Annotated in this window: 53 protein-coding genes, 5 tRNA genes, 1 rRNA gene, 1 pseudogene and 1 other annotated feature; of the genes and pseudogenes, 42 read left to right on the forward strand and 18 right to left on the reverse strand. The window is 46.9% G+C overall.

Features of this window, described 5'->3' with window-relative positions; translation table 11 throughout:
- Window positions 1-189, forward strand: a 189-nt coding sequence (locus ADIAL_RS11570) for a hypothetical protein (protein WP_231492145.1), incomplete at its 5' end; no start/stop codon positions are given.
- A 48-nt stretch (window positions 190-237) separates the two neighbouring features.
- On the opposite strand, the gene ADIAL_RS08785 is transcribed toward ADIAL_RS11570, so the two are convergent.
- A complete protein-coding gene (locus ADIAL_RS08785) occupies window positions 238-1,131 on the reverse strand; it encodes a CPBP family intramembrane glutamic endopeptidase (RefSeq protein ID WP_034302721.1) in 894 nt (297 codons plus the stop codon).
- Window positions 1,132-1,252: 121 nt separating this feature from the next.
- On the opposite strand from ADIAL_RS08785, the gene ADIAL_RS08790 reads away from it, so the two are divergent.
- From ADIAL_RS08790 to ADIAL_RS08805, 4 genes are all read left to right on the forward strand, one after another.
- Window positions 1,253-2,041 carry an ABC transporter ATP-binding protein gene (locus ADIAL_RS08790; RefSeq protein ID WP_034302724.1) on the forward strand — a complete coding sequence of 263 codons (789 nt, stop codon included), beginning with the start codon at window positions 1,253-1,255 and terminating at the stop codon, window positions 2,039-2,041.
- Window positions 2,031-3,695, forward strand: a complete 1,665-nt coding sequence (locus ADIAL_RS08795) for a hypothetical protein (protein ID WP_034302726.1) — start codon at window positions 2,031-2,033, stop codon at window positions 3,693-3,695. Before ADIAL_RS08790 ends, ADIAL_RS08795 begins: the two co-directional genes overlap by 11 nt.
- 105 nt (window positions 3,696-3,800) lie before the next feature.
- Window positions 3,801-4,814: a tryptophan--tRNA ligase gene (gene trpS, locus ADIAL_RS08800; protein ID WP_034302729.1), complete on the forward strand. Its 1,014-nt coding sequence runs from the start codon at window positions 3,801-3,803 to the stop codon at window positions 4,812-4,814.
- A gap of 39 nt (window positions 4,815-4,853) precedes the next feature.
- A complete protein-coding gene (locus tag ADIAL_RS08805; protein WP_034302731.1) occupies window positions 4,854-5,300 on the forward strand; it encodes a GNAT family N-acetyltransferase in 447 nt (148 codons plus the stop codon).
- Window positions 5,301-5,608: 308 nt separating this feature from the next.
- On the opposite strand, the gene ADIAL_RS08810 is transcribed toward ADIAL_RS08805, so the two are convergent.
- The 5 genes from ADIAL_RS08810 to aroE form a co-directional block, all read right to left on the reverse strand.
- Window positions 5,609-5,905 (reverse strand): bacteriocin immunity protein, encoded by a 297-nt coding sequence (locus ADIAL_RS08810; protein ID WP_034302733.1) that lies wholly within the window; start codon window positions 5,903-5,905, stop codon window positions 5,609-5,611.
- Between the two features lie 399 nt (window positions 5,906-6,304).
- On the reverse strand, window positions 6,305-7,159 hold the full coding sequence (locus ADIAL_RS08815; RefSeq protein WP_034302735.1) for a prephenate dehydrogenase: 855 nt from the start codon (window positions 7,157-7,159) through the stop codon (window positions 6,305-6,307).
- Window positions 7,156-7,605, reverse strand: a complete 450-nt coding sequence (aroQ, locus tag ADIAL_RS08820; protein WP_034302737.1) for a type II 3-dehydroquinate dehydratase — start codon at window positions 7,603-7,605, stop codon at window positions 7,156-7,158. The genes ADIAL_RS08815 and aroQ overlap by 4 nt, the downstream gene beginning before the upstream one ends.
- The gene (locus ADIAL_RS08825) at window positions 7,602-8,117 is read right to left on the reverse strand and encodes a shikimate kinase (protein WP_034302739.1); all 516 of its coding nucleotides are present in this window, start codon (window positions 8,115-8,117) and stop codon (window positions 7,602-7,604) included. Before ADIAL_RS08825 ends, aroQ begins: the two co-directional genes overlap by 4 nt.
- A 5-nt stretch (window positions 8,118-8,122) precedes the next feature.
- A complete protein-coding gene (gene aroE / locus ADIAL_RS08830; RefSeq protein WP_034302741.1) occupies window positions 8,123-8,932 on the reverse strand; it encodes a shikimate dehydrogenase in 810 nt (269 codons plus the stop codon).
- Between the two features lie 823 nt (window positions 8,933-9,755).
- On the opposite strand from aroE, the gene ADIAL_RS08835 reads away from it, so the two are divergent.
- From ADIAL_RS08835 to ADIAL_RS08860, 6 genes are read left to right on the forward strand one after another with little or no spacing between them, the layout of a single operon-like run.
- Window positions 9,756-10,307 carry a hypothetical protein gene (locus ADIAL_RS08835; protein WP_034302743.1) on the forward strand — a complete coding sequence of 184 codons (552 nt, stop codon included), beginning with the start codon at window positions 9,756-9,758 and terminating at the stop codon, window positions 10,305-10,307.
- A gap of 2 nt (window positions 10,308-10,309) precedes the next feature.
- Window positions 10,310-11,350 (forward strand): 3-deoxy-7-phosphoheptulonate synthase, encoded by a 1,041-nt coding sequence (gene aroF / locus ADIAL_RS08840; protein WP_034302746.1) that lies wholly within the window; start codon window positions 10,310-10,312, stop codon window positions 11,348-11,350.
- 14 nt (window positions 11,351-11,364) lie between these two features.
- Window positions 11,365-12,453, forward strand: a complete 1,089-nt coding sequence (gene aroB, locus ADIAL_RS08845) for a 3-dehydroquinate synthase (RefSeq protein ID WP_034302749.1) — start codon at window positions 11,365-11,367, stop codon at window positions 12,451-12,453.
- The gene (aroA, locus tag ADIAL_RS08850; RefSeq protein WP_034302752.1) at window positions 12,450-13,721 is read left to right on the forward strand and encodes a 3-phosphoshikimate 1-carboxyvinyltransferase; all 1,272 of its coding nucleotides are present in this window, start codon (window positions 12,450-12,452) and stop codon (window positions 13,719-13,721) included. The genes aroB and aroA overlap by 4 nt, the downstream gene beginning before the upstream one ends.
- Complete coding sequence (aroC, locus tag ADIAL_RS08855; RefSeq protein WP_034302755.1) at window positions 13,702-14,793, forward strand: chorismate synthase; 1,092 nt, start codon at window positions 13,702-13,704, stop codon at window positions 14,791-14,793. The genes aroA and aroC overlap by 20 nt, the downstream gene beginning before the upstream one ends.
- Window positions 14,790-15,071, forward strand: a complete 282-nt coding sequence (locus ADIAL_RS08860) for a chorismate mutase (RefSeq protein ID WP_034302757.1) — start codon at window positions 14,790-14,792, stop codon at window positions 15,069-15,071. The genes aroC and ADIAL_RS08860 overlap by 4 nt, the downstream gene beginning before the upstream one ends.
- Before the next feature lie 97 nt (window positions 15,072-15,168).
- Here ADIAL_RS08860 and ADIAL_RS08865 read toward each other — a convergent pair whose 3' ends face one another.
- The 8 genes from ADIAL_RS08865 to ADIAL_RS08900 all read right to left on the reverse strand — a co-directional run bounded on the left by ADIAL_RS08865 (window position 15,169) and on the right by ADIAL_RS08900 (window position 24,677).
- Complete coding sequence (locus ADIAL_RS08865) at window positions 15,169-16,767, reverse strand: SulP family inorganic anion transporter (protein ID WP_051503837.1); 1,599 nt, start codon at window positions 16,765-16,767, stop codon at window positions 15,169-15,171.
- 765 nt (window positions 16,768-17,532) lie between these two features.
- Window positions 17,533-18,777, reverse strand: coding sequence for a glutamate-5-semialdehyde dehydrogenase (locus ADIAL_RS08870; protein ID WP_034302761.1), 1,245 nt, complete (start codon window positions 18,775-18,777; stop codon window positions 17,533-17,535).
- A gap of 21 nt (window positions 18,778-18,798) precedes the next feature.
- Complete coding sequence (gene proB, locus ADIAL_RS08875; protein ID WP_034302823.1) at window positions 18,799-19,605, reverse strand: glutamate 5-kinase; 807 nt, start codon at window positions 19,603-19,605, stop codon at window positions 18,799-18,801.
- Window positions 19,606-19,977: 372 nt separating this feature from the next.
- Window positions 19,978-21,198 (reverse strand): hypothetical protein, encoded by a 1,221-nt coding sequence (locus ADIAL_RS08880; protein WP_034302763.1) that lies wholly within the window; start codon window positions 21,196-21,198, stop codon window positions 19,978-19,980.
- A gap of 14 nt (window positions 21,199-21,212) precedes the next feature.
- On the reverse strand, window positions 21,213-22,061 hold the full coding sequence (locus ADIAL_RS08885) for a hypothetical protein (RefSeq protein WP_034302765.1): 849 nt from the start codon (window positions 22,059-22,061) through the stop codon (window positions 21,213-21,215).
- Complete coding sequence (locus ADIAL_RS08890; RefSeq protein WP_034302767.1) at window positions 22,058-22,747, reverse strand: ATP-binding cassette domain-containing protein; 690 nt, start codon at window positions 22,745-22,747, stop codon at window positions 22,058-22,060. Before ADIAL_RS08890 ends, ADIAL_RS08885 begins: the two co-directional genes overlap by 4 nt.
- Window positions 22,744-23,118 (reverse strand): GntR family transcriptional regulator, encoded by a 375-nt coding sequence (locus ADIAL_RS08895; RefSeq protein WP_231492153.1) that lies wholly within the window; start codon window positions 23,116-23,118, stop codon window positions 22,744-22,746. Before ADIAL_RS08895 ends, ADIAL_RS08890 begins: the two co-directional genes overlap by 4 nt.
- A gap of 218 nt (window positions 23,119-23,336) precedes the next feature.
- Window positions 23,337-24,677: an MATE family efflux transporter gene (locus ADIAL_RS08900; RefSeq protein WP_231492148.1), complete on the reverse strand. Its 1,341-nt coding sequence runs from the start codon at window positions 24,675-24,677 to the stop codon at window positions 23,337-23,339.
- A 618-nt stretch (window positions 24,678-25,295) separates the two neighbouring features.
- On the opposite strand from ADIAL_RS08900, the gene ADIAL_RS08905 reads away from it, so the two are divergent.
- Window positions 25,296-26,483, forward strand: a complete 1,188-nt coding sequence (locus ADIAL_RS08905) for a carboxylate--amine ligase (protein ID WP_034302773.1) — start codon at window positions 25,296-25,298, stop codon at window positions 26,481-26,483.
- Between the two features lie 49 nt (window positions 26,484-26,532).
- A complete protein-coding gene (locus ADIAL_RS08910; RefSeq protein WP_034302776.1) occupies window positions 26,533-28,095 on the forward strand; it encodes a Mur ligase family protein in 1,563 nt (520 codons plus the stop codon).
- A gap of 181 nt (window positions 28,096-28,276) precedes the next feature.
- On the opposite strand, the gene ADIAL_RS08915 is transcribed toward ADIAL_RS08910, so the two are convergent.
- Window positions 28,277-29,686 carry an MATE family efflux transporter gene (locus tag ADIAL_RS08915; protein WP_034302779.1) on the reverse strand — a complete coding sequence of 470 codons (1,410 nt, stop codon included), beginning with the start codon at window positions 29,684-29,686 and terminating at the stop codon, window positions 28,277-28,279.
- Between the two features lie 338 nt (window positions 29,687-30,024).
- Here ADIAL_RS08915 and ADIAL_RS08920 point away from each other — a divergent pair, with 338 nt between their 5' ends.
- The 11 genes from ADIAL_RS08920 (at window position 30,025) to ADIAL_RS08970 (ending at window position 42,323) form a co-directional block, all read left to right on the forward strand.
- A complete protein-coding gene (locus ADIAL_RS08920) occupies window positions 30,025-31,395 on the forward strand; it encodes a Sapep family Mn(2+)-dependent dipeptidase (RefSeq protein WP_034302782.1) in 1,371 nt (456 codons plus the stop codon).
- A gap of 91 nt (window positions 31,396-31,486) precedes the next feature.
- Entirely contained in the window at window positions 31,487-32,206 is a 720-nt protein-coding gene (locus ADIAL_RS08925; protein WP_051503839.1) for a TraX family protein, read from the forward strand.
- Window positions 32,207-32,269: 63 nt separating this feature from the next.
- Window positions 32,270-33,517 carry a M15 family metallopeptidase gene (locus ADIAL_RS08930; protein WP_051503840.1) on the forward strand — a complete coding sequence of 416 codons (1,248 nt, stop codon included), beginning with the start codon at window positions 32,270-32,272 and terminating at the stop codon, window positions 33,515-33,517.
- 79 nt (window positions 33,518-33,596) lie between these two features.
- A complete protein-coding gene (locus ADIAL_RS08935) occupies window positions 33,597-34,322 on the forward strand; it encodes an aspartate/glutamate racemase family protein (RefSeq protein ID WP_034302784.1) in 726 nt (241 codons plus the stop codon).
- 236 nt (window positions 34,323-34,558) lie between these two features.
- A complete protein-coding gene (locus ADIAL_RS08940; RefSeq protein ID WP_034302786.1) occupies window positions 34,559-35,659 on the forward strand; it encodes a hypothetical protein in 1,101 nt (366 codons plus the stop codon).
- Between the two features lie 194 nt (window positions 35,660-35,853).
- On the forward strand, window positions 35,854-36,501 hold the full coding sequence (gene pcp / locus ADIAL_RS08945; RefSeq protein WP_034302788.1) for a pyroglutamyl-peptidase I: 648 nt from the start codon (window positions 35,854-35,856) through the stop codon (window positions 36,499-36,501).
- A gap of 39 nt (window positions 36,502-36,540) precedes the next feature.
- The gene (locus ADIAL_RS08950) at window positions 36,541-37,719 is read left to right on the forward strand and encodes a cation:proton antiporter (protein ID WP_231492151.1); all 1,179 of its coding nucleotides are present in this window, start codon (window positions 36,541-36,543) and stop codon (window positions 37,717-37,719) included.
- 72 nt (window positions 37,720-37,791) lie between these two features.
- Window positions 37,792-38,055: a binding site (T-box leader), on the forward strand.
- 392 nt (window positions 38,056-38,447) lie between these two features.
- Window positions 38,448-39,518: a methionine ABC transporter ATP-binding protein gene (locus ADIAL_RS08955; protein WP_034302789.1), complete on the forward strand. Its 1,071-nt coding sequence runs from the start codon at window positions 38,448-38,450 to the stop codon at window positions 39,516-39,518.
- 12 nt (window positions 39,519-39,530) lie between these two features.
- Complete coding sequence (locus ADIAL_RS08960; protein ID WP_034302791.1) at window positions 39,531-40,211, forward strand: methionine ABC transporter permease; 681 nt, start codon at window positions 39,531-39,533, stop codon at window positions 40,209-40,211.
- Window positions 40,212-40,237: 26 nt separating this feature from the next.
- Window positions 40,238-41,053 carry a MetQ/NlpA family ABC transporter substrate-binding protein gene (locus ADIAL_RS08965; RefSeq protein WP_034302793.1) on the forward strand — a complete coding sequence of 272 codons (816 nt, stop codon included), beginning with the start codon at window positions 40,238-40,240 and terminating at the stop codon, window positions 41,051-41,053.
- Between the two features lie 76 nt (window positions 41,054-41,129).
- A complete protein-coding gene (locus ADIAL_RS08970) occupies window positions 41,130-42,323 on the forward strand; it encodes an amidohydrolase (protein ID WP_034302795.1) in 1,194 nt (397 codons plus the stop codon).
- A gap of 156 nt (window positions 42,324-42,479) precedes the next feature.
- On the opposite strand, the pseudogene ADIAL_RS11575 reads toward ADIAL_RS08970, so the two are convergent.
- From ADIAL_RS11575 to ADIAL_RS08990, 3 genes and pseudogenes are all read right to left on the reverse strand, one after another.
- Window positions 42,480-44,289: pseudogene (locus ADIAL_RS11575) on the reverse strand (ABC transporter permease/substrate binding protein).
- Window positions 44,290-44,305: 16 nt separating this feature from the next.
- Complete coding sequence (locus ADIAL_RS08985) at window positions 44,306-45,514, reverse strand: quaternary amine ABC transporter ATP-binding protein (RefSeq protein ID WP_034302799.1); 1,209 nt, start codon at window positions 45,512-45,514, stop codon at window positions 44,306-44,308.
- Between the two features lie 227 nt (window positions 45,515-45,741).
- Complete coding sequence (locus ADIAL_RS08990) at window positions 45,742-46,587, reverse strand: MerR family transcriptional regulator (RefSeq protein WP_034302801.1); 846 nt, start codon at window positions 46,585-46,587, stop codon at window positions 45,742-45,744.
- A gap of 82 nt (window positions 46,588-46,669) precedes the next feature.
- Between ADIAL_RS08990 and ADIAL_RS08995 the strand changes: the two genes are divergently transcribed.
- From ADIAL_RS08995 to ADIAL_RS09080, 18 genes are all read left to right on the forward strand, one after another.
- Entirely contained in the window at window positions 46,670-47,080 is a 411-nt protein-coding gene (locus ADIAL_RS08995) for a hypothetical protein (RefSeq protein ID WP_034302803.1), read from the forward strand.
- Window positions 47,081-47,276: 196 nt separating this feature from the next.
- Window positions 47,277-47,480, forward strand: a complete 204-nt coding sequence (locus ADIAL_RS09000) for a DUF1659 domain-containing protein (protein WP_034302804.1) — start codon at window positions 47,277-47,279, stop codon at window positions 47,478-47,480.
- A gap of 22 nt (window positions 47,481-47,502) precedes the next feature.
- Window positions 47,503-47,727 (forward strand): DUF2922 domain-containing protein, encoded by a 225-nt coding sequence (locus ADIAL_RS09005; protein ID WP_034302806.1) that lies wholly within the window; start codon window positions 47,503-47,505, stop codon window positions 47,725-47,727.
- 161 nt (window positions 47,728-47,888) lie between these two features.
- Window positions 47,889-48,194, forward strand: coding sequence for a membrane protein insertion efficiency factor YidD (gene yidD / locus ADIAL_RS09010; protein WP_034302808.1), 306 nt, complete (start codon window positions 47,889-47,891; stop codon window positions 48,192-48,194).
- Window positions 48,195-48,212: 18 nt separating this feature from the next.
- Window positions 48,213-48,530, forward strand: a complete 318-nt coding sequence (locus tag ADIAL_RS09015; RefSeq protein ID WP_034302809.1) for a thioredoxin family protein — start codon at window positions 48,213-48,215, stop codon at window positions 48,528-48,530.
- Between the two features lie 213 nt (window positions 48,531-48,743).
- Window positions 48,744-49,334 carry a class D sortase gene (locus ADIAL_RS09020; RefSeq protein ID WP_034302811.1) on the forward strand — a complete coding sequence of 197 codons (591 nt, stop codon included), beginning with the start codon at window positions 48,744-48,746 and terminating at the stop codon, window positions 49,332-49,334.
- A 170-nt stretch (window positions 49,335-49,504) separates the two neighbouring features.
- Entirely contained in the window at window positions 49,505-51,160 is a 1,656-nt protein-coding gene (locus ADIAL_RS09025) for a M20/M25/M40 family metallo-hydrolase (RefSeq protein ID WP_034302813.1), read from the forward strand.
- Between the two features lie 130 nt (window positions 51,161-51,290).
- Window positions 51,291-51,974, forward strand: a complete 684-nt coding sequence (locus ADIAL_RS09030; protein ID WP_034302835.1) for a response regulator transcription factor — start codon at window positions 51,291-51,293, stop codon at window positions 51,972-51,974.
- 46 nt (window positions 51,975-52,020) lie between these two features.
- Window positions 52,021-53,136, forward strand: a complete 1,116-nt coding sequence (locus ADIAL_RS09035) for a sensor histidine kinase (RefSeq protein ID WP_051503841.1) — start codon at window positions 52,021-52,023, stop codon at window positions 53,134-53,136.
- A gap of 217 nt (window positions 53,137-53,353) precedes the next feature.
- Window positions 53,354-54,673 (forward strand): serine hydrolase, encoded by a 1,320-nt coding sequence (locus ADIAL_RS09040; protein WP_034302814.1) that lies wholly within the window; start codon window positions 53,354-53,356, stop codon window positions 54,671-54,673.
- A gap of 337 nt (window positions 54,674-55,010) precedes the next feature.
- On the forward strand, window positions 55,011-56,285 hold the full coding sequence (serS, locus tag ADIAL_RS09045; protein WP_034302816.1) for a serine--tRNA ligase: 1,275 nt from the start codon (window positions 55,011-55,013) through the stop codon (window positions 56,283-56,285).
- Window positions 56,286-56,420: 135 nt separating this feature from the next.
- A complete protein-coding gene (gene msrA, locus ADIAL_RS09050; protein WP_034302819.1) occupies window positions 56,421-56,954 on the forward strand; it encodes a peptide-methionine (S)-S-oxide reductase MsrA in 534 nt (177 codons plus the stop codon).
- A 118-nt stretch (window positions 56,955-57,072) separates the two neighbouring features.
- Window positions 57,073-57,188 (forward strand): 5S ribosomal RNA (gene rrf, locus ADIAL_RS09055).
- 10 nt (window positions 57,189-57,198) lie between these two features.
- Window positions 57,199-57,271: transfer RNA gene (locus ADIAL_RS09060), tRNA-Val, on the forward strand.
- A gap of 9 nt (window positions 57,272-57,280) precedes the next feature.
- Window positions 57,281-57,353 (forward strand) — tRNA-Lys (locus ADIAL_RS09065).
- A gap of 31 nt (window positions 57,354-57,384) precedes the next feature.
- A tRNA-Leu gene (locus ADIAL_RS09070) sits at window positions 57,385-57,466 on the forward strand.
- A gap of 22 nt (window positions 57,467-57,488) precedes the next feature.
- Window positions 57,489-57,561 (forward strand) — tRNA-Thr (locus tag ADIAL_RS09075).
- A 28-nt stretch (window positions 57,562-57,589) separates the two neighbouring features.
- A tRNA-Gly gene (locus tag ADIAL_RS09080) sits at window positions 57,590-57,661 on the forward strand.
- Window positions 57,662-57,671 lie beyond the last annotated feature (10 nt).

Raw genomic sequence — 57,671 nt, forward strand, 5'->3', positions numbered from 1 at the left:
TCAGGGGAGACAGGCACTCAGTTGCGCCGCAAACGCCATTTGCGCGGCAACTCGGGGAAGACAGGCACTCAGTTGCGCCGCAAACACCATTTGCGCGGCAACTCAGGGGAGACAGGCACTCAGTTGCGCCGCAAACGCCATTTGCGCGGCAACTTAAAAGAGAAAACACCTAAGTTGCCCTTCAACTAGATGAGTATAAAAAATAGGGGCCGGACCGTCTAAAAAGGCGATTCTTATTCAAGCATCTTGATCCAGCAGCTGGACATTTTGACTGTAGGGACTGCCTTTAAATGTAAGCGACTGAAAATAGACGGTAAAAAGGATAGTTAGGGCTGAAAAAGCCAGGACAAATATAATGCTTGGGATCAAATACTCTAGAGACCAGCTCCCTCTAAGCGCGAGAACAGTTTCCTCCAGGTCAGCTGGATTACCGTAACTGAACCAGACGGAGGCCAGCAAAACAAGCAGATTATAGAGCATATGGAGCAGAATCGGGTAAATTAGATGGCTGAATTTGACGTAGACCAGGCTGCACAGCAAGCCGACCAGCAGCTGAGGCAGAAAAAGTGAACGGACATGGATGGCCATAAATGCGACAGAGCTGAAGACAATGCCTTTGCGTACACCATACATGTCAGCCCATTTATTGAGCAGGTAGCCCCTGAAAAAGATTTCCTCGACCACTGGAGCAATGAGGACGGCAATAACGAAGAGGTAGCCTAAAGAAATGTCCTCAGCAAAGGTGATATCGAGGATGTAGGGGACCAGGCGGTCAAAGAGTCCGGGAAGGAAGGCCAGGACTGTCAGGAGAAAGTAGAAAAAGGAGTAGGCGGTAACGGCTGTCAGCAGGGTGACCAGAAGTACACGCGTCAGATCAGCCCCCATTTTAAAATAAGGGGCCGACAGCCCTTTAACGGCCAGGTTATGCTTTTCCATCTGACTGATTGTTATTTTATACAGGGCAAAGTAAATGAGGCTGTCAGTTATCAGGCTGATCAGGGTGAAATGCTCTCCTCTGAAAGCAAGAGACAGAAACACGCCAATAATTACGATTCCCAGACTGGACAGCAGCATGCGCCAGATTAAGGCCCATAAGGGAGCTTTGGCAAATCGCGGTTCATACTCAGACATAATCCACACACCTTTTCGTTTATTGTCTAAAGCCTAGCACAGTAGCGGGAAAAAGGATAGAAAAACAGAGCCAGCAGGCTATTTATGATAAACTGTGACTAAATGAAGTTTGGAGGCAGTTATGGAACCTATTTTAGAAATTATCGATCTAAGAAAACAGTTTGACGGTACTCCGGTACTGAAAGGCGTCAGCTTCTCAGTGAAACCGGGAGAAATTGTCGGTTATATCGGTCCGAATGGGGCGGGGAAGAGTACGACCGTCAAGATCATTTTGGGCATGCTGAGCAAGGACGCCGGCGAGGTCCGTTTGTTTGGCCAGCCGCTTGACCAGTCGGATGTCGCCTATAAAGCCCGGATCGGCTATGTGCCGGAAAATGCGGAGCTGTACGATACACTGACCGCAAAGGAATATTTGCTCTTTATTGGGGAGCTTTATGGCCTGGAAGAAACAGTCATCATGAGCAAAACAGAGAAAATGATGGAGGCTCTCGGCATCAGGGAAGCGATGAACCGCCGTCTCGCCTCTTTTTCAAAAGGGATGAGGCAGAAAGTGCTTATCATATCGAGTCTACTGCATGATCCGGATATTCTGTTCTGGGACGAGCCCCTAAGTGGTCTGGATGCCAACAGTGTCCAGATTATTAAGGAACTGCTGTGGAAATTAAAGCAGGACGGCAAGACGATTTTTTATTCCTCTCATGTCATGGATACGGTGGAGAAGCTGAGTGACCGGATTCTGATTTTAAATGACGGAGCAGTAGCGGCGGATGGAACCTTTGAAGAACTGAAGCAAGAAGCCGACGGTACACTGGAGCAGCTGTTCAATACGCTCACTGGCTTTGACCAGCATGCGGCCCTTGCGGAGGACTTCCTGCTGGCAATGAAGGGGGAAGCTCCTCATGATGCGTGACATTTTGAACCTGAAGAAAAACGAACAGACACCCTTTTATCTGAGGCTGATTGATTTATTGTCCTTCATTTACACAAAAGCAGGGGTGAACTATTCCCAGATGCGCCTGATTCTGGACGTGAAAATGAAGATGGATGGCCGTAAGGAGGCCGGGCTTGGAGGAATGGAAACCGGCAGCCGGTCAGACAAGGAAAAAAACCAGTTTTTCTCAAGTTTATGGGTTTACAGCCTGGTCAGTCTGTTCCTACTGGTGATTTTTGCCTATGACAACTGGGTCTTCCAATACACGGTCTACTTCAGTTTTCTGTTTGTGATGACCTTTTCGACCATGCTAGCCAATTTTTCCGGCATACTGCTGGATACAAAAGATGCCACGCTGATTGGCACCAAGCCGGTCGACCGCCGAACGCTGGGAGCGGCCAAAGCGACCCATGTGGGCATTTATCTGCTGGCCTTCACCCTGGCTGTCGGAGCACCGGTCATGGTCTTCACCTTTGTCAGAAACGGACTGGTTGCCGGGGTCTTGGTCTTTTTCCTGTCGCTGCTGGCGGCCCTCTGGTGTCTGGGGCTGGCTCTCCTGGTCTATGCAACCGTTCTTAAACGGTTCAGTGGAGAACGGTTGAAAAATATCATCGCCTACAGTCAGATTTCCCTGTCAATCTTTATGATCATCGGCTACTACGCGGTTGCTCAGATCTTTCAGGTGATTGATCCGGAAAACTTGCTGGTGGAGATGAATCTCACACTGGCCCACTCGGTTCTGTTTCCGATGTGGTTTGTGGCGCCTTTTGGCCTGCTTCAGGAAGGCTGGTCACTCACTTATGCCATCTACACGGGCCTGCTCCTGGTGGGCAGCGGGCTGCTGTTTGTTCTGTACAACTGGAGCACGGATAAAATCGAAAGCAATCTCCAGAAAATGGACAGTTCCGATGAAAACATCAGCAGCCGATCGATGCTGGAGAGGCTGTCGGGGCAACTGGTCTGCTTTGACCCGCTGGAACGGGCCTATTATCATTTCGGCTGGCAGCTGACCAAGACGGAACGGGAATTCAAGACCCGGCTGTATCCGTCAATTGCCAGCTCCCTGGTTTTTCCTTTAGTCATGACCTACAACAATCTGACAGCCATCGAACCGGGTATGGATCCGGGGCCGGCGAACTTTCTCTACCTGCCTTACTTCACACTGCTGCTGATCCCGGTACTGGCGGTGTCGATTCAGTTTTCTAAACACTATAAAGGCAGCTGGGTCTTTGAGCTGACGCCCGAACCAGCCCGGGCTCCATTTCTGCGGGCGGTCACGAAAGCTATGCTGATCAAGATTCTCCTGCCGCTTTATGCGGCTCTGGCCCTTGTTGTCTTGTTCTTTACCGGCATAGGCTATCTGGTTCAGATGCTCAACGGTCTGCTGGTGTTCAGTCTGATTTTGTATATAGAGACGAAGCGTTCAGTCAAAAGCCTACCGTTTTCAAAAAAGTATTCAGCCTCTCAAGCTAACCTTGGCTGTATGGCGACGGTCATCTTTCTGATTCCTGTCTTTATCGTCTCAGTGATCATGATCGTCAGTCAGCTCTTTATTCCCTATGCGCAGTGGGGAATTCTGCTGCTGTTAACGGGCTTGAACATCCGGTGGATGAAAAAAGGATTCAGTAAATAAAAAGCGAAGAGTGAAGGAAAAGGAGAATGATTTCTCCTTTTTTTTCATAGGCAAGTAAGATACAATAAGAGCAATTAGACTACGTTACTCGAGGAGATAAATACAATGGAACGCATTATTTTAACAGGCGACCGCCCGACAGGAAAACTGCACCTAGGGCATTATGTTGGCTCGCTGCAAAACCGTGTCAAACTGCAGAACGAAGGCGGCAACAAGATGTTCATCATGATCGCCGACCAGCAGGCGCTGACAGACAATGCCAAAACACCTGAAAAAGTACAGCAGAGTGTGGTGGAAGTGGCACTCGATTACCTAGCAGTCGGCTTGGATCCTGAACAAACGACGATTTTTATCCAGTCTCAGATCCCTCAGCTTCCTGAACTGACGCTGTATTACCTGAACCTGGTCACCGTAGCCCGGCTGCAGCGAAATCCGACAGTGAAATCCGAGATCCAAGAAAAAGGCTTTAATGAAAGTATCCCAGCAGGATTCTTCATGTATCCGGTCAGTCAAGTCGCCGACATTACAGCGTTCAAAGCGACACACGTTCCGGTTGGAGATGACCAGCAGCCGATGATCGAGCAGACCCGTGAAGTGGCGCGCGACTTTAACCGGACTTACCAGCAGGATGTGCTGGTAGAGCCGGATATTATCCTGCCCCCTAAAGGCCAAGGCCGACTGGTCGGTATCGACGGTAAAGGCAAGATGAGCAAGTCGCTGAACAACGGTATTTACTTGTCGGACAGTGCTGATGAAATTCAAAAAAAGGTTATGAGCATGTATACCGACCCGAATCATATCCGTGTGGAAGATCCGGGACAGGTCGAGGGCAACGTCGTCTTCACGTATCTGGATGTTTTTGACGACGACAAAGAAAAAGTACAGGAACTGAAGGATCACTACCGTGCAGGCGGGCTGGGAGATGTCAAAATCAAGCGCTACTTGAATGAGGTCCTCCAGGCTAAACTCAAGCCCATCCGTGAACGCCGGGAAGCTTTTGCGGAAGACAAGGATGCTGTCATGGCCATGCTTCAAGCCGGCAGCCTGAAAGCCGAAAAAGTGGCTGCGCAAACCCTTGACGAAGTCAAAGATGCCATGGGGATCAACTATTTCAAGTAAAACAGACAGGACGACACTACGAGCAGAGAAGTGATGACAATGATTGAATTGAAAGCTGTAGACAAAAGCAATTACCTGACAGTGGTGGACCTTAAAGTCCATTCCGAACAGGCTGATTTTGTGGCTCCCAATACTCTGTCACTCCTGGAAGCCAGCTTTGAAGAAGAAAAGTATCCCTTTGCCATCTATGCAGAGGGGACGCTAGTGGGCTTTCTGATGTGCAGCTATTATCCTGCCGATGATGCCTATCCGATCGATTCCTGGTGGATTGAACGCTTCATGATTGATAAAGACCATCAGGGCAAAGGATGGGGAAAGAAAGCCCTGGCTCTATTTCTAAAAGAATTCAAGCCTCACCGTCAGGTCAAGGAACTGAGAATCGGGGCCGAACCAGAAAACGACCACGCCATCAAGCTATACGAATCTTTTGGCTTCAAAAAAGAAGGGATGGTAGAAGGCGAGAATGTTTACGTACGGACCTGGTAAAAGAGTTAGTTGAGAAAAAACGTACAATCTGAAACAAGAGTATGTACAGTAGAATAACCGACTAAGTTAAGCCTATAAAATAAAACAAAAAAAGCCTTTTCGATTTGATTCCTTTTTAAGGAACAAAACAGGAAGAGGCTTTTTTCTTTCGAAGAAGCGAGCAGACACAAAGAGGGACTCTTCTAAACGTGTCTTCGCTTTTGTAGCAGAAATGTTAGACAATCAAGAAGGGTTATTGCTTTTGTCTGACCTCGTGTGCAAGTAAAAATCGTGTTAAATATAAATGTAATCGGGACATTGTTTAAATTTTATCCTCCGCCTGGCCACCATGTAGCAGACATTCTTTCTCCATAAGATAATTGAACGGGGCTTACGAAGTTATGCAGCTCAATCAGAGATTGAGGGGTATTCATGTTGTTTCTGAGTGAAAAATATCCAATCTCCTTACTGAGACCTACACAAATCGGGCGACCATTGTGGCCCTCACTCAGTTGCTTTGCATAGTCGAAGAGCAGCTGATGCATCTGGCCATCTGTTTTTACTTCCGGATCAGAGTAAGCAGTGCTCATTAAGTCAATCAGTTGGTTTTGTTCACTTTTATTCACTTCAGTCTTCCCCCTTTCAAAAGAAGTGATACCATCCCAGGCAATAAAAAGACCAAAATCTTAGCACTTTGAATCCATAATTATAGAAGTTTGGTCATTGTCAATTTAGCATAAACAAAAACCAGATTCAAAAAAGCGGTTACCAAAGTCCATTCAAATAAGAAGAACGAATTATTTCAGATACTCTAAGTGGCAGGTAGCTATGTATTAAAAAGCAGCTCACATCAGAGGATCTTTCTGCTCGGGAAAGTAATGAATGACAAAATTCTCCAATACTTTAGGCTGTAGCTTTTTTGACACTTAAAGCCCGTCTTTTGTATAAAGGCCGAAAAGGAAGCGGCCGTTCATAAAAGACGAGCAAAAAATAGGAAGTGTTTAAAATTCAGAGGGTACACATGCTCAGTACCATTCTCGCCGCTGATTACGCGAGCGGGAAAGGAAGGCTTTCAAATCCGCGCTGCTGTCCGGCTCTACTTCATCCCAGGACCGCAGTGCTTTTTTCAGGCTGTTCAACTCCTGCTCGAAAGCGTCGATCGACTCAAGTAAGGCAGTCCGGTTGTAAAGAAACAGCTCACTCCACAAATCCACGTTGATATCGGCAATGCGGGTCAGCTCTTTGAAGCTGTTGCCAGCAAACAGCAACGTATCCTCACTGGCCTGCTCGCTGTTGACTACAGACACTGACAAGGCATGCATCAGCTGACTGACATAGGCAATCTGCTCATCGTGCTTTTCAGGCGTCACACGGGTCAGAGTCTCAAAACCAGCAGAACGGTAGAGGGATTCGATAAGCTGCAGGTTTTCTTCCTTGTTTCTGTCAGTTGGGGTAATCAGAGCATTGGCGCCTTCAAACTTATCAACAGAAGCGCCGCTGATTCCTTTCTTCTCACTGCCTCGCATCGGATGCGCAAAGACAAAATCAGCATCAGGAGGCAAAACGGCATGAACCGATCGGATAATCGACGTTTTGATGCCGGTGACATCTGTCAGAACCACATTTTTCTTAAACAAGTGCCTGTGTTGTTCAATAAATGCAGGCACCTGACTGGGGTACAAAGTCAGCATGATGACATCCGCTTCCGAAAGCAGGTCCTTAGCTGAGGTGCTACCAGTATGGATAATTCCTGCTTCCAGGGCGTAGCTAACCGTGTCTTGATCGGTATCGATACCGATGATCGAGTCATAGCCGGCTTTCATCAAGCGCATGGCAAAGGAGCCGCCGATAGCTCCCAGTCCGACAATAGCAAGTGTCATTTCTTTTTCTCCTTTGATAAGAGGTGTTCCAGGGCCTGGATTCCCAGCAGATAGCCGGTTGAACCGAAGCCCGAGATCTGACCGATGCAGGCCGGAGCAATGACCGATTCTTTCCGGAAGGCTTCTCTGGCATGGACAGCACTCAGGTGTACTTCCACTGTAGGAATTGAGACAGCTTTCAGTGCATCGTGTAGGGCATAGCTGTAGTGGGTATAGGCGGCGGGGTTGATGACGATCCCGTCCACGTGTTCATCCAGTGCTTCCTGAATCTTATCGATCAAAGCTCCTTCAGAATTACTCTGGAAAAAATCATACAGGTGACCATGCTTGATCAGATAGCGCTGGATATCCCGGTTGATAGACTCCAGTGTTTCGGTACCGTATATATCCGGCTCTCTTGTGCCCAGCAGGTTCAGATTAGGGCCATTGATGATCCATATTTTCATCGCTTGTCTCCTTTTCTCAATGTCTCAGGCAGCTGACTAAGGATGAGCTCCAGTGTTTCTTCCAAGGAGCCACTGTTGTCGACTACCAGATCAGCCAGTTCAGCATACAGGTCTTTACGTTTGGCGTAAAGTGCGTACAAACGGTCAACGCCGTCTTTCAGCAAGGGACGGTGTCCCGTGTCGATATCCCGGGCAATCTGTTCAACCGGCCGGTTCAGCCAGATGATAAAGCTGTCCTGTTTCAGCCAGGGGTGATTTTCCTGACGGACAACGGCTCCGCCGCCGGTCGATATCACTTGGCCACTCTGCTGTGCCAGTTCCCGACAGGCTTTGGACTCCAACTCTCTGAAGTGATTTTCACCTTTTTCAAAAAGGACTGGAATCCTTTGCCCGGCCCGTTCTTCGATGTAGGCGTCCATATCGGTAAAGGTCAGGTTCAGCTGCTCGCTAAGGGCCTGTCCAACAGTTGTTTTCCCGCTTCCGGTCAGGCCAATCAGTAGGATATTTGTCATGGTAATCAGGCCCCTTTCCATTGTTCATAGTCTTTGATCAGGCTGTCGGTCAGTTCTTCAGGGAAAGTCTGATCTTCCCATATTTCAGCAGCTCTGACAGCTTGGCCTATAAGCATTTCCAGACCGTTCACGCCGGGCTTGCCCCGTTCTCTGGCTTCTTTTAAAAAGACCGTCTCCATAGGGTTGTAGATCAAATCGATCAGGGCATCAAAGCGGGAGATAACAGCGGGATCGACTGGACATGAGTCAGCATTCGGGTACATGCCGACCGGGGTCGTATTAATTAGGAAATGGCCACTGATTTCCGCTGAATCTTCATAAGTCAGGTAGCGCAGGCGTTCATCTTCCACAGCCTCTTTAACCGAGCGTGAGACGAGAGTAATCGACCGGGCGCCATGATCTTTTAGGTAGGCCACCACCATTTGTGACGACCCACCCGTACCTAAAACAGTCACATCTTTGTCCTGAACGCTCCAGCTGCGGCGCTTGAACAACAGATCAAAGCCGTCATAGTCTGTATTGTAGCCGGTCAATTTTCCATCCTTATTGGCAATCGTATTGACCACGCCCAGCTTCTGGGCTACAGGATCAATCTTGTCCAGAAACGGCATGACTGCCTTTTTATAGGGAATGGTCACATTGGTTCCACTGATGGACAGGATCTTCAGGCTGTTTACCGCCTGGTGCAGCTGGTCTGGAGGAAAGGGGAAAGTCTTATAGGCTGCATTTATTCCCGCCCGCTTGTATATTTCTTTGTGCAGTTGAGGAGAAAGACTATGCGTCAGCTTTTCTCCAAACAGTCCATAAAATTTCATTGGTTCACCTCTTTTTCCAAAAGTATATCCAAACCTAGCGGTCAAAAGCAAATATAAGTTTGTAGAGAAATAGCCTGAACACTGACAGAAAAGCTTATATGAGAGAGGGATGATAAGAACAGGTATTATTTTTAATTTTATCCCTTGACTTTCTTTTTCTGTCTTGCTAATATTGTGATCAACAGTTAGTTGATGGCTGTAAACCAATTGAGGAGTGTTATTAATGAATACCGAATTAAACAACTTGATGACCCCACAATTGAATCGTTATTACTTTAGCTTTTATAGATCAAAATCTATGGAGGCTAGAGCACTTTAAGCTGTCTAACAAACAGTGCCCCATAGATTTCAGGAGAAATCGAATGGGCGCACACCTATAAATGAATCAATAATTTATATATGTGAATTCAACCCAAGCTGCATTCGATTATCCTGTCTTACGCCAAGTAAAACAGATAACGAGTGCAGCTTTTTGCTGTAGCCGTTAGGATTTTAATCCATACGGCTACAGCATCAGAGGAACGAAGCGACTGTGATATCCGACTTTCCCCGTTAGGATTTTCAATCCTTACGGACAACGTAGTGAAGGAGCGGAGTGACTTTAGTTTCTGCTGGCTTTTCGAAAGTTTCCATCTCTGAAGGCAGCTGATGCTCGTGCACAGTAGACTTTCTGAGCTTTCTGCTGGCTTTATTTCTTTCCGGCAGGGACAATACGAGAGGAGTCACTGAAGCTTTCTGATAAAGCCCATTCCTTTATCTATGGGGAAACGATCAGTTAACTGTAAGTTAAAGCAAGAAAGTAACATCAGTGGAGGAGATCAACATGATTATTCATACATTAGGACCAGACAGTACCGACAGTTATGCTGCGGCTCAGTCACTGATCAGCTCAGAGGAGGACGACATCGTTGGTTATCCATCCTTTGACGCGATCATTCATCAGCTCGAGCAGCTCAAGGGCGACTGTGTTCTGTTTCCCGTAGCCTTCCAGAGCGCCAGAAAAGCGTATGGCTGGAAAGAGTTCAACTATGACTACTGGGACAAGGTCGAATTGATGCACGTTTTTTCCAAAAAGACCAAGCCGATGGTTCTGATAGAGAACAGCCGGCGAACAGAAGACCGGGCCATGATTCATCCGGCAACGACCATTTTTCTGGAAAAATACCTAAGCCGGACCCAGGAGACAATCCCGATCACCTTCACTGACAGCAAAGTAAAAGCCTGGACCGCTTTTCAGAAAAAAGGTCTGAAGTATACGATCATCAGCGAGGACGTGTACGAAGAAGAAAAGAACAGTTACTATCAATTAGTCGAGCGCTATGAACCGGAAATGGTCTGGTGCTTATATAAAATAAAACAAAATGAGGAGATGTAATTATGATTATTGTATTAAAACCAGGAACAGGATCGAAAGCCATCAAGGAAATTATTGAAAAAGTTGAAGCACAAGGAGTTCAGACCAGTCATTTCTCAGATATCAAGCGTGATTTTCTTGGAGTGATTGGAGATACGAGCGCACTGGATACTCACAGACTGCAGGCCCGGCCGGAAGTGGAACAGATTGTTCGTGTGGAGGAACCTTACAAGCGTGCCAACCGTAAATTCCATCCGGAAAACTCAATCGTTCAAGTTGGACAGGAAAGCATTGGCGGCGATCAGCTGGGAATTATTGCGGGCCCATGTTCAGTGGAAAGTGAAGAGCAGATTGTGAATGTGGCCAAGCGAATTAAGAAAGCCGGGGCAAACTTCCTCAGAGGGGGAGCGTTCAAACCAAGAACGTCGCCATACAGCTTTCAAGGACTGGAACTGGAAGGCTTGCGCATGCTACAAGCGGCCAAGCAGGAAACTGGCCTGCCCATCGTGACCGAGCTGATGTCTACCAAATGGATTGATGAGTTCGTGGACTCAGTCGACATGATTCAGATCGGTGCCCGTAACATGCAGAACTTCGACTTGCTGAAAGAAGTCGGTAAAACGCAAACGCCGGTCCTCTTGAAACGCGGGCTGTCAGCCACTTACAAAGAATGGTTGATGTCAGCTGAATACATCATGTCTGAAGGTAACGACAATGTTATCCTCTGTGAGCGTGGTATTCGTACCTTTGAGACGGAAACACGCAATACACTGGATATTCAAGCCGTACCGGTCATTAAGAAGCTGTCTCACCTACCAATCATCGTTGACCCAAGTCATGCGGGCGGAATGTCCTACCTGGTGGAAGCGGGAGCTAAATCCGGTATCGTTGCCGGCGCAGACGGCCTGATGATCGAAGTGCACAACGATCCTGAGAATGCATGGAGTGACGGCGAACAGTGCCTGACGCCGGACGAATTCGGCCTGCTGATGGAAAAGGCAGAGAAACTGGCTTCAGTAGAAGGCCGCACCGTGCCTTTAACTGCCAAGTCATCTGTCCAGTAAGGAGCCCGCTCTAGATGAATGAAATCAACGTTGAACTACCGGGAGAAAGCCTGTCCTATCCCATACAAATAGAAAAAGGTCTTTTGAACAGGGTAGGGCAGGAGCTCTCAGCCCTGACAGCTAGCCGACGGGCCGCGATCATCACTGATCAGAATGTCTATCGACATTATGGTGACAAGGTGAAAAGTCAGCTAGCTGCAGAAGGATTTGCCGTTACGCTGATTGTTTTAGAGCCCGGAGAGCAGACTAAGACCTTTGACCGTATGCCGGGTATTTTTTCTGACCTGATTGAAGCCGGACTGACCCGAAGTGATGTGATCATGGCTTTAGGTGGAGGCGTAGTAGGGGATATTGCCGGCTTTGCAGCGGCTTCTTACCTGCGGGGCGTCGACTTTGTCCAGATTCCGACCTCCTTGCTGGCCCAGGTGGACAGCAGTGTCGGCGGCAAAGTCGGAGTTGACCTGCCGGAAGGAAAGAACCTGGTCGGTGCCTTTTATCATCCGAAAAAAGTACTGATCGATCCGTTAGTACTCGAAACGTTGACGGATCATTACTTTGCTGATGGGATGGCTGAAGTAATCAAGTACGGCTGCATCCGGGATGCGGACTTTTTCAAGCAGCTGGCTAGCCTGCATTCAAGAGCAGCAGTAATGGAAGAGATCGAAGACATCATTGCCAGATGCTGTGAAATTAAAAGAGAAGTTGTGGAACTGGACGAAAAAGACAAGGGCCTGCGTATGCTCTTGAATTTTGGTCATACTCTGGGCCATGCCATCGAAGCCTATTATCAGTACGAATCGATTACGCATGGACACGCTGTCGCGATCGGGATGGCCACACTGACCCGGATAGCTGAAAAAGAGAAGCTGAGTGATGCAGGGACAGCAGACAGGATTGCTTCCGTACTCGAGCAGCACCAGCTGCCTTCAGCACTAGAAGAGGGCGAAGTATATAACCACGTTCTCACGTATGTAAAAAAAGATAAGAAGCAGCTGGATAACAAGCTGCATGCAGTTATACTCGAAAAGATTGGAAAGGCCACTATCCATCAGACGGATGTGAGCTTTTTCGAATCGCTGAAAACAGGAGGAAAACCATTGTGACTCAGTTGGAAATTACACCAAGAAAACTGGAAGGATCGGTTTCCGTGCCGCCGTCCAAAAGCCTGGCCCACCGCGCGATTATCTGCGCAGCCCTAGCTGAAGGAACCAGCACGATTTCAAATATTCAGTTTTCAGATGACATTAAAGCAACCATTGCCGGCATGCGGGCCTTCGGAGCAGAGATTATCGAAAGTAAAAGCTCTCTGTCCATCAAAGGAGTTGGCCTGAATGCCAGCAAGCAGGCGGCAGAAGGGGCACCGGCTCAGTCGGTCCGGACCATTGACTGTAATGAATCAGGTTCGACCCTGCGCTTCCTTGTTCCTGTGGCCACTCTTTTTTCCGGTAAAACCCGCTTTACCGGCCAGGGGAAACTGGGTCAGCGGCCGCTGACTCCTTTTCAGGAGCTGTTCAGTCGCCAAGGACTGGATTATGATTTACTGGGAACCGATCCGCTTGACTTGCTAATCAGTGGTCAGCTGAAGCCGGATACGGTAGAATTGAGAGGAGACATCAGCTCCCAGTTCATTACCGGCCTGCTGATGACCCTGCCATTTTTGCCGGGCGATTCTAAAATTACAGTAACGACGCTTCTGGAATCCAAGGGCTACATCGATCTGACATTAGCTGTTTTTGAAGCCTTTGGCCTGAAGATCCTAGTGGAAGACGAGGGGCAGACCTTTGTTATACCAGGCGGTCAGACCATGACTGCGCAGGAATACAGTGTTGAAGGAGACTACTCACAGGCCGCTTTCTTCCTTAGTGCTAATTTGATCGGCAATGATATCGACGTTTTAGGACTCAATCCTGATTCGCTTCAGGGAGACAAGGCTATCGATATGATTCTAGACCGGCTCTTTACTGAATCTGACCGTGAAATAGACGGTTCCCAGTTCCCGGATATCATTCCGATTGCAGCGCTGGCAGCGTCTTTAAGCAAGGGTCGCACGCGTTTCAGAAACCTGGAACGTTTGCGAATAAAGGAAAGTGACCGACTGGAAGCGACACAGACTGAACTGGAAGCGCTGGGAGCAGATATCCAGATCGAAGGCGATGATCTGGTCATCCAGGGCGTTGGTTATCTGAAGGGCGGCGTGACCGTCTGGAGTCATAAGGATCACCGGATCGCAATGATGCTGGGGATCGCGTCGACAAGATGCGAAGAGCCGATCATCATCAGAGATACAGAATGTGTAGCCAAATCGTTTCCGCATTTCTGGAACGAATTCAAGACTTTAGGAGGAGATATTCATGAGCGGCATTTGGGGTAAAAAACTGGAGCTTTCTCTGTTTGGAGAGTCACATGGTGATGCGATAGGGATAACAATTAACGGTCTTCCGCCAGGGCTTGAAATCGATATGGACAAGGTCCAGTTCGAGATGAGCCGCCGGGCACCAGGACGCAGTGATTTAACTACACCAAGAAAAGAAAAGGATCTACCGGAAATTTTAAGTGGTTTTCTGGAGGGCAAGGCAACAGGTGCACCCCTGACGGCCATTATCCGGAACACCAATACCCGTTCCAAAGATTACAGCTTGCTGAAGGATCTTATGCGTCCAGGGCATGCCGACTATCCAGGCCTGATGAGATACAAGGGGCATCATGACTACAGAGGCAGCGGGCATTTTTCCGGCCGTATTACGGCACCCATCGTCTTTGCCGGTGCAATCTGCAAGCAGCTGCTTGAGCAGAAGGGCGTGACCATCGGCTCGCATGTCCAGTCTATAGGGGACATTGAAGATGAACGCTTTGCGGACCAGGACACGGTTACGCGGGAGCAGGTTGAAGCGTTCAGCCAGGAAGAACTGCCGATGTTTAATCCGAGCAGAAGAGAAGACATCCGTCAGCTGATTTTGGATGTCAAGGAAGAAGGCGATTCGGTCGGCGGTGTGGTTGAAACCTTTGTACTGGGGATACCAGCTGGTTACGGGAATCCTTTCTTTGACTCTGTCGAGTCGACTTTGGCCCATCTTGTATTTTCTGTTCCAGCGACAAAAGGTATCGAGTTCGGCATTGGCTTTGACATTACAAAACTTAAAGGGTCTGAAGCCAATGACGAGTACTACTACGATGAAGATGGACAGGTCAAAACCCGTTCCAATAATAATGGGGGGATCATCGGAGGCATCACGTACGGCATGCCGATTGTGTTCCGTACAGCTGTCAAGCCGCCGGCATCTATCAAGAAAAAGCAGCAAACTATCAATGTAAAAGAAGGAAAATCCGCTGAGTTGAGCGTGGAAGGCCGTCATGATCCGTGTATCGTTCCGCGTGTGCTTCCGGTACTGGAAGCTGTCACGGCTATTGGTCTGACCGATCTGATGCTGGGGGCTGGAGAATGAACGAGCTGGAGCAGCACCGAGAAGAAATCGATAAAATCGACCAGCAGCTGACCCGGCTGTTTGAGGAGCGACTTGAAAAAGTGCAGAAGGTCGGTGAGTATAAAAAGGCTCACGACCTGCCGATTTTTGATGCGGACCGTGAAGACGCGGTCATCAGCAAAAATGTCGAACGGCTATCTAATCCGGCTTTCAAGCAGGAAATAGAAGACTTCTACCGTTCTCTGATGGGGATCACAAAAGCGTCGCAGGAAAAACTGATGGATCAGGACAAGGTATAAATTAGGTTTATGATAAGAAAAAAGCAGCACCGGTCAGATCACTGTGACCCGGTGCTGCTTTTTAGATGCTTATATGAAGTTTTTTGAGCGGGCCTATCTATACATAAGGATACTGAATGGCTTCATTCTCGGCTTCTTCAATCGTGACAGCAGTGAAGGCGTCGGCGTTATAAAACATGCGCCGGCAGTCTTCGCTTAAACGAATAACAGTGAACCGTTTCCCGGCTTCTTCATAGCGCTTGGTCAAAGAGCTGATGGCTTCGACGGCTGAATAGTCCGATACTTTGGCGTATTTTAAGTCCAGAACGACACTTTGAGGATCGCTTTCTACATCAAAAATGTCTTTAAAGTTCAGTACAGAGCCAAAGAAAATCGTGCCGTTGATTTTGTAGGTCTTTTCGGTCTCATCTGTCTGTTCCACATTGGCATAGATGACTTTCCCTTTTTCCCAAGCAAAAATCAGAGCAGAGACGATTACACCGACGATAACAGCAGTAGCCAGATCAGCAAAAATCGTAATCACGGAAACAATCAAAATGACCAGAATATCCTGAGCAGGGACTTTCCCTTTGTAGCGCAGGCTTTCCCATTTAAAGGTACTGACAACGACCATGAACATGACACCAACCAGTCCGGCCAGGGGGATAGCATTAATAAAGGCAGAACCGAACATGATAAACAGCATCAAAGAGGAAGCAGCTACCAGTCCGGAGATTCGGCTGCGTCCACCGGATTTGATATTGATGATGGACTGGCCAATCATCGCGTCTCCGCCCATACCTCCGAAAAAGCCGTTGACCAGATTAGCGGTACCCTGGGCAATGATTTCCTTGTTGGTTCGTCCTCGGGTGTTGGTCATTTCATCAATGACCTGCAGTGTCAGTACGGCTTCAGACAAGCCGACCAGTCCGCCGATCAGGGCATAAGGGAAAATGATCTGCAGAGTCTCAAAGGTCAGCGGGACCATTGGGATATGGAAACGTGGCAGTCCACCGCTGATTTCCATGCCGGCAAAATCCTGAACGTTCTGCAGGTGAATACCGAAGCGTCCCAGCACGACGGCAATAATGGTCATGATAATAATGGCAACCAGGCTGGACGGTACAGCTTTAGTCAATTTAGGGAAAAAGTGGATGACAAGCATAGTGAAGGCAACGAAACCAAGCATCAGGGCAAGCTGGGGACCCGGAAGCCAGGTGTTTTGGACAACTTCCGATCCATTTATCGTAGTGACCTGGTTGATCTTAAACAGGTCCCACTGGGAAAGGAAGATGAGTATCGACAGGCCGTTAAGAAAGCCGAGCATGACCGGGTAGGGAATGATCCGGGCGTACTTGCCTAACTTGAGGAGGCCGATGCTGATCTGGATGATTCCCATCAAAACGACGGTGGCAAACAAGTACTCCAGTCCATGGGTGGCTACTAGAGAAGCAATCACCACAGAAATCGCTGCGGTGGATGAACTGATCATGCCGGGTCTGCCGGAAAAAACGGCAGCGACAAAGCCAATTATGACAGCGGTCTGCAGACTCAGTATCGGACTTACTCCCGCTACAAACGCAAAGGCGATCGATTCCGGAATGAGCGCCAGGGCGACAGTCAAGCCGGACAGAAAGTCGTCTTTCAGCAGTTTTCTGTTTTCCTTGAGGAGCTGTAAAGGCCGGGCCCAGCTCCCCGTTTTATCTGTTAGTTGCATATATATTCTCTCCTTTTTCTATGTCCTGTCTTGACAGGACGCACATGGACCAGTCTAGCATAATGTTTAGGGAAAAACGATTTTAAATGTGACAATTATAGGTATTATTGGAAATAACGCTTACATTGAGTAGTTTTGCTGTTCCTGTATGCTATAATGTTCGGATTTGAGCATGGAGAAAAAGTTAAAGGAACGATTTTCGACTAAGCGAAAATCTACGATGTTTCGGTGCATTTTGTCAGAATACTTTCGTCTACTTCATTTAATTAAGCCCTACTCCTAACGATTAGTCTGTTTGCGTTAGGAGTAAGGCATTTTCCATAGGGAAGACATGATGATTAGGGCTAATCGTCATGTCTATTGATTTTATTGGACTCTACTTATCATGAATAGCATCTGATTGTTACAAGTAGACTGCAATTAAACAGAAATTCGTCATGAAAACAGCTAAATTAGTTTTATGTTGCCTTTCCTAGTGACAGGGACTAACATGCTTGAGGAACTATTTTCGCTTGGGCGAAAATATACGACTTGAATGCTCCAATCAATTATACTAGCTGATTCAAAAAACTTACTTCCCGAGAAAAACAGTCGGCTGTGCCTTACTTTGCCCCCGAACGGTTATCATTACTTTACATCCACACGTGAGCAGTTAAACACTTAAAGAGTGAGCTGAAATTATTTAGTGGTACAAAAAAATCGTGTCAGCATGCTCATTAGCACGCACTGACACGATTGACTTTAAAAAGCCGAGTTGACGGGTCTTTATCTGATCTGTCCTTCTCCAAAAACAATATACTTGGATGAAGTTAACTCCGGCAAGCCCATAGGCCCACGGGCATGCAGCTTCTGTGTACTGATACCAATTTCGGCACCGAAGCCGAACTCAAAGCCGTCAGTGAAACGGGTTGAAGCATTTACATAGACAGCTGCCGAATCCACTTCTCTGTGGAAGCGCTGGCTAGCAGAGTAGTCGCTGGTCACGATCGCTTCAGAGTGGCCGGTACTGTACTGGTTGATGTGACTGATGGCTTCGTCAAGAGAAGTTACGACTTTCACAGCCAGGATATAGTCCAGAAACTCTGTTTCCCAGTCTGCTTCCACAGCCGGCACAGAATGAGCTAAAATACTTTGTGCCTTTTCATCCGCGCGTAACTCGACGTTCCAGGAAGCAAGTGCTTTTTCGATGGCCGGCAGATAAGTTTCGGCTACAGCTTCGTGTATCAAAAGCGTCTCAGCCGCATTGCAGACAGAAGGCCGGTCGGTCTTGGCATTGACGATGATGTCCCTGGCCATATCCAGCTGGGCTGACTGGTCGATATAGACATGCACATTCCCGGTTCCGGTCTCGATTACCGGAACAGTCGCCGTTTCAACCACCGCCTTGATCAGGCTGGCACCGCCTCTTGGAATCAGAACATCCAGATAGCGGTTCAGCTGCATCATTTGAGCAGCCGTTTCTCTGGAGGTGTCTTCAAGCAGCTGGATTGAATCGATTGGCAAACGGCTTTTTTCAAGGGCCGATCTCAGTGTCTGAACAATAGCCTTGTTGGAATGGAAGGCTTCCTTTCCGCCTCGAAGGATTACGACATTGCCGGATTTAAAGCAGAGACCGGCGGCATCGGAGGTGACGTTCGGACGGGCCTCGTAAATAATACCAATCACGCCCAGGGGAACGGACTGTCTGCCGATTTTAAGGCCGGCTTCATTGGTCCACATGCTGTCGACTAGGCCGATGGGATCCGGGAGAGAAACGATGTCCTTGAGTCCCTGTGCCATAGCTTCAATGCGCTCGGAACTCAAAGTCAGCCGGTCTAAAAGAGAGTCGCTAATGCCGGCCTGTCTGGCCTGGTCAGTGTCTTTTTTATTTTCCTCTATAATAAAATCAGTGGCCTCAAGTAGCGCATCAGCCATTAGAGCTAGTGCCTCATTTTTTTCACGTGTTGATGCCTGAGCCAGCTGTTTTTCAGCCAGCTTGGCTTTTTGTCCCAGTTCAATCAGTGTATGCATCGTGTTCAGACCTTTCTATATTTAGTGGGTTTGAGTGGTGAACAGTGTTCCGACGTGCTCTCCAGCCAGAATGTTAAACAGGATAGATAGGTCGTAGCCACTGGCCAGAACCATCTGCTTTTTGGCTTCCATGACGATTTGGGCAGCATTCAGCTTGGTAATCATACCGCCGGTACCGAATTTTGTGCTGGAATCCTGTGCCAGGGCCAGGATATCCTCGTTTATTTCAGAAATCGTATCGAAGCGTCTGGCGTCAGCATATTTCATCGGGTTCTTGTCATAAAAGCCGTCAATATCAGACAGCATGACGAGCAAGTCGGCATCCGTCAGTTCCAGAACAATGGCTGACAGGGTGTCGTTATCGCCAAAGCGGGTCAGGTGATCCAGTTCTTCAACGGAAACCGTATCATTCTCGTTCACGATGGGAACGACCTGTTTAAGCAGCAGCTGCTCAAAGGTGTTGACAGTGTTCTCACGGCTTACCGGATAATCTGTGACATCCTTGGTCAACAACACCTGCCCGACCTGGTGTCCATAGTGATAGAAAAATTTGCTGTACAGACTCATCAGCTCTGTCTGGCCGATTGAGGCAATGGCCTGCTGCTCAGGAATAGTCACAGGCCTTTCCGTCAAATTCATACGGGCCAGGCCGACACCGATGGCCCCTGAAGACACGAGGATGATTTCCTTTCCCTGGTTCTTCAAATCGCTCAAGACAAAAGAGAGTTTTTCCATCTGCTGCAGGTTGATGGCTCCGTTGGGATACATGATTGTACTGGTCCCGACTTTGATGACTATACGTTTACTTTCTTTGATGCTTTCTCTCATGGTTTCCATCATAAAATTCATCCAATCTGTTGCATAAGTATTTACTATATTAATACAAGTTCCTTTACTTCTCAATAGTATAACAAGTTATGCCCGGGAAAGCTATATAGCCAACAGTTTTAAGCTTATTCGGCTGTTGGACTGACTGTAACAGATAGGGTGGTCAAGTTCAGTCACAAAAATAAGGAACAAAGGAAAGCCAGTAACCGAACGATAGCGTTTGAAGAAGCTGAAGGGGCGTGAACTGAGTACATTATCCAAGCGGTCGAGTTTAGAGACCGTTGTGTGTGTAGGGACAGCATATATAAAACAGGAGAGTGATATTTTCAGACAAAAACCACCAGCATCAATCTGGTGGTTTGTATGTGCCTGCTAAAAAAAGGAGGGGTCAAAGGACAGTTCTTGAATAGAGATGTCCATGTCTAAATCTTGTGGACCATTGACTGTATCTATATGTCCTGAGAAAACAGTTTCCATCGTATCCAATGAGAGAACCTGAATAAGGGAACGACTTTCTGTAGCTATACTAATGTCTTCCGTCAAATATAGATGTCCGTTTGTCAAATGGATATTCTCATTAAATTCTAGCCAAGGGAAAATATCATGTATTCTACCTATCGAGCTGGTCGCCATCACCGTGGATCCCAGTTCATTCAATTCTTGGGTATCAAAGGCCCATTCGTACCAGACCGCCTTTTCTCCCTGAATATTTCCAGTGATAATTCGTTCCAGTTCACTGAGTACGACCATGTCTCCCTCCTCAAAATCAGGCATTTCTTTGAGCGTGTTTGACTGTGTATCGTATATATAATAACTATCAATGTGGTATTCGATTACGTTGCCAAATGCATCTATCTCTCCCGTCTGAAGACTACGAAAAGGGATATAGCGTTCCGTTTTTAATCTCGAAGAATCAGCCTGAATCATGTCGGAACCTGTCAGGCGATTAATGTCAGCAACTGGGCTTAGTTCTTCTTGAGGCTGATCGAAATCAAAAGCATAAATTAGCCAGCTGTGTTCACTGTTGCCTTCAGGAACGCCGGTAGTGACAAGAGTTAAAGCAGAGTCGTCAACATAGGTTGCTACAACGTTGTGATTCGCTCCACCTGTTAGTAAGGCCTCAAATGTGGTTTCTTCCTCTGTTTCTTTGTTGAAATGTGAAATGAATACGTGTTCGTCAGGAGCAGCTTGCCAGTTGGTATTCGACTGAGTAGCTGTATAGTAAATAGAGGTCTCCGTTTCTGTAAAAAGACTTAGATGTCGAGCTTTACCGCGCATGAATGAGCGATAGTCCCTGACATAACGGTTCATACCTGGATTGTACTGATAGTCCAACTGCTGTATCAGTGGCTGATCGGTGCGAAAAGTAAACTCACCTTCTTCAAACTCAAAATGAGGAGCATATATCGTTCTGGTAGAGCTAAAAGCGTAGCCCGTAAAATTCACACCAGATAATTCATCAATATGTCCTTCGTCTGTGTAAAATTCCAAAGAGAGAGAAGACTCTTGCGAGCGGAACTGATAAAATACCAGTCCAAGCAGAATGACGATGGAAAAGAATGCAAAGCTGAATAGTTTAGAATATTTAGTCATACAACTGATCCTTTCTATACAGTGATTTTTTTGTTCAGTAAGAAGCGACTGATCATGATAGATGTAAAAGAGATTAGCCCCAGTGAAAGGACAGTCAATATCAAAAGCTCTGAGTTATACAGGTAGTAATGGTTACCTATAAGTTCAGGTAGAAAAGCTGGAAACAGTGCAATCAGTAAGGTAATTAAGACATAAGTTATGCCTATTAAGATTCCTTTAACTGAAAAACTTCTTTCCAACAGAATCACTGTAAAGGTGACATGCAGGAACACAAGGCCGATTCCATTTATTGCAAGAAATATCCAGGGTTCTAAAGGCAAGATATAATAGAAAAAGGGATGCATACTCAATGCGCTAAAAAAGCTCATATGTCGCAGCCATTCACTTGGAACAAGAGCTGACATAAGGTTAAAACCAAATATTAACGAGACAATCTGTATCGCTATCAAGGTGAAAATTGAAACATATATGACAACAAATTTGGAATAAAAAATGTGCATACGTGGGATAGGCAACATCAGTAGGCGGTAAGCGAACGTGTTTTTCCCAAGCCATTCTCTGTACCAGATAAAAAAAGCGTATAGGAGTAGTGCGCTGACTCCTAAAGCAATGGGACCCAAAATCCAGGATGTTTGAAGAATGTCGTAAAAGGACAGCTCACCATAAACCTCTAGTGCTTGCTGCTCTGTTACCGAGTTTTGCACCATGTAGGCATTTATCCTGTCTGTAAAGCGTAGCGGAATCAGTACATAGCCAATCATATTGGCCACTAGGGTCACCCCAATCAGTGCATACAAAAATTTAGACAGGCGGTCGAGTTCAAAAGCTGTTAAGTTTAAAAAAGCCTTCAGTGTTTTTTTCATCCGTTATAAACCTCCCTCATAACGTCGATTACAGACTTGCCTTCTGTTTCACGCATCACTTCTGCATTGAATTCCTTATAAATTTTGCCTTCATCGAGCAGGATCACTTTATCCAGCAGATGCTCGATATCATTGATCTCGTGGGTAGTAATGAGGACGCCCCGGTCCTCGACCAGATAGCTGCTGAAGACTTCAGTGATCTGTTCCCGGGTAAAGACATCGATGCCGGAGAAGGGTTCATCCATCAGTATGTAGTCGACATCCAGTGCCAGGCCTAAAAGCAAGTTAACTTTAGCCTGATTTCCCTTGGACAGATCATGGAGCTTGTCAGAGGGGTTTAAACGGAAAAAGGTGACGATATCCTTGGCGCGCCTAGCGTTCCAGGTGTCGTAGTAGTCAGCCATAAAATCCATGCTTTCCTGAACGTTGTAGTGAGGCAGAGAAATGGCTGCATCCGGAATAAAGGCTATTTTATTGTAGAGGGAGGAAGTCAGCTTTTCACCGTCAATGCTGATTTTTCCTGATTTGAGTGGTGTCAAATTCATAATCGCATTGAGGATGGTCGTTTTTCCTACGCCGTTGACGCCGACTAGGCAGCTGATTTCTCCTTTGTTGACCGTGAAGGATACCCCATTCAGCACTTTTTTTCGTCCAAACTGTTTATGGATATCTGTGATTTCAATCATTTTACATCCTTCTTTCTGTTTGACAGTTCTTCCTGGATCATTGGCATCAGGTCTTCAAGTGACAGGTCGATTGGGTCGATTGCCGATACAAAACGGTCGATCGCCTGGTTCAGCCACTCTTTTTTCAACTGCTTCAGTACAGCCGGATCTTCAGTTATCCGGCTCGGTCGGTTGGTTTCAGTAAATAACAAGCGCTGTTCCTCCATTTCGCTGTATGCACGCTGGACAGTATTGGGATTGATCTTCAGCTGATTGGCCAGCTGACGCCGGGAAGGCATTTCTTCGCCGGGCTGCAGGTCGCCTGACACCATCTGCTTTTTTAGATGGGTGATGACTTGCAGATAGATGGGATCACGTTTGTTAAAGGTCACGTTCAATGACAGCACTCCTTTCGATAGAAGTGTACTAAGGGATTAATACACATAAGACAGCAGGATACTCAACTGACTGACCGTCATAGAGAGTCTGAGCGCCTGTCTCATGTGTATTATATGTTTAATACACCCAAAGTGTCAACGTTTATTTAAATAAAAAATCCCGTCTTTTTTCAGGCTGTATACAGCGCTAAAAAAGACGGGAAAATGTGTGCTTATTTATTGAAACGCAACAGGCGGCCGGACAGCTTAGGCTGTTTTTGGACACCCGTCAGTTCGCTCTTGAGGGCGTAGTAGGAGCCCAGAAGTGGGAAGAGAGCAGCGACCCAGGCCAGTGGATTGGATAGGCCGACACCGATGAAGCCCAAAGAGCGGGACAGGATCAGTGCGGCTCCTACACGGGCAAATAGTTCAAACAGGCCGGCCAACGTTGGAGCAGTGCTTTTACCCAAGCCTTGAAGTGTATAGCGGTGAATAATGAGCAGAGCCAAAAGGGCGTAAAAAGTCGAATTAGTCATAAAATATAGGCGGGACATATTCAAAATCTCCATGTTTTCTGAACCGACGAACAGGCTGGTCAGCTGGCGTCCGAATAAAATCAGGAAGGCGCCCATGACAAAGCTGTATCCCAGGCTGACTTTAATGATTTTGGACACCCCTTCCCAGACTCGGTCGAGCTGCCCGGCGCCGTAGTTTTGAGCTGTATACGTCGCCATGGTCACGCCGACAGCCATCAGTGGCTTTGTTGCCAGAGCATCGATTTTTTGAGCAGCTGTGGTAGCAGCTACGGCTTCCGATCCTAAGGTATTCAGAGTCATGGAAACAGCGATCATGCCAATAGCGATCAGTGAAGTCTGGAAGCCCATCGGAAAAGCAATAGCTGCGTGTTCTTTCAGCTGCCGGATGCCAGCTTTCCAGTCTTCTTTATAAATGCGGAAAGTCGGGACATTTTTCCAGATATAAACCAGACCGATTAGTCCGGACACAAACTGGGAAATAACGGTTGCCAGACCCGCTCCGCCCACACCCATGTGCAGGACCAGGATAAAAACCAGATCCAGGATCACGTTTAAAACCGAAGCAATGGCCAGAAAGACCAGAGGGGCCCGCGTGTTGCCGACAGCTCTCAAGGTGTTGGAAACGAGGTTGAACAAAACGACGCCAATCAAGCCGGAAAACATCATCGTCAGGTACTCGTTGGCATAGTCGACCAGCTCTACCGGCGTATTCATGAAAGCCAGGATCTGATCACGGAAAGTCAGTGCCACAATTGTCAGCAGTACGCTGACAGAGCCGGACAGGATGATACTGGCAGCCAGATTCTGCCGGATGGCTTCTTCATCTTTCCTGCCGAAACGCTGAGCGGTCAGCACAGCCAAGCCGGATGTCAGACCGATAGCCAAACCGAGAAACAAAATATTAATACTGTTAGTCGAGCCGACAGCCGCAAAAGCATCGACACCGAGTGTCTGACTGATGATGTAGGTATCTGCCATTTGGTAAAACTGTTGAAGTAAATTGCCGAAAATAAGCGGAAGTGTGAAAAGTATGATCAACTTTAAGGGACTCCCCTTGGTCATATCCTGATTAATAAATAACTCCTCCAAATTAGTGTGTAGATAGTATAGTAGTAAGTTTTCATTTAACGTTTTCATTGATAGCTGTTTAATGAACCTTTTGACTAGTATAGGTACTTACAAAAATTTAGCAAGGGGATTTACTGTAAAAACATGACAATTTTTTGAATGGATTTCAAATAGGAGCCGAGGGTGCGTTTTCATTGCTGGTACAGCAACAAAGTTCATTTTTGAAAATAATTAAGATAATGTTGCCAAATAGTGAAGGATTAAATATTCATTAGAGAAAGAAAACGGTCTGCTCATGTCAAAGTCAGATTTCCTGCTCTTAAACGCGGATAAGAGCCGTCGCCCTTAAATGGTAAAGGAATTGTTATTGTCATGTCTATGAGCCGATGTGCTATACTTGTATGCAGGAAAGAATTGGTGAACAAGTGGTTGATTTGAGCTTTTACGCAAATAATCCTATCTGTGCTGTAGTGCAGTTGAGCAGCCTTTGCCTGCCGGCGTTTCTTTCCTTTAGAAAACGTAAAGAAAGAATCATACACATAAACATGACAAGTGTTTCATGAAACTTAACGAAATGAGTGAATAGACATGACGTACAAGCACAAGGCAGTCGTGCTGGGTTGTAATTACTATATCGGCCTGAGCCTGATCCGCTCTCTAGGCAAGGAGGGCATCCACGTAGCGGGTGTCCATTATCAGGAAGAAGGAGCTTATGCCTTCAAGTCCAAATACCTGTCGGAAAAAATTATTGCTCCTCATTATGAAAAAGAAGAAGAACGTTTCAAGGATTTTCTGATCGAATATGCGAAAAAAGAAAGCCACAAGCCGCTGCTGTTTCCAAGCGCGGATCCTTACGTTCTGTTCATTGACAAGTATTTTGATGAACTGAAAGAGTACTTTCTGATCAATCAGACGCAAAAAGGTTTCTGGAGCGACATCATTGACAAGGATGCGCTGTATCTGCTGGCTGAAAAGCACAATGTACGCGTACCTAAAAGTTTCGGGTCAGAAGAAGAAAATCTGGTGGAAAAGGTGGAGGCGGAACTGGGCTATCCCTGTATCATCAAGCCCTTTGATTCATCCACGTTTGTATCGACTTTCAGAAGAAAGCTGTTCAAGGTCAATAGCCGAAAAGAACTGCTTCAGAGACTGGCAGAAATCAAGGAAAAGAATATCGCTGTGGCGGTGCAGCAGCTGGTTCAAGGCTTTGATGATCATATGTACACGTTTGATGCCTATCTGAATCAGGACGCAAAAGTGACCCACTGGGTGACGGCACAGAAGCAGCGCCAGTATCCGATTAACTTCGGAGCTTCGGTCTATATCAAGCAGATTTATGTGCCAGAACTGGTCGAGATTGGCAAGCCGTTTTTGGAAGCAATCGGCTACAAAGGATTTGCCGAAATCGAATTTAAAAAAGATGCTGAAACCGGTGACTACTATCTGATTGAAATCAATGCCCGGACGACAAACTTTAACCAGATGTTGGTGGAACTGGGCTACAATATGCCCCTGCTGGCTTATAAGGAGCTGACGGGTGAAGCAATCGGGCAGAAGCAGCTGAAGGAAACAACCGGACTGGGCTTCCATTATATGTATGAAGACATCCATGCTTCAAAAGGCTACATCCGCTCCAAGCAGCTCACTGCACGAAACATCTTGAAAACCTACACTGAAAAAAGAGTAGGGGCTATCTGGGACAAGGATGATCCAAAACCTGGGATGGCCTATCTGGGTCTTTTAGCTGGAAAAGTGAAAAAGAAAATTACCGGCTGACAGATAACTAAAGCAAAATGAATATAGAATTAAAAAAGGAGAAAGACATATGCGTTTAGCGGAATTACTGAATGCCATTAAAGTAGTGGAGTCCAAAAATCAAAAAGACCAGAACATCAGCACGGTGGCATATCATTCAAACAAAGTGGAAAAAGATTCACTTTTTGTCTGTATCAAGGGCTACCTGACGGACGGACACCATCATGCTGCAGGTGCAGCTGAAAGAGGTGCGGCGGCACTGATTGTGGAACGTTTTCTTCCAGAAGTGGATTTGCCGCAGTATCGGGTGGAAAACAGCCGGGAAGCCCTGGCTGCTTTGGGAGACCAGTATTATGGCCATCCGTCTAAGGACCTGACTATGATTGGAATCACAGCGACTAATGGCAAGACATCGACCTCTTTCATGGCTAATGCCATTCTAGAGGAAAACAAATGGAAAACCGGTCTGATTGGCACGGTCATGGTCAAGTACGGCAAGACACTGGTACCCAGCGTCCTGACGACGCCGGAATCACTGGACCTGCACGGGTATCTAGCTAAAATGAGAGACGAGCAAGTCTCGCATGTGACAATGGAAGTTTCTTCTTCTGCCTTGGATCTCAGCCGTGTCGGAGCCGTTGATTTTAATATCGTGGCTTTAAACAATATCAGCCGCGAGCATATCGATCTGCACGGGTCTTTTGAAGAATATTATAATGCCAAAGCGAGCCTGATTAGAGAGGCCAGCCCCGAGCAGTTTGCTGTCCTCAACCTGGATGACGACTATTCCGCTTCCCTGCAAGAGCAAACGGAGGCATCCGTAGTGACTTACGGCCTGAAAAACGACTCAGGGCATCTGCATTGCTCGAATCTAGATATTGCCAGCGGCCGGGGATCTTTTACGGTAACCATCAACAAGCCGTTCAAGACGATTACGGGCGAAACAGTGAGTGAAACAAGCTTTACTGTCGATTTGTCGGTTGCAGGTTTCCATTCCGTCTATAACGCCATGTCGGCAATCACTATTGGTCTGATCAGTGGCGTGGATATTGAAACGGTCCGCTCCGGCATCCGAAACTTTACTGGTGTAGAGAGACGTTTCCAGTTTATCTACGAAAATGACTTTAAAATAGTAGATGATCATTTTGCCAATGCGGGCAATATTGAGGTTACCCTGGAAACCTTAACTAAAATGGACTATGAAAAACTGCACGTGGTTTATGCAATCAGAGGTAGCCGAGGGGTCACGACTAACCGTGAAAATGCCGAAACATTAGCTAAATGGGCACCCCAGCTGGGACTGAAAAAAGTGATTGTGTCCTTGAGTGAGTCACATGTGATCGGCAAGGATACAGTACTGGACGAAGAACTTCAGGCGTTCAGGGAAGAGATGGACAAAGTGGGTGTCGAGATTGAGCTGCACAAGGAAATGCCCGAAGCACTCCAGTCGAGTTTGGATCAGGTGGCAGAAGGAGACGTTATTCTGCTGGGAGGCGCTCAGGGAATGGATTTTGGCGCGAAATACATCCTGAACCAGCTGGCAGATATGCGTCCGGACCTGGACCGCGAAGAACTGACTCGACCGCTCAAACAGCGTGTAGCGGGGATCGATGAATCTTTCTTGCACCAATGAAACGAAGGTATGCATAGTGACAAAAACCGGAATCAGCTGGGTAGTGACTCGAGTGTGTCTTTGTTTTCAGTGTAAATGACAAACAAGCCGAAAGAACTGTGCGAAATCCGTGCACGTCCTTTCGGCTTGTTTGTTCATCATTAAGACACAAAGAAGCTGGATCAATTTTTGTTCTTCATGTTTATTCGGTTTTAGCTGCTGCCTGAGCGTTGTCGGTAAAGCCAGGAGCACTGTTGCCTTGCTCCAGGACAATGGCTGCCCGGCCGGAAAGGCTGCGTTTAGTGGAGCGATAGGCAATCAGAAGTGGGACAAAGGCTGCCAGCCAGGCTAGCGGGTTGGCTGCAGCGGCTCCCAGGAAGCCTAGGGGTACGGACAGGAAAGCGGCCGCTGCAATTCGGGCCAGCAGTTCGCCAATTCCGGCTACCGTAGGGGCCAGACTGTTTCCAAGCCCCTGCAGGGTATGACGGTAGATGAAAATAAAGGACAGCAAGGCATACAGGGTCGCATTGGTCAGAAAGTACAGCTGGATCATCCGGATCACTTCAGCCGGAGCGTCGGCTCCTACAAAGAGTGTGGCTAGCTGTCTGCCCCAGATGAGCAGAATCAGACCAATAACCAGACTGTAGGCTACACTCATTTTGAGCGCCTGATTGACACCATACCAGATACGGTTCAGCTTACGTGCCCCATAATTCTGGGCTGCGTAAGTCGACATGGTTAGACCAAATGACTGCAGAGGCAAAACCGCCACAGCATCAATTTTCTGAGCAGCTGTATAGGAAGTGACGGCTGACGCACCCAGCTGATTCAAAGTAATGGTGATAATGATGGCGCCGATAGCTATAATGGAATATTGAAAGCCATAAGGCAAGCCGATACGCAAATGTTCTTTAAATTCGGTTAAATCCCGGTGCCAGTCTTCCTTGTAAATACGCAGGATGGGTACTTTTTTCCATATATAGATCAGACACAGCAGGCTGGAAGTAATTTGCGAGGTAACGGTAGCCAGAGCCGCTCCCCGTATACCCATGCCGAAGCCGAGGATAAAGACATAGTCTAAAATGATATTCATCAGCGAAGTGACAATCAGAAAGTACAAAGGTGTTTTGCTGTCACCGATGGCTCTGAGCAGGTTAGACAAAAAATTGAAAAAGACAACAGCGCCGATTCCCCTAAAGAGCATACTGAGGTAGTCATGGGCGTAGGCATATGTCTCGTCGGGCGTTCGCATAAGCGTTAAAATCTGATCGGTCAAGCGAGTCGTGACCAAAGTCAGCAGCAGGCTGATGGTCGCTACAATGATCAGGCTCGTAGCGAGGTTTTTCCGAAGTCCTTGCTCATCTTTTTTGCCGAAGCGCTGAGAAGTGATGACTGCCAGTCCGGCTGTAATCCCGATAGCCAGTCCGAGTATCAGAAACTGCAGGCTTAAGGTGGATCCAATTGCAGAAAAGGCAGTCACCCCGATGGTCTGACTGACAATAAAGGCATCCGCCATATTATAAAGCTGTTGAAACATGTTACCAATCAGCAGGGGAATCATGAAACGAACAATCAGTTTAATCGGGCTACCCGCTGTCATATCTTTTTTCATTGCTTGTCCTCCTTGTGGAACTGCACAAAAAGTGACACTTTGTCACTTTTGAGGCGTGTAATGCCGGGGATTTGAAATAATAAGCACCTCGTTATTATAGCCTGAAAATTTCAAATTACAAGAGGGGAAAAGAAAGTATTTAAGGATAATGCTAGTCACCTGTCCTTGCTCAAGTTGCTGAGCTATTTATTCTATTTATATCCCTGCAAGTTTGCTATACTCTATATAATCCTCGAAGCAGTCTGTTTCAGGTGAGAAGGCTTCGACGCACAATTCAAATCATTTAAATCGGCAGCATGGCAGCTGATTTAAGATAAAAAATAACCGAGGTGAATAGAATGGATCATACGATAACAGAATCAGTAAAAGCAGAAAGCTTGAAGACGCTCAAAAAGCTCATCAGCATTCCGTCCGTTAATACAGTAAACGGGAACGAGCGTGCTTACCCGCCGTTCGGCAAGGGCATCGACCAAGCACTTAAAGAAACTCTTGCGATTTGTGACAAGTTAGGGATGGATACCTTTTACGATCCCGAAGGCTTTTATGGCTTTGCGGAATGTGGTGATGGGGATGAAACAGTCGGTGTGCTTTGCCATTTGGATGTGGTTCCCGGAGGGGACGATGACAAATGGGATAGTCAGCCTTTCGAAGCCAGCCTAGAAAACGGTGTACTTTACGGCAGAGGGACACAGGATGACAAAGGACCGACTGTCGCTGCTTTGTACGCTCTGAAGTCCCTTATGGATAAGGAAGTAACCTTTAAGCGTAAAGTTCGCTTCATTTTCGGGACAGACGAAGAAATCTTGTGGCGCTGCATGGATATGTATAAAAAGCATGAAACTTTGCCGGATATGGGCTTTGTGCCAGACAGCAATTTTCCGCTTACTTATGCCGAAAAAGGGTTGATGCAGGTCAAGCTGACTGGTCCGGGAGCTTCGAAACTCAAGCTTAAATGCGGTGAGTCGCCCAATGTCGTTCCGGATTCAGCAGCCTATACACAAGGGGATGCAGATAAACTGTCGGCTGTTCTTGAGCAGATGGACATTCCTCATGAAGTTGATGGTCAGACTGTTACCGTTCAAGGTAAGAGCGTACACTCCAGCCAAGCACAGGATGGCAGAAATGCTATTTCACTGCTGGCAAAAGGACTGGTGGGCTTTCAGCCGCACCCAGCCATTTCCTTTATCAGTGAAAAAATAGGGATGGAAACCAATGGTTTTTCTCTATTCGGCGAAGTAAAAGATGAGATTACAGGAGAACTGACCTTGAATGTCGGCCTACTTGAAATCAATGACCACTACTCCGAAGTGACCCTGGATATTCGCATGCCGGTTAGCCAGGAAAAGGCCTCTATCGAAGAAAAGCTGAAAGAAGCGGCTTCCCGCTATGGCTTGGATTATAAGGAGTATGACTATTTACCGTCCTTGCATGTGCCGCTTGAAAGCGACCTGGTCCAGACTTTACTGGCTATTTACCGTGACCATACAGGGGATCAGACAGAGCCGGGCACGTCCGGCGGAGCCACCTATGCCCGGTCTATGCCGAATTTGGTTGCTTTCGGAGCCCGCTTCCCGGACAAGGTAAGCCTGGCTCACCAGGAAAATGAGCACATCGAGCTAGATGACTTTTATAAGGCCATGATGATTTACTCAGACGCTCTATTCCGTCTGGCTTGTGAGCCGGGTAATGGAGAATTGGCTGAAGACTAGACCAGTCACCATGTGAATACAGTAGTCTCCGGTAATGAATGGAGAGCCTTGCTTTTATGCAAGTGAACCACAATGGACAGGAGTGACAGGCATGACAGAAAAATCTTCACCCGTACTGCTGGAAGGTGCGGGTGTCAACGCAAATGTTTTAAAAGCTATCGCAGTCAGTGCCATGTTTATCGATCATTTTTCGCATCTGATCTCAGATTTTGGTACCCCTGAACGCTGGATCGCTCATCTGATTGGCCGACTGGCTGCCCCATTGATCTGCTATCTGATTGCTGAAGGGCATTATTATACATCAAGCAAGTCCCGTTATATCTGGCGACTGTTTCTTTTCGCCCTGGTATCGCACGTCCCATATAATCTCTATTTTGGTTTCGGTTTATTTGGGGGCACGAGCATCATCTGGACATTGATGCTAGGGCTGATTGCTCTGAGCGTTATAAAAAATGACAAGCATTCAGTGCCTTTGAAAGTGATTATTTTAGGCCTTACCCTTATGCTTTCAATGCCTGCCAATTGGCACTATATTGGTGTGCTCTGGATTGTAGTTTTTGGCCTTTACAGGGATCATTTCAGGCTGAAGATGCTAATGTTTGCACTTGTAGCCTTGGTTTTTTATATCGTACCTGGGCTGCAGGATATGGGGATGTATGCCAGTTACCGTTTTGGCTCATTACTCGCGATTCCACTATTTGTGCTGTATAACGGCAAGCCCGGCTTAAAAAACAAATTTACGAAATGGGTGTTTTACTGGTTTTATCCGCTGCATCTGCTGGTTTTAGCTTTCATCCGCTTTTTGATGTAGAGGCCGGTATAAAGCGGGTGCTGCAGCTGATATAGCTGGCCACATCTTAAAGGAGTTTGCCTAGTGAAAAATAACGAGACATTTTTAAAAGGTTTGATTGGCATACTGAGCGTGCTGATTCTTGCAGGCATACTTTTTTTGCTTAGCCTCAGTTTTAGGCGACCGGGTGAGAGTGAACAAACTGAACCGGAAGACATGGCAGAAACCGTAGAAACCGGGCACGAGGGAACAGCAGATGAAACGAAGCCAACTCCGTCGCTGCCAGTCTTCTACAATGAAGTATTTGAACTCCCGATCATTGGAGCAGCTGGGTATACATCAATTGCACAGAGTCTGTATGCTGAAGGACACGAGGAAGCCCGTCTGATTGACGTGCTGGAACCGGGCACTCCTTTTGAGGTCCGTGAAGAAAACGGCAGATGGTGGCGGATCAGAACAGCTGATCAGGAAGGCTGGATGACGCATCGTCAGGCTTTCGTGAACCTGCCTGATGTGGTACCGTCAATCATCTACAAGCACGCTAACAGTCAGGGTTCGCTTTTTCAGTCGTCCTTTGTTGACTTGCCAAACGTTACAGGCCAGGCCATCAGCAACATGATTGATCACAATGACCGCCTGGGAGAGAGCGAGTATATCTTTCCTGTTCTTTACAGTACGGCGCAAAAAATAGCCGCTGCCCAGCAGCTGGCGCTTAAAAATGGGGACACACTGATTGTCTATGAGACTTACCGTTCACAGGCCAATAGTGAACGGGTCCGGGAGTCTTTAGCCAAATTGGTTGAAGAAGATGAAGCAGTCAAAGCGGGAGTCACAAAAGCGCCATGGAGTATCGGCTGGTTTATTCATTCTTCCATTTCTAATCATAATCGAGGAGCAGCTGTTGACCTGAGTCTCGGCCAGGTGAATGCGGTGGAAGAGATCAGAGTGGGAGACTTTCTTGCGGTTGAAGTGACGGATTATACGGAGTATGCCATGCATACGCCTATGCATGAATTGAGTTACCGCTCCGCTATCTTTACAGAACCTATCAGTTCAAGAGATGCAGAAGGCTGGCGTGAAATGGAGATCAATCCTGAAGCGACTCAAGCCTCAGTAGACTTGAAAGAATACATGGTATCAGCAGGCTTCACGCCTCTGGCATCCGAATGGTGGCACTTCAATGACTTGGCTGCTTTGCAGGATCTAGGTGTAGTGGATCCAAAACAACCGGCAGACAGCCAAGAGAATGAAGCGGGCATTGGAGATTTTGACATAACAGAGACACTGAACAGTCCGCCTGTCTGGCAGGAAGTGGAGGATGGTCTCAATTAAATGCTGCATCCGGCTAGACTGGCAAGGGTTTGCGGTCTGGTTTAGCCGCATATGATCTTTAAACGAAATGAGTGAGATGATGGACAGTAAAGAACAAGTAATCGGTGTGCTGGGCGGCATGGGACCACTGGCTACGGCCAGTTTTTTCACCAAGCTAGTAGAAGCAACCGAGGTGAAGAAGGATCAGGATCATTTCAGAGTGATTGTGGACAGCAATGCCAAGATTCCTGACCGGACACAGGCCATTCTTTACGGAGGAGAATCGCCTGTAGCCAAGATGATAGAGACAGCACACAACCTGGAAAGAGCCGGAGCAACTGTACTGGTTATGCCCTGTATTACAGCACATTACTTTCATGAAGAGATAGCGGAGCAGGTGTCCGTCCCTTTTTACCACGTGCTTAAAGGGCTGAGTGATTATTTGGACAGCCACTACAGTCAGGTCAAAAAAATCGGAGTCCTTTCAACAACGGCAACGAAGGAAAGTAATCTGTTCCAGCGTTTTATCGAAAATAAAGAGGTGATCTTCCCGGATGCTTCCGTTCAGGAAAGCCATGTCATGGAAGCAATCTATGGGGATAATGGGGTTAAAAGAGGCAACAGAGGCGCTCACCCGAAAAAACTGCTGAAAGCGGCAGCAGACAAGCTCATAGAAGATAAAGGCTGTGAGCTGATTATTGGAGGCTGTACAGAAGTAGAGCTGGCCCTGGATTCTAAAGATATCAGTGTGCCTTTCCTCGATCCGATGCAAGTGGCGGCACACGTTATGACCCGCCAAGAAGCGGACATGTACTCCAGATATTAACAGCTTTACTCCCAACGTAAGAAATAATCGAAAGCTTTTTGCTTGTCCCCTGGGTACGTGGGGATAGTCGAGGAGCTTTCCTTTTTTATCCACTTTTAAAAGGCTTCAAAATCAAGTTCAGTTAAAATTGCTTACAGATTCTATAAAATAGTGTATCATTATACTATGCACCCGTTTAAACTGACTGACTTGCGAAATGATTATTAAATACAAAGACTGAAAAAGAAGGTGAAAGCATGAAGAAAGGCAAAGCATATGTACCATTCAGATTTAGATTGAACCCCATTAAAAAAATGGCGATGATTCATTTCCATAAAAATCCTGATACCGAATACGATGCCTTTGAACTGCATTATATCGACGGCGAACCTTATGGCCGTGGATTCCGGGTATTGGCTTGGCGTACTGACGGCTACCGTGATTCCTATGTACAAGATACGTTGACAATTCCTGAAGAGGAAGAAGTTCTTTCTGTCGGAGGAAAAGGTTTAAAAGAGCGCTTTGTTGTGGAATTCGATGAAGCTTACTTTGAACATGTGGATGGACAGCTGGATGCCGGCTTTGTGTTTTTTGACAAGCTGGACCGTCGGATTGTGCTCTATGTTGATGAACAAATTGACAAAGAGTCCAAGCCCCTGACCTGGCTGCCTTCTGTAGGAAACCACACGCAAGAACCGCATTCCATGCCACTGTTTTTCCTGTACAATTTCGACTTTGCCCGTAAGCGCGATACGGATATTTTCATGTCCATTGACGGGGAAATTATTGAAGTGGATCCTTTCGCATTTCCTAAGGATTTTCAAGCGCGGTACTATGTCGAATTCTCGACAGATACGGTCGTCACTAACTTCAATGAAGCAGGACGACATAAGCTGGAACGTGTTGATATCGATGAAGAAGGCATGGCCAGTTCCGGCCATAATACCTATCAGTATGAAGCATCCGATGATTTATACAAGCTGAAAAAAATCAGAGTCGAACATGAAACCAATCCAGTCGAAGTGACGTTCGAACCGGCTTTTCCAAACCATCAGGAAGTCAAAGCTGGCCGACCGATATATGGAGAGTTTGAAATCGTCCCGTCTGGAGAGGCAGGTTCGCTCAAAGGGAAATATAATGTCGTCTACCAGCAGGATAAGGCAATCATCAACTTGTCTTTCCCTCAGTCCTGGGAAAGCCCCAAAGGAGCAAATTACGAACGCTTCATCAACAGTATGACGCCAAACATTAAGAGCTGGTACCGGACTTATCAGTGTACTCAGATTGTAAAGCTGGAAGACATGGATACAACGGTCAGGTGGAAACGGATTGATCCGGACCGCCGCACGACATACTAAGAGAAAAAGGCAGCCTGTGAGGCTGTCTTTTTGTTTGGGAAGCTAAATCTGACCACTTCTCGTGTTGTACTGAAGGCAGTCGCCTTCTATACTGTAAAGGGGGTGCTGTTTCGCTGTTTACTTGTGCAGCTGTCCCGCTTAGACCATGAGGAAAAGTAGGCACAGAGCCTGATATAAGAGAGAGGAGATTCAAGATGAAGATATTACTTGCGGGCTTTGATCCGTTCAACAAGGAATCCGTTAATCCAGCCTGGGAAGCAGTAAAAAGTATGCCGGATACAATAGAGAAAGTGGCAATTGAAAAAGTGGAAATCCCGACTGTTTTCCATCAGTCAGCGGCAGTGCTGCTGGACAAGATGGCAGAAACGGCCTACGACGCAATCATTTGTGTCGGACAAGCAGGAGGCCGTTCCAGTCTCACACCTGAACGGGTCGCCATTAACCTGGATGACGCACGTATTGCCGACAATCAGGGCAATCAGCCGATAGACCAGCCGATACAAAGTGGGGGACCAGCAGCTTATTTCAGCACACTCCCCGTCAAGGCAATTGTCGCTGAAATCAGACAGTGCGGCCTTCCATCCAGCGTGTCAAACTCTGCCGGCACTTTTGTCTGCAATCATATTATGTATCAGCTGCTGCATGCTGCTGCGCAGACAGAGCGAAACATTTCTGCCGGCTTCATTCACGTCCCCTTTATCCCGGAACAGGTCACCCAAAAGCCCAATCAGCCGTCTATGAACCTTGAGGATATGACCAGAGGCCTTGAAGCGGCAGTCAAGGCTGTGATTGACAGGCATGGCAAGGCAGATCTTAAAGAAATCGGGGGCAGTCTGCACTAGACCCGTATGAAAGACCCACATAAAAAAAGGAGAAGATTGATGATGCTGACAGGTATTGGACTCATATTACTATTTGGATACATAGGAGGGAAGGTGATTTCCAGGACCAAGCTGCCGCCTCTGATCGGGATGCTGTTTGCAGGGATCCTGCTGGGACCTTACGTTTTTGATTTTCTGGACGCCGACTTGCTGATGGTCTCCCAGGATATCCGGACATTCGCTTTGATCATTATTCTCATGCGGGCAGGCCTTGGGATCAAGAAGGATCAGATCAAGCAGGTGGGAAGCATTGCACTAAAGATCAGCAGTTTGCCCTGTATCATGGAAGGTCTGACCGTGACGGGATTGGCTTACTTTCTGCTGAACTTTTCTTTTGCTGAAGCAGGGATGCTCGGTTTTATCATTGCGGCTGTTTCACCGGCCGTTGTTGTTCCGAGTATGCTAGATTTAAAAGAGAAAGGCTACGGGGAAGACAAGCAGGTACCGACTTTACTGCTGGCCGGGACTTCGATCGACGACGTGTTCGCCATCACATTGTTTACCTTCTTCCTGGGACTGGGAACGAGCGGCCAGGAATCATCCGTCTGGTTTGAGCTGGCCTTTATTCCTTTCAGCATCATCGCCGGGGTACTGGGAGGTGCGCTGATCGCGCTGGCATCGGTCCTCCTTTTCAAGCAGATCAAGAACAAGTACGTTGAAAAACTGCTGCTGCTGATTGCTTTCTCCATTCTTTTTGTTGAATGGGGCGAGCATGTTGGTATCGCCAGTCTCCTTGGCGTCATGACACTGGGGTTTGTTGTCTTTGAACGCATGCCTGATCACAGTGAGCGCTTTGCCAACGCACTGGCAGGCTTATGGATTTTTCTGCAAATTCTGCTGTTTGCCTTGGTTGGAGCTGAGGTGAATATTGAAGTGGCTCTGGAAGCTGGGCTGTTGGGGATTCTCATCATCCTCTTAGGACTGATTGGACGAAGTCTTGGCGTCTGGCTGGCGACTATGAATACCGAACTGAATACAAAAGAGCGGCTGTTCTGCATGATTGCCTATACACCTAAAGCCACCGTTCAAGCAGCTATGGGAGGCATTCCTCTGGCCATGGGAGCGAGTCAAGGGGCTACGATTCTGGCACTGGCGGTATTGTCTATTGTCATTACAGCTCCTCTGGGTGCTGCAGCCATCTATGCCTCGGCACCTAAATTACTGTCATTAGAAAAATAAAGAAAAAGGGTTTGACAAGTACAGATGAAGCACGTATAGTGGGTAACAAGTTGAAAATGACAATTAAAAGAGAAAACAATGTGAAAAGAAAAGTACATTCAGGAAGTCTTCTCAGAGAGCCTGCATATGGTGAGAGCAGGTAGGAACGAACGGATGGAAAATGGTCTTGGAATTGGAGCAGACGATCTCCTTTAAGAGGAAGTGTGCTACGGGCTCACCCGTTACAGTGACGCAGTCTACAGGAATAAACAGCTTTTATCCTGTGTACTGGCAGAGGCATGACTAGTGATGGTCATGCAAATTAAGGTGGTTACACGATATTTGGTCGTCCTTAGAAAGTCTTAGAGACAAAAGACTTTTTAAGGACGTTTTTTATTTGCTTGAAAAAATATAAAATATGACAACTGCAAGGAAGAGTAAAGTACACTTACAAGACAGCAACAACAGAGAGCCTGGACAGGTGAGAGCAGGCTTGCTTGAGTAAGAGGAAAATGGACTCGAAGCAGGGTACCGAGTGCAGAGTGGAAACAGTCTGTTTAAGGCTACCATGGGTGCGCCCACTACAGCGCCGAAGCATCGTCAGGAAGAGGTGCTTTTTGAGGAAACAGTCGCAAGGCTGTTTTAAACTGAGGTGGTAACACGGACTAGTCGTCCGTCCTTAAAATCAGACATAGTCTGGTTTTTTGGGCGGACGTTTTTTATTTTCATTCAGAAAGAAGGGGACAGGTATGATTGATTTGGAAAAAGTGAGTGTAACATTTACAAACAAGGAGGAGACGGTTACAGCAGTTAATGATGTGTCGCTGACTGTTGAAAAAGGAGATATTTATGGCATTGTCGGATACAGCGGTGCGGGTAAGAGCACCCTGGTCCGGACAATCAATTTGCTTCAGCGGCCTAGCGCAGGAAAAGTCAGCGTAGGAGAACAGGTCTTGTCTGATCTTGGACCGAAGGAACTGAGAAAGGCCCGGAAAAAAATAGGCATGATTTTTCAGCATTTCAATTTGATGCGGGCCCGGACGGTAGCGGGGAATGTGGCCTATTCTTTGAAAGACAGCGGACTCAGCAAGAAAGAGATCAGCCTGAAAGTCGAGGAACTGCTGGAGCTGGTCGGACTGGCTGATAAAAAGAACAGCTACCCGTCTCAGCTGTCAGGAGGACAGAAGCAGCGAGTCGGAATTGCGCGGGCGCTGGCTAATGATCCGGAAGTTTTGCTGTGTGATGAAGCAACCAGTGCTCTGGATCCGAAAACAACGGCTTCGATTCTCAAGCTCTTGAAGCGTCTCAATCAGAAGTTGGGGCTAACAATTGTGATTATCACGCATGAAATGCAGGTCGTTAAGGAAATATGCAACAAGGTAGCGGTAATGGATGACGGCAGAGTGATTGAAAAAGGCAATCTGGTTTCTGTCTTTACGGAACCTAAAGCCGAGCTGACGTATGAGTTTATCGATACCGCTACACATAAGGATCAGGCACTGGAAAAACTGGAGAGTCATCCTGCCTTGCTTGATTTACAGGCAGACGATCAGTTGGCTGCCATCACTTATGTAGGAGACAGCACCAAGGCCCCTCTAATTGCCAGTTTGTATGCCAAGTTTGGTGTAACCACTAATATTTTGTACGGCAATGTAGAGATTCTTCAGCAGACACCTGTTGGCAATCTGATTGTCGTCTTCAGTGGAGAAAGCCGTCAGCAGGATAAAGCGATTGCCTATCTGAAATCGAAACAGGTTAAAGTCTCACAGCTCAAGGCCAGCCGCCCGGCTTCCATAGTTCAGCAGGAAAAAATCAGTTAAGGAGGAGACAATATGATTCGTTGGTTTGAAAGTTATTTTGAAAACTCTCTGGCGATTCGCTTGGAGATTTTAGACAGCATCTGGGAGACGCTTTACATGGTCGGAACAACTGCTCTCATTGCCGGAGTTCTCGGAATCGCGCTTGGCATCGTTCTGGTTGTTACGGAAGACGGAGGGATTCTTGAAAATCAGAAAGTATACAGTCAGCTGGAGCGGGCAGTCAATGCTTTTCGTTCAGTACCCTTTATCATCATGCTGGCACTGATTGCGCCCTTCACCCGTCTGCTGGTGGGGACTTCGATCGGGACCACAGCGGCTATCGTCCCACTTGTTGTCGGTACCGTTCCCTTCTACTCCCGTCAGGTTCAAAATGCTTTACTGGAAGTGGATAGGGGAGTAATTGAGGCGGCAGAATCCATGGGTTCTTCACCTTTTGAAATCATTATCCGTGTGTATCTGAAAGAAGGTTTACCCTCTCTCATACGGGTCTCTTCAGTGACGATTATCAATTTGATCGGACTGACTGCCATGGCCGGTGCCATCGGCGCTGGCGGGCTGGGGAATCTGGCTATCGCCCGGGGGTATAACCGTTACCAGACAGACGTAACGCTTGTGGCCACGGTGGCTATTCTGATTATCGTCTTTATCAGTCAGGTCATCGGCAACTATTTAGTGAAAAAAACGAGTCATTAATATAAATCAAAAAGGGGAAATGACAGATGAAAAAGATAAAAAAATGGACAGTCAGCTTAGGAGTTGGAGCGTCAGTATTGCTCCTATCAGCCTGCGGAGCAGCAGAAGGAACAGAGAGTGTCTCAATCGGTGTGGTCGGAGAAGACAATGACGTTTGGGACTACGTAGCAGAAAAGCTGCAAGAGGAAGAAGACATTATCGTGGAGTTGGTCACGTTCACTGACTACTCCCAGCCCAATAATGCATTGGCTCAAGGAGAAATTGATTTGAATGCTTTTCAGCACAAGCTTTTTTTAGAAACATTCAATGAAGATAGCGGAACGGAACTGGTCGAGATTGGAGACACCGTGATTTCTCCCTTGGGCGTGTATTCCGAACAACTCGATGATATAGAAGAGCTGGAAGAAAATGATACAGTGGCAATACCCAACGATGTGACTAATGGGGGCAGAGCCTTGCTGCTGCTTCAGACGGCTGGTCTGATTTCAGTGGATTCAGATGCCGGGGTCACACCGACAGTGAACGACATAACAGACAATCCGCTGAATTTGACTATTCAGGAGCTTGATGCGGCTCAAACAGCCCGGGCGCTGCAGGACGTAACAGTCTCTATCATCAATTCAGGCATGGCTGTGGATGCCGGCTTTGTTCCTACAGAGGATGCCATTTTTTTGGAACCGGTAGATGAACAGTCTGATCCGTACATCAATATTATCGCAGCCAGAGCTGAAGATCAGGATAATGAGCTTTACCAGACGATCGTAGCGGCTTATCAGTCAGAAGATACGAAAGAAGTCATTGAGGAAACGTCAGCCGGGTCATCCATCCCTGCCTGGGACTGAGGTGAATCGGCCTGACAATGAAGGAGCAAGGAGTCAACTCAAACCAAGGGGTTGAAATAAAGAGAGGACGGATTACATGAGCCAACTGTCAATTGAAACGTCAATCACAGAAAAAATCAGAGCCTGTTCAAGGGACATCATTGAACTCAGGCGTTATTTCCATCAACACCCTGAACCAAGTCTCAAGGAATTTGAGACAATTAGGCGAATCAAAGAAGAGTTGGATACATTAGACATTCCTTACGAATCAGTTGGTGAGACGGGAGTGATTGGAACAATCGAAGGCCAGGCAGGGCCGGGGAAAACCATTTTGCTGCGGGCAGATATCGACGCTTTGGAGTTGGAAGATGCCAAAGATACAGTCTACCGGTCCAAAAACCCAGGCCTAAATCATGCCTGTGGACATGACGGCCATACAGCTGCTTTGCTTGGGGCTGCAAGGGTCCTGAAAGAGCAAGCTGAGTATTTTCCCGGAACAATCAGACTGGCCTTTCAGCAGGCTGAAGAAATCGGCGCCGGGGCGAGACAGTTTGTCCAGGGAGGCTTTGTTGAGGGAGTAGATCAGGTTTTTGGCTTGCACCTGGATTCCAGTGTGCTAGTTGGTGAGATTGTATCGGCAGCCGGAGCAACCAATGCATGCTGTGATATTTTTAAAATACAAGTAAAAGGGCAGAGTGCCCATGCTGCACGGCCGGACAAAGGAGTGGATGCCTTGCTGGCAGCAGCAGCCCTGACCGTTGAATTACAGAGTATTGTCGGCAGAGAAGTGAGTCCGCTGGATCATGTCGTTGTAGGGGTGGGGGTTCTGAATGCAGGCACCCGCTACAATATTGTGGCCAATCAGGCTGAACTGGAGGGGACAGTCAGAGCTTTCAGTCATGAAGCGCGAGCTTCTGTGCTGGAAGCAGTGGAACGGGTTGCCCGTCGGGTAGGAGAAGCCCATCGGGCCGAAATCCATTTTGAAAATTATGATGCAGCTGCTCCACTAATCAATGGAGCTGAACCGGCAGCCCGGGCAGCCCGCGTGGCGGCAAATATTGTCGGGGAAGCCCATGTGATTACGAGCCAGCCTAAAAGCCTGGGTGCGGATGACTTTGCAGATTTCCTGGCTGAGGCTCCCGGCGTTTATGCCAGGGTAGGGACACGGGATCCAAAAGATGAAGGAACCTGGCATGGCCATCATCATGAACTGTTTGATATAGCAGAAGAAGGGCTAATCTATGCAGCTGAACTGCATGTGCGGTATGCGCTTGACTACTTGAATAGCTAGGTGAAACCAAACAGAAAAGCCGGCAGATTCGAGTGGATACTCGAATCTGCCGGCTTTTTTTATATAAAAAGGGAACTGCTCACATTCAAAATGAATGCAGCAGCTCCCTTGCTGTTTTTAACCTATCTACAAAGTCAGCTGACCGGTTAAATCAGATTATTCACCGATACCGGCAGTCCATTCTTCAATAAGCTCAGGATTATTGTCGATCCAGTTACGTGCAGCATCTTCAGGTTCTGCACCTTCTTCGATTTCAAGCATAACTTCTTCCATGTCTTCTGTTTCCCAGAAGAAATTGTCCAGCACTTGGAAAGCTTCCGGTGCATCTTCTTCCAGACCTTCACGTGCAAACGTTTCGATTGTTTCAGCATCTCCGAATACGCCTTCCGGATCTTCAAGATACTTCAGGTCAAAGGAAGAGAACTTCCAGTGCGGAGACCAGCCGGTCACGATGATTTCTTCTTCAGCCTGGTATGCCTGTCTCAGCTCAGTTACCATTGCGCCAGATGAAGATGTTTGAACATTCCAGCCTTCCAGGTTTTCATATGCTTCCAGCGAATCTTCAGCTGCAGCAACAACACCTGCACCCGGCTCGATACCTGTAATGGTCATACCTGCTTCGTCAGTCAGGTCAGCAATAGAGTCGACATCCATGTACTCAGGAACGACGAAACCGACAACCGCGCCTTCCAGGTTAGTACCCAAGTGAACGATATTGTCTTCGTGCTGCTCCAGTTGAGGTGCATGTGTCTGTGGTAGCCATGCAGAAACCATGGCATCAGCGTCTCCGCTAGCAATCGCCTCCCACATGATAGCATTGTCAAGAGCCGTCAGCGTGACGTCATAACCCATGTCTTCAAGCACTAAGCCTAAAACATTGGTAGAAGCGATTTCTGAATCCCAGCTCACATAAGCCAGAGTGATTTCATCACCATCGACGACTGTGTCGATTTCTGCGCCGTCTCCGGCAGTGTCATCGTCACAGGCAGCCAGAAATAGAGCAGAAGCAGATACAGCAGTTAAACCTAATTTTTTCCATGTTGTATTCAAAATAAATCTCTCCTTTAGATAATTGGGTACTCATTCATATAGTTGATAGATGTTAGTGAAGCGAAAAACGGGGTTAATCGTTTTTCGACTTGTTGAATCCCTGCATGACGCGGTCAAGGATGATAGCCAGGACAACCAGTGCAAATCCGGATACGAATCCAGGACCGACTTGTGCACGCTGTAGAGCGTTGATGACACGTTCACCGAGACCAGGTGCACCGATCATTGAGGCGATAACGACCATTGACAGAGCCAACAGGACAGTCTGGTTGATTCCAGCCATAATAGTTGGTTTGGCCAAAGGCAGTTCCACTTTGAACAGACGTTGTGATCCGGTACTACCAAAAGCTTCAGCGGCTTCCACCATTTCGTCGGAGACCTGACGGATGCCTAAATTAGTGAAACGTACAGTCGGTGGCAGAGCAAAGATAACAGCTGAGAATACCCCTGGTACCATTCCGATACCAAAGAAGGCAACGGCGGGGATCAGGTATACAAATGCCGGCATAGTCTGCATGAAGTCCAGAATCGGCGTAATGACCCAGTTTGCCGCTTTGCTTTTCGCCATCCATATACCGACCGGAACACCAATCAGAATGGACAGGAGACTGGCAACCAGTACCAGTGTGATTGTAAACATCAGTGGTTCCCACAGTCCCTGGTTGTAGATGTAGAATAACCCAAGCAAGGTGAAGACCGGCAAACCGAATTTCTTGCCACTGGCAAAGAAGGCCAGAGCCACCATCAAAACAATAAACAATAGGGGAGGGATAAAGATAAGCAAGTCAGTAATCCCGTCCATCAGCCACGATCCACCGTCACGGATGGAGTTGAAGAACCATGACAGATTCTGAGTCAGCCAAGCGATGAAGTCGTTCATCCACTGTGAAACAGGAATCTGCGGAATTTGATCCATTATACTACTCATGATATTACTGTTCATTAATAACTTCCTCCTCTCGAGTTTTAGCCAGGGCACCCAGTACCAGACTTCGGACTACGATACCCAACAGCTTGTCGTTTTCGTCGACTACAGCGACAGGAGTCTGGCTGTCGTGAATGATGTCATACAGTTCATTGACAAGCGTATCTTTGGATACTTTAGGAATATCAGTACGCAGGATAGGCTCCAGGTCTTTTGTCTCCTGGTTGGTAGCCGTAAGCACGTCTTCATCCGTCACATACCCTTTCAGAGTATGATTTTTGTCAACGACCAGCATGCTGCTCAGGCTTTCAGTCTTCATGCGCTTAAGTGCTACACGTGGACCGCTCTGCTTGAGACGCAGTGTCTGAGGTTTCTCCATAATATTTTCGGCTGTAAGGACTTTGGAACGGTCGACATCTTCAACGAAGCGCTCAACGTAGTCATTAGCCGGGTTGGTCAGGATTTCTTCTCCTGTACCGACCTGCACCACTTCTCCGTCCTTCATAATGGCGATACGGTCGCCGATCCGAAGGGACTCGTTCAAGTCGTGTGTGATAAAGATAATTGTTTTATGCATGGTTTCCTGCATGTCCAGCAGTTCGTCTTGCATATCGCGGCGAATCAGCGGATCGAGTGCCGAAAAAGCTTCATCCATCAGCAGGATTTCCGGATCATTGGCCAGCGCACGTGCCAGTCCGACACGCTGCTGCATCCCGCCGGAGAGCTGGTTTGGAAACTGGTCTTTGTAGGGAAGCAAGCCGGCATTTTCAAGTGCACGTTCTGCTTTTTCCTGACGCTCGGCCTTGTCTACCCCCTGTACCTCCAGACCGTACTCGGTATTTTCCAGTATAGTGCGGTGAGGAAACAGACCAAAGTTCTGAAAGACCATGGATACTTTTTCGCGGCGCACCTTGCGCAGTTCGTCTTTGTTCATTTTGGAAATATCATCCCCGTCAATCAGGATGCTACCTTCCGTCGGTTCAATCAGGCGGTTGAGCATACGTACCAGTGTAGACTTACCACTCCCGGATAGTCCCATGATAACGAAGATTTCGCCTTGTTCGACTTTGAAATTTGCTTTATTCACACCGACTGTCGCGCCGGTTTTTTCGAGAATCTCTTCTTTTGAATGACCTTTATTAACTAATTCGAGTGCCTGACGTTCTTTCTTGCCGAAAATCTTTGTCAAGTCCTGAATTTCAACTTTAGTAGTCAATTCATATTACCTCCTTGAATGTATTTTATGAATAACATGTAACAAAACGCAGAAAAAAACGGTTGTTATACAACGCCTCTCCCCTTTAAATGTATCAAATCTCATGATTGGTGTAAAACAAAACGCCTTTACAGCGGGCTTTTAAAGGGTATGTTATCGGTTACGAAAGCCATAGATACAACTTTCTAAGAAAAGGATTAGAATTTCAAGAATGTGACAAAAGTGTATCAATTAGGATTAAGAGAGCTAGCGTCACTGGTTTTTACGACGGGAACAGAAAGCTTGTACACATACTGGTTGTAAGCTTTAAATGAAAGTTCATCCAGGACCAGTTCTTCAAAGATATACTCCCCCAACTGAAGCTCATTTGATCGGGCGTGCTGAATCAGCACTTGGTAGCCTTCTATCAACTTGTCGTCGTCCCCCTGAAAATACCCGGTCAAATAATCACCGCCCGGGATAGAAAGGTTACTATCTGTTTTCCTGGAAACTTCTGTATAAATATAGCCCGGGTAGGCAGGGGAAGGGTCAAGGACGTTTGTGGTCTCAACCATCAGACTTTCCAGCCAAGATGAGCAGCGGAATTTTTGCTCGAGGTGGGTGTAGTGCTGCTGAAAAGCCTGATAATAACTACGAGGCTCCCGGACATTCTCTACTGCAGTGCGGTAAAGGTGACGCGGACCAAGTGTTTCAACTGTCAGGCCGGAATGATCAGCTGACATGGCCGTAGCCGTTGCTTTCTTCTTTTCTTCCATGACGTCCAGAAGCTGATTCAGACGGGCAATTTTTTCCTTAAGCTTTTGAGATTCCGTATCGAGCAGATGTATAAAACGCTCAGGTGAACGGTCATCGAGGTATTGCTTGATCTGCTTTAGAGGCATGCCGATTTCTTTTAGTGAAGAAATCACAGAAAAGGTGTCGACCTGATTGAGGGAGTAGTAGCGGTAGCCATTGTCCTCGACTTTAGCGGGTTTAAAGAGATTGTTGTCGTCATAAAAAAATAGGGTATGCTTGGAAACCCCTGTCAGTTGGGCGAATTGACCCGTACTGACAAATACAGATTTTTGAACCATTAAGCTTTCCTCCTTGACTATAGAGTTACTCTATACTTTAGTATAGACAATGAAGCGAATAAAGAAAAGGAGAAGGATTTAGATGAACAGAGAGACAAAGAAGACTGCCGTAACAGGGTTGGCCCTGTTTTTGTCAGGCGTCGTTTCTCTATTTTTAAGTATAAATGATGATGGGATATTTGCCTATATTCTCTTGGCCTATGGTGCCTGGGAAATAGGAGAAGCTGTCTCTAACTACTGGTTTGATGATCAGGAGGAAGAAGAACGGACAGTGGAAGAAATGAAGAACGGCTTCAAGGCAGATGTGGCAAAGATTACTTTGCCGACCGTGCTCAGTATGATTGTTGAGATTCTCATGATTGGCAATGGTTTTCGTCTGTTTACCTTCGTTGCTTATATACTGACTTTGATTATATACTTGCTCTTTATTGCTGTGTTTACGTTCTTTGAGTGGAAAGAGCAGGAAGAAGAATGGTCTGTATCCAGAGAATAAACAGATCCGTCACCCATGCCCTAGCTTGCTGACTTTAAAAAGTAATAAAAGCTACAACAGAATTCAGACCGCACACAAGAGTGTCTCCTTATTCGGGGACACTCTTTTTTTGAGGGGGTTACACATTTGGAAGAGCGCTCGTTATTAGGGGTGTAAGCAGTGATCACCTTACACATAACAAAAAGGAGGAAACAAGATGAAAAAAGAATGGTCAGGAAGTAAAGTGGATGTTTTACTGGAAGATCTGGAAGGCGAGAAGTTGGTCCGACGAAGTTTCAGGGGAGCGCACGAGTCGTTGACTGATGTCCAGGTTACAGAATTTACTCAGGCACTGGAGTCTGTATCAGACTTTCCTGTATCGCATGCCCTTGTGATCGATGAATACCGATATACCTACTAAAAACTAACCTGGAGGAATCAATATGAGCAAAAAACTAGAAATGCAGTTCATTACGGAAGAAGGAAAAAACAGAGTCATTGCTGTAGATCAGCCGAAAGAAAATCTAACCGCCTCAACTGTTCAGACGGCAATGGAAACAATCATTGCCCAGGACATGTTTACAATGGATGGGTATAAAGTGTTTAGCAGCATTAAAGGTGCCCGTTATGTGACGCGTACCGTCGAAGATATACTGGAAGCAGAATAATGTGCAAAAGACCAGCCGGGCGATGGGCCCTAGCTGGTCTTTTTTTTGATCCGAAAAAAACAGAAGACTAGCTGCTTAGGGTACTTTCATACTGTAAGTGTGTTTGGTATACTGACAGCGTAGAAAATCAGTTATTAATGATTGAAGGAGCATGCAGACCCATGAAAAAAATACTGTTAAGTACAGTGAAGGGATACCAGAAGGTTATTTCTCCTTTGTTTCCGCCAACTTGCCGTTACTATCCAACCTGTTCACACTATACAGTTGAAGCGCTGGAAAAGCACGGGGCGGTCAAAGGCTCGCTTATGGGTGCTTCCAGAATCCTGCGCTGCAATCCGCTAGTCAAAGGCGGAGTCGACAAGGTGCCTGACCATTTCACATTAAAAAGAAATTCGGACAGTGAAGAGGAAACCTACCTCGGTTCTGGTATTACAATCAGACACAAGAATCAGAAAAACGACCAGTAGAAAGGCAGGATGCAGTGCATGCAGATTGAACTGAATGAAGAGGCGTTTAAAGAGTCGCTTCAGGTTGCTCCGGTTGTTCTGCTTTACTTTACAAGTGATTTTTGCGGACCCTGTCGGATGATGAGTGGTTTGCTGGAGGAAATCAGTGAGACTTCCGGTGAAAAGCTGGCTTTAGCGACTATCAGAGGAATCGATCAGCCTTCCTGGATGACGGCATTCAACATCCAGTCTACGCCGACTGTCTTGCTATTTGCCAAGGGCCAGTTTGTGAGCAGGATGACTGGTGCGCGACCTCGGTCTGTTGTCCAGCGGTGGATTGAGACATATACGGTCTAATGTAAAGAGGTTCTCAAGAGGGCAGTTCAGGATAAGGGAAAAGCCTGTCAGCTTTTTAAACTGAGAAGCGTGCAAGCCAGTCAGAGGAAGAGCCGGTAGATAAAGGCAACTTTTTGTGTCATTCTGCTTCTTTCTATAGTATAGTGAAGAAGAATAGAGCGCTGTCATTTTTTGAGAGACAGGCGCAACCATACATTAAGGAGCGGGATAGAAATGAAGTGGCTGTCAAACATACTGATCATAGCGGGCCTTCTCATGGTCGCCTGGTTTGGTTATTCTCTTTATGAACAGGAGCAGATGCATTCAGTGACTCTGGCTCAGGCCGAGGAGGCTGTACAGACCATCCGTGAATCAACTGAAGAGCAAGCAGAAATTGACCGGCAGCAGCTGATCGACCAGTTTGAGGCAGAACAGCATGAAGCGGTAGGGATTCTTCGCGTACCCAGGATCGACCGGAGCATTGGGATTGTAGAGGGAACGGACCCAGATGCGCTGGACTTGGGAGTTGGACACATGTCTAGTACTGCATTCCCGGGACAGGGGGAACAAATCGTTTTGTCAGGACACCGAGATACCGTTTTTCGTAATTTTGCAGAACTCGAGATTGGAGACGAATTCATTGTAGAGATGCCCTATGGAACCTTTACTTATGAAATTAGAGAAACAGAAATCGTCGATGCTGATGATACATCAGTTGTACGGCAAATGGGTGAAGAAGTATTGGTTGTTTCAACGTGTTACCCTTTTAATTATGTAGGAAGTGCTCCAGAGCGGTTCGTCTTTTATGCTTATCCAGTAGACTGATCGAAGTCAGCTGAAACGAGTGAGATAGAATATAAGTGCTCAACCTTACCCTAGGTTGGGCGCTTTTTTTGTGTGGAAGAGAATGGCTGATCAAACCAGAAGCGTTGATTTAATGAGCGGCCGCGCTTATACTGTATCAATAGTAAATGATTTATTGGAGGATTTGAAACATGACAGATAGAGCATCCCGTATCGAAGAGCTAACTATTGAACTGACCCGGCAGAGAAGTGTAACCGAGACGAATGAAGAACAGCTGATTACTGAGAAAGTCCACCACTTCTTCAGTCAGATGGATTATTTTAAAGACCATCCGGAAGATCTTTTTTTTGTACCGGTACCCAATGACTCTTGGGGAAGAAAAAGTGTTATGGCACTGCTTAGAGGAAAAAAGGATCCGGATAACAACAATACGGTCGTGCTGATCGGGCATACAGACACTGTGGGGATATCTGATTATGGCGATTTAAAAAATTATGCCCACTTGCCCTATGAACTGACTGAAAAACTGAAGGAACGCAAGGATGCCTTGCCAGCTGAGGCAAGAGCTGACCTTGAGTCTGGCAACTACCTCTTTGGCCGAGGGATCTTTGACATGAAAGCCGGAGATGCTATTATTATGGCTTTAATGGAAGAGTATGAACAAAAACTGGATGATTTTTCAGGGAACATCCTTTTTGCAGCGGTCTGTGACGAGGAGGCTAATTCTGCAGGGATGCGCTCCTGTGTGCCTGAGATGGTCCGGTTGAGAGAAGAGCATAACTTGAATCTGACAGCGGTGATTAATACAGACTATATGACAGCTGAATATCAGGGGGACGAAAACAAATATGTCTACGTGGGGACCGTAGGAAAGCTGATGCCGTCCTTTTACGTTGTAGGCAAGGAGACACATGTCGGGGAAGCTTTCAAGGGACTGGATCCCAATCAGATCGTTTCAGAACTCACCCGCAGGATCAATTTAAATACAGAATTCTGCGATACGGTCGAAGGAGAAAGCACTCTGCCGCCGATGAGCTTGAAGCAGCAGGATCTAAAAACAGAATACTCCGTTCAGACTGCCAAAGCGGCGCATGCTTTTTATAACTATGCAACGCATAGCCAGACACCTGATATGGTTATGGACAAAATGAAAGCGGTGGGTCGTGAGGCGTTTGATGCCGTCGTTACGGATTTGAACGACCAGTACAAGAAGTACTGTACCTTGACTGGAAGGGCCTTCGAGCCCTATCCGTACAAGGCAAAGGTGCTGAGTTATGGTGAACTGAAAGCCCAGGTCATTCGTGAGCGCGGCACGGAAGTGGAAGCTAAAATTGAGCGGGCCAAGCGTAAATGGCTCTATGATGATACGATTGATGAACGCGATTATGCACTCAAGGAAGTAGCGCTGCTTCAAAGCATGCGGACCAACCAGGAACCGGTGGTTGTCGTGTATTTCACTCCTCCTTACTATCCGCATATCTACGTTAAAGATGAAACAGACAGGGAGAAGAAACTGCTAGAGGCAGTGGCACAAGCCGTGGATACGACCGATTCGGCTTATAAACTGGTCTACAAGAAGTTTTTCCCTTACATTTCGGATTTGAGTTATACTTCTGCACCGAGAAACGGCAAGGCGATTGGTGCCCTAAAAGAGAATATGCCCGGTTTTGGTACCAAGTACAACATCCCGCTGGATGATATGCAGGATCTGAGCTTACCGGTGGTTGACATCGGACCGTTCGGCAAAGATTCACATCAGTTTACAGAGCGGCTGGAAAAAACGTACAGCTTCGAAGTGGCACCTGAACTCGTAGACAAAACTATTGCGGGACTGCTGAAAAAGTAAGAGAGACAGACAGTAAAAAGCCGGGCCTTGGTCCGGCTTTTTATTGTCTCTAAAACTTTAACAAAAGTTTTCTCTTCCCTGGGGAATAAAATGATAAAATGAAGACACAGAAAGCGAGAGGGTGAAATCCATGCGAATTTTAGTGGCTGATGATGACAAGGAAATTTGTGATCTGCTGGAAATTTATATTAAGAATGAAGGCTTTGAGGTCGAAAAAGCTTATGACGGTCAGGAGGTCCTGAATAAGGTGAAGCATCTGGATGTCGACTGCCTAATACTGGATGTCATGATGCCGAAAAAGAGTGGGCTGGAAGTGGTTAATGAAATTAGGAAAGATTCCTCTCTCCCCATACTGATGCTGAGTGCTAAAACGGCTGATGTTGATAAGATTAGAGGACTTACCCGAGGAGCGGATGATTACGTCGTCAAACCCTTCAACCCCCTCGAAGTACTGGCTCGAGTGAAGTCGCTTATGCGCCGGAGCGGCTATAAAAGTGGGACAGTCGATGCAAACGAGCTGACAATCGGTCCACTAATCATCCGCAAAGAGCAGCATCAGGTTGAAACGCTCGAGGGTGTGGACATTCAGCTGACTGCTCTGGAATTCGGGATTTTACACTTACTGGCTACTCATCCCAACCGGGTATTCAGTGCGGATGAAATTTTTGAAAAAGTATGGAGGCAGGAGAGTCTGGTGCCCGCCAAAACGGTAATGGTCCACGTAAGCCACCTCAGGGACAAAATCGAAAAGGCCACCGGAGGAGAAAATGTGGTGAAAACAGTCTGGGGTGTCGGCTATAAAATCGAGAACTAAGGAGCAGACAAAAAGTGCGGCTTACTGGAGGAAGGGAGAGAATCATGTGCAGCTGACTTTTAAAGAAAGACTCCGGCTGGCTTTTGAAGCGGTGGTAACTGCGGGCATTATTTTCCTTTGCTATTTTGCTGTTTTTGAAATTTTTCGCTGGCTGGTCACCTCTTTTCCTGAGGTGTTTGGTGAATTCTGGATTTTTGGCAATGTGTTCGAGGACATCCGCAGTCAGGAATTGTGGGGTCTGACTCCTCTGGTCTTTATTTTTCTTATTCTGGTGGCGGGGGTCGCCATTTATTGGCGACTGAAAAGACGCTATCACCAGTATGAACTGCAGCATATCATCAGAGAGCTGCATTACATTGCCCAAGGTCACTATACCCACCGGATCAGAGGGAAATATAGCGGAGATATCGGCAAAGTCGTCGACAGTATACACATTCTTGTTGACTCAACAGTGGAAGCAATGGAAGAAGAGCGGCGTATCGAACAGAGTAAGGATGAGCTGATTACCAATGTCAGCCATGATATCAGAACGCCACTGACTTCAATCATTGGTTATCTGGGACTGATTGAAGAGCGCCGTTTTTCTTCAAATAATGAAGCCGCAGACTATGTGCATACAGCATATAAAAAAGCGAGACAAATGAAACTTCTCGTTGATGATTTATTTGAATACACTACAGTAAGGCAGACGACGACACCTTTAAATTATATAACTTTTGACATGGTACAGTTGATTGAGCAAATGGCCATCGACTTCGAGCTGGAAGCCACAAGCAAGGGAAGGGAAATCAGGACTTCTACTCCCGATTCGGCTGTTATGCTCAAGGGTGATACAGAGAAAATTGTCCGTGTTTTCCACAACCTGCTCTCCAATGCGCTTAAATACGGTAAGGGTGGGACATTGATTTTGATTGAGGTGGAAAAAACGGCTGACCAAGTGGTGGTATCGGTAAGAAACAATGGAGAAACACTGCCAAAAGAAGCTATAAGCCATTTGTTCGAGCGTTTCTACAGAGCAGAAGCCTCAAGGTCTCAAGACACGGCAGGAACCGGCTTAGGACTGGCCATTGCTCAAGGCATCGTGGAGCTGCACGGTGGAGAAATATCGGCTCAAGTGGAGGATAACTGGACTGTTTTTAGAGTCGTGCTGCCATTGACATGAATAGATCCAGAGAAATAATCTCTGCCGGAAACCGAAGGTGTCTGGGCAGAGATTATTTCAATTGGATGACTAAATTATGAACGATTCTTTCAGGTGGTTGTGTTTTCTATAGTGAAAGAGTACCATGATACATGTTGGCTTAAGCTGCCATCGTACGGCAATTCGCGTAACATACGCACACTAAATACATTATATGAAAGAATTAGGAGTAACTATTATGAAGACAATTAACTGGAAAACTTTGATAACGAGTTCTTTTGCTGCTGCCCTTTCCCTGTCTGTTCTAAACGCAGCCCCCCTGACCGCCGGAGCGGAAGAGTTGTCGGTTGAAGCGGAGTCTGCTGTGCTTGTCGATTTTGACACAGGCCAAATTCTGCACGACCAAAGCGCAGATGAGCCAAGAGGAATTGCCTCGATGACTAAGATGCTGGTCGAGTATATTTTGTTTGAAGAAATAGAAGCCGGTAAACTGGACTGGGACAGCGAAATTACAATCAGTGAATATGCCCACAACATCAGCCAGAACTATGCCTTGTCCAACGTACCGCTTCGACTGGGAGATACATACACGGTACAGGAGCTGTATGAGTCGTTAGCCATATACTCTGCCAACGGCGCAACGATTGCCTTGGCAGAAGAAATCGAAGGGTCCGAACATGCCTTTGTTGACCGCATGCGTGAGCTGGTCGAGTCGTGGGGAATCACGGACTACCAGCTTTACAACACAACGGGTCTGAACAATTCTTTCCTACTGGGTAACCACTACCCTGGAAGTGCAGAAGATGCTGAGAATATTATGGCAGCCAGAGATATTGCCATTGTGTCCAGAGAGTTGATTGCCGATTTTCCGGAAGTTCTAGAAACGTCAAGTGTTCCGACTATGACTTTTAGGGAAGGCACACCTGATGCGATCAACATGATGAACTGGAACTGGATGCTCGAAGGACTCAGTCATGCCCGATCTGATGTGGATGGGCTGAAAACGGGAACGACTAGCTTTGCTGGAGCGACTTTCACGGGCACAGCGGAGCAGGACGGCCGGCGTCTGATTTCTGTCGTTATGGGAGCTGGAGACGGCTTTACCAACAGGGGTCAGCGTTTCGACGAAACGTCCAGGTTGCTGGATCATGGATTCGACGGCTTTACACGTGAAACGATTGTAGGAGAAGAGCATACACTGGATCAGGAACACAACCTGCCTGTCCGCAATGGTCTGGAAGAAAGCGTATCTCTCGTTACAACTGAGTCACTGGAATTTTACCTTCCGGAGGGAGCCGATCTGGATCACTATGCCTATACGTTTGTTCCTAATGAAGAGAAACTGAACCAGGATGGAGAAATCGAAGCACCCATTTCTGTAGGAGAAAGCCTGGGAGAGCTCGTGGTCGAAAACGCAGAAGACGTCGATTTCCTTTCAGGAGAACAATTTGGGGCCATCAATGTCGCAGCGGCAGAGTCAGTTGAACGGGCAGGATTTTTCACAGTCTTTACCAACTGGATGAGTGATATCTTTGGCGGGATCCGTGACCGCTTTTAAAGAAATAATTTGACCTTTTCACCATGTTTGAGTACACTATATACACAAGTAAAATAGCGAACGTTTAAACGAAGCAGTAAACAGGCAAGGCGGCTAAGAGAGTCAGTGGGTGGTGCAAACTGGCGCGTCTGTGTGTTGAATCCGTCGTTTTTCAAGTAAATAATCAGGCATCAGCTGAAATTATTTCGGTGCAGACCGTTACCCTGTTCGAGTGTGAAAAGAATCCGTTCTTTTTGAAACTGGGTGGTACCGCGAAAAACAGTCTTTCGTCCCTTGCAAGGGAAAAGGCTGTTTTTTTGTGTCCAATACAACCTCAAAAGGAAAGAAGGAGAGCGCCATGATTGACATCAAGCTGATACGCAATGACTTTGACAAAGTAAAAGAGCGTCTGCAGACTAGAGGAGTAGATCCGACCGAGCTAGATAATCTGAAAGACCTAGACAAAAGACGCCGAGAACTGATGCAGAAGTCTGAACAACTCAAACAAGAGAGAAATCAAGTGTCCGACCAGATTGCAAAAAAGAAGCGCAACAAAGAAAATGCAGACGAAGCCATTGCAGCGATGAAGCAAGTTGGTGCAGACATCAAGTCAATTGATGCCGAGCTTGAAACAATCGAGGAAAAAACACAGGCGATTGCGTCTGTGTTGCCGAACCTGCCTCATCCATCCTTGCCGGTCGGCGAAGATGAAGAATCAAATGTTGAAGTGCGTAAATGGGGCGAACTTCCAGCATTTGATTTTGAACCGAAGCCTCATTGGGACCTGGGGGCAGACTTGAAGATACTTGATTTTGAAAGAGGAGCCAAAGTGGCCCGCAGCCGCTTCCTCTATTACAAAGGACTGGGTGCTCGCCTGGAACGTGCATTGTATAACTTTATGATCGATCTGCACGTCAGTGAACATGGTTACGAAGAAGTGATTCCTCCTTACCTCGCAAACGATGAAGCCCTTTACGGAACAGGCCAGTTTCCCAAATTCAAGGAGGACGTTTTCCAGGTTGAAGGGCAAGCTCTGACACTGATTCCGACAGCTGAAGTCCCGCTGACAAACTATTATCAGAATGAAATTCTTGAAGAAGAGGATCTGCCGGTTTACTTTACTGCGCTGTCTCCATCTTTCCGGTCAGAAGCAGGGAGTGCCGGACGAGATACTCGTGGACTGATCCGCTTGCACCAGTTTAATAAAGTAGAGATGGTCAAGTTTGCCAAGCCGGAAGAGTCTTATGATGAATTAGAAAAAATGACGGCCAATGCAGAAGCGATTCTGCAAAAACTGGGACTTGCCTACAGAGTGGTCCTGCTGTCTACAGGGGATACCGGGTTTGCTGCAGCTAAGACATATGATTTGGAAGTATGGATTCCAACGCAGGAGACATACAGAGAAATCAGTTCGTGTTCAAATACAGAAGCTTTCCAGGCGAGACGTGCCAAGATACGGTACCGTAAAGAAGCGGATGGCAAGATTGAGCACGTGCATACACTGAATGGCTCAGGTCTGGCGGTCGGCCGTACGGTTGCGGCTATACTGGAAAATTATCAGCAGGCTGACGGCAGTATCAAAATACCGGATGTCCTGGTGCCTTACATGGGCGGCGCGAAAGAAATAAGATAACCGAAAGGCATCAATAGATTGAAAGGTTTGTCCGCTGTTGCAGGGATAAGCCTTTTTTCTTTGCTGATAAAAGGAGTATGATACAATCAATACAGAAATTGACTTCGCACAAGGAATAGAGATTGAGGAGGAAAAATGATGGCACAACTTGAAAAAGCAGTCTTTGCAGGTGGATGTTTCTGGTGCATGGTTCAGCCTTTCGATACAAAGCCGGGGATCCACTCCGTTGTATCAGGCTATACGGGTGGGCATGTCGAGAATCCGACATACAGGCAAGTGACGTCGGGAAAGACAGGACACACGGAAGCAGTAGAAATCACTTATGACTCGGAAAAAATCACTTACCGTGAGCTGGTTGAAATTTACTGGAAGCAAACAGATCCGACAGATGCAGGCGGACAGTTTGCAGACAGGGGGGACTCATACCGGCCGGTCATTTTTTATAAAACACAAGAAGAGAAGGCAGAAGCAGAAGCATCCAAGAAAGCACTTCAGGATAGCGGGCGCTTTACTGATCCTGTCGTGACCGCGATTGAAGAAGCAAAGCCGTTTTATCCGGCTGAAGATTATCACCAGGACTTTTACAAAAAAGAGTCGGCGCATTACAAAAGATATAGTATCGGTTCGGGTCGGGCAAGCTTTATATCTAGCCACTGGCAGGAAGATTAGCAGCCTGAATCTGGTAAGTTGAGATTATTTTTTATGTTTTTTGAAAAAAGTCGTTGACTTTAGTCTGATATCTTTGTATGATATAAGAGTTGCTGCGGTAACACGACGCAATAAACTGTATAGTAGCGATAGCGAGAAGGATCCACCTGTTCCCATTCCGAACACAGCCGTTAAGCTTCTCAGCGCCGAGGATAGTGAAGGGTTTCTCTTTGTGAAAGCAGGACGCCGCTATGCAGTTACATATGGAGGTTTAGCTCAGTTGGGAGAGCATCTGCCTTACAAGCAGAGGGTCAGCGGTTCGAGCCCGTTAACCTCCATAGATCCATGAGCCGTTAGCTCAGTTGGTAGAGCAACTGACTTTTAATCAGTGGGTCACAGGTTCGAATCCTGTACGGCTCATATATAAGAGAAATCTTATATAGTCACACAAGCGGATGTGGCGGAATTGGCAGACGCACTAGATTTAGGATCTAGCGCTTCACGGCGTGGGGGTTCAAGTCCCTCCATCCGCATTGCACCATTTAATAGATAAACGCCGGCTTAGCTCAGTTGGTAGAGCAACTGATTTGTAATCAGTGGGTCGAGGGTTCAAATCCTTTAGCCGGCATTACTGAACAGGTCTATCCTGTTCGTTTGCGGAAGTAGTTCAGTGGTAGAACATCACCTTGCCAAGGTGGGGGTCGCGGGTTCGAATCCCGTCTTCCGCTTACTTACACT

The organism is Alkalibacterium sp. AK22 (assembly GCF_000585255.1).
Lineage (GTDB): Bacteria > Bacillota > Bacilli > Lactobacillales > Carnobacteriaceae_A > Alkalibacterium.

What these genes read in the sequence shown, in the direction of transcription:
- ADIAL_RS08995 (WP_034302803.1), top strand. Translation starts at nt 46,670, where the DNA reads ATGAACAGAGAGACAAAGAAGACTGCCGTAACAGGGTTGGCCCTGTTT.
- ADIAL_RS08960 (WP_034302791.1), top strand. Translation starts at nt 39,531, where the DNA reads ATGATTCGTTGGTTTGAAAGTTATTTTGAAAACTCTCTGGCGATTCGC.
- ADIAL_RS08970 (WP_034302795.1), top strand. Translation starts at nt 41,130, where the DNA reads ATGAGCCAACTGTCAATTGAAACGTCAATCACAGAAAAAATCAGAGCC.
- pcp (WP_034302788.1), top strand. Translation starts at nt 35,854, where the DNA reads ATGAAGATATTACTTGCGGGCTTTGATCCGTTCAACAAGGAATCCGTT.
- ADIAL_RS08925 (WP_051503839.1), top strand. Translation starts at nt 31,487, where the DNA reads ATGACAGAAAAATCTTCACCCGTACTGCTGGAAGGTGCGGGTGTCAAC.
- aroF (WP_034302746.1), top strand. Translation starts at nt 10,310, where the DNA reads ATGATTATTGTATTAAAACCAGGAACAGGATCGAAAGCCATCAAGGAA.
- ADIAL_RS09025 (WP_034302813.1), top strand. Translation starts at nt 49,505, where the DNA reads ATGACAGATAGAGCATCCCGTATCGAAGAGCTAACTATTGAACTGACC.
- aroB (WP_034302749.1), top strand. Translation starts at nt 11,365, where the DNA reads ATGAATGAAATCAACGTTGAACTACCGGGAGAAAGCCTGTCCTATCCC.
- yidD (WP_034302808.1), top strand. Translation starts at nt 47,889, where the DNA reads ATGAAAAAAATACTGTTAAGTACAGTGAAGGGATACCAGAAGGTTATT.
- aroQ (WP_034302737.1), bottom strand. Translation starts at nt 7,605, where the DNA reads ATGAAAATATGGATCATCAATGGCCCTAATCTGAACCTGCTGGGCACA.
- ADIAL_RS08910 (WP_034302776.1), top strand. Translation starts at nt 26,533, where the DNA reads ATGCGTTTAGCGGAATTACTGAATGCCATTAAAGTAGTGGAGTCCAAA.
- ADIAL_RS08880 (WP_034302763.1), bottom strand. Translation starts at nt 21,198, where the DNA reads ATGACTAAATATTCTAAACTATTCAGCTTTGCATTCTTTTCCATCGTC.
- ADIAL_RS08920 (WP_034302782.1), top strand. Translation starts at nt 30,025, where the DNA reads ATGGATCATACGATAACAGAATCAGTAAAAGCAGAAAGCTTGAAGACG.
- ADIAL_RS08870 (WP_034302761.1), bottom strand. Translation starts at nt 18,777, where the DNA reads ATGCATACACTGATTGAACTGGGACAAAAAGCCAAGCTGGCTGAAAAA.
- serS (WP_034302816.1), top strand. Translation starts at nt 55,011, where the DNA reads ATGATTGACATCAAGCTGATACGCAATGACTTTGACAAAGTAAAAGAG.
- ADIAL_RS08885 (WP_034302765.1), bottom strand. Translation starts at nt 22,061, where the DNA reads ATGAAAAAAACACTGAAGGCTTTTTTAAACTTAACAGCTTTTGAACTC.
- ADIAL_RS08860 (WP_034302757.1), top strand. Translation starts at nt 14,790, where the DNA reads ATGAACGAGCTGGAGCAGCACCGAGAAGAAATCGATAAAATCGACCAG.
- ADIAL_RS08935 (WP_034302784.1), top strand. Translation starts at nt 33,597, where the DNA reads ATGGACAGTAAAGAACAAGTAATCGGTGTGCTGGGCGGCATGGGACCA.
- ADIAL_RS08940 (WP_034302786.1), top strand. Translation starts at nt 34,559, where the DNA reads ATGAAGAAAGGCAAAGCATATGTACCATTCAGATTTAGATTGAACCCC.
- ADIAL_RS09015 (WP_034302809.1), top strand. Translation starts at nt 48,213, where the DNA reads ATGCAGATTGAACTGAATGAAGAGGCGTTTAAAGAGTCGCTTCAGGTT.
- ADIAL_RS09020 (WP_034302811.1), top strand. Translation starts at nt 48,744, where the DNA reads ATGAAGTGGCTGTCAAACATACTGATCATAGCGGGCCTTCTCATGGTC.
- ADIAL_RS09000 (WP_034302804.1), top strand. Translation starts at nt 47,277, where the DNA reads ATGAAAAAAGAATGGTCAGGAAGTAAAGTGGATGTTTTACTGGAAGAT.
- ADIAL_RS09030 (WP_034302835.1), top strand. Translation starts at nt 51,291, where the DNA reads ATGCGAATTTTAGTGGCTGATGATGACAAGGAAATTTGTGATCTGCTG.
- trpS (WP_034302729.1), top strand. Translation starts at nt 3,801, where the DNA reads ATGGAACGCATTATTTTAACAGGCGACCGCCCGACAGGAAAACTGCAC.
- aroC (WP_034302755.1), top strand. Translation starts at nt 13,702, where the DNA reads ATGAGCGGCATTTGGGGTAAAAAACTGGAGCTTTCTCTGTTTGGAGAG.
- ADIAL_RS08865 (WP_051503837.1), bottom strand. Translation starts at nt 16,767, where the DNA reads ATGCAACTAACAGATAAAACGGGGAGCTGGGCCCGGCCTTTACAGCTC.
- ADIAL_RS08805 (WP_034302731.1), top strand. Translation starts at nt 4,854, where the DNA reads ATGATTGAATTGAAAGCTGTAGACAAAAGCAATTACCTGACAGTGGTG.
- ADIAL_RS08815 (WP_034302735.1), bottom strand. Translation starts at nt 7,159, where the DNA reads ATGACACTTGCTATTGTCGGACTGGGAGCTATCGGCGGCTCCTTTGCC.
- ADIAL_RS08955 (WP_034302789.1), top strand. Translation starts at nt 38,448, where the DNA reads ATGATTGATTTGGAAAAAGTGAGTGTAACATTTACAAACAAGGAGGAG.
- ADIAL_RS08950 (WP_231492151.1), top strand. Translation starts at nt 36,541, where the DNA reads ATGATGCTGACAGGTATTGGACTCATATTACTATTTGGATACATAGGA.
- msrA (WP_034302819.1), top strand. Translation starts at nt 56,421, where the DNA reads ATGATGGCACAACTTGAAAAAGCAGTCTTTGCAGGTGGATGTTTCTGG.
- ADIAL_RS08890 (WP_034302767.1), bottom strand. Translation starts at nt 22,747, where the DNA reads ATGATTGAAATCACAGATATCCATAAACAGTTTGGACGAAAAAAAGTG.
- aroE (WP_034302741.1), bottom strand. Translation starts at nt 8,932, where the DNA reads ATGAAATTTTATGGACTGTTTGGAGAAAAGCTGACGCATAGTCTTTCT.
- ADIAL_RS08915 (WP_034302779.1), bottom strand. Translation starts at nt 29,686, where the DNA reads ATGAAAAAAGATATGACAGCGGGTAGCCCGATTAAACTGATTGTTCGT.
- proB (WP_034302823.1), bottom strand. Translation starts at nt 19,605, where the DNA reads ATGAGAGAAAGCATCAAAGAAAGTAAACGTATAGTCATCAAAGTCGGG.
- ADIAL_RS08795 (WP_034302726.1), top strand. Translation starts at nt 2,031, where the DNA reads ATGATGCGTGACATTTTGAACCTGAAGAAAAACGAACAGACACCCTTT.
- ADIAL_RS08785 (WP_034302721.1), bottom strand. Translation starts at nt 1,131, where the DNA reads ATGTCTGAGTATGAACCGCGATTTGCCAAAGCTCCCTTATGGGCCTTA.
- ADIAL_RS08965 (WP_034302793.1), top strand. Translation starts at nt 40,238, where the DNA reads ATGAAAAAGATAAAAAAATGGACAGTCAGCTTAGGAGTTGGAGCGTCA.
- ADIAL_RS08835 (WP_034302743.1), top strand. Translation starts at nt 9,756, where the DNA reads ATGATTATTCATACATTAGGACCAGACAGTACCGACAGTTATGCTGCG.
- ADIAL_RS08990 (WP_034302801.1), bottom strand. Translation starts at nt 46,587, where the DNA reads ATGGTTCAAAAATCTGTATTTGTCAGTACGGGTCAATTCGCCCAACTG.
- ADIAL_RS09005 (WP_034302806.1), top strand. Translation starts at nt 47,503, where the DNA reads ATGAGCAAAAAACTAGAAATGCAGTTCATTACGGAAGAAGGAAAAAAC.
- ADIAL_RS08825 (WP_034302739.1), bottom strand. Translation starts at nt 8,117, where the DNA reads ATGACAAATATCCTACTGATTGGCCTGACCGGAAGCGGGAAAACAACT.
- ADIAL_RS08790 (WP_034302724.1), top strand. Translation starts at nt 1,253, where the DNA reads ATGGAACCTATTTTAGAAATTATCGATCTAAGAAAACAGTTTGACGGT.
- ADIAL_RS09040 (WP_034302814.1), top strand. Translation starts at nt 53,354, where the DNA reads ATGAAGACAATTAACTGGAAAACTTTGATAACGAGTTCTTTTGCTGCT.
- ADIAL_RS08905 (WP_034302773.1), top strand. Translation starts at nt 25,296, where the DNA reads ATGACGTACAAGCACAAGGCAGTCGTGCTGGGTTGTAATTACTATATC.